At 66.8% G+C, this 56024-nt stretch carries 57 protein-coding genes, 1 tRNA gene and 1 pseudogene (2 of these 59 only partly in view); 25 read left to right on the forward strand and 34 right to left on the reverse strand.

Translation table 11 applies throughout. From position 1 onward, the window contains the following. Window positions 1-18, forward strand: the end of a protein-coding gene (locus tag HBE63_RS14295; protein WP_208301370.1) for a low specificity L-threonine aldolase. 1014 nt of this gene lie to the left of the window's left edge; 18 of the gene's 1032 nt are visible here — the last part of the coding sequence; its start codon lies off the left edge, out of view; the stop codon is at window positions 16-18. A gap of 68 nt (window positions 19-86) precedes the next feature. Here HBE63_RS14295 and HBE63_RS14300 read toward each other — a convergent pair whose 3' ends face one another. From HBE63_RS14300 to HBE63_RS14320, 5 genes are read right to left on the reverse strand one after another with little or no spacing between them, the layout of a single operon-like run. Then, a complete protein-coding gene (locus HBE63_RS14300) occupies window positions 87-926 on the reverse strand; it encodes a carboxymuconolactone decarboxylase family protein (protein ID WP_166905322.1) in 840 nt (279 codons plus the stop codon). Then, window positions 926-1642: a TIGR02206 family membrane protein gene (locus tag HBE63_RS14305; RefSeq protein ID WP_371814995.1), complete on the reverse strand. Its 717-nt coding sequence runs from the start codon at window positions 1640-1642 to the stop codon at window positions 926-928. The genes HBE63_RS14300 and HBE63_RS14305 overlap by 1 nt, the downstream gene beginning before the upstream one ends. Before the next feature lie 16 nt (window positions 1643-1658). After that, on the reverse strand, window positions 1659-3020 hold the full coding sequence (locus HBE63_RS14310; RefSeq protein ID WP_166905323.1) for a metallopeptidase TldD-related protein: 1362 nt from the start codon (window positions 3018-3020) through the stop codon (window positions 1659-1661). Further along, window positions 3017-4534 carry a TldD/PmbA family protein gene (locus tag HBE63_RS14315; protein WP_166905324.1) on the reverse strand — a complete coding sequence of 506 codons (1518 nt, stop codon included), beginning with the start codon at window positions 4532-4534 and terminating at the stop codon, window positions 3017-3019. Before HBE63_RS14315 ends, HBE63_RS14310 begins: the two co-directional genes overlap by 4 nt. Before the next feature lie 35 nt (window positions 4535-4569). After that, on the reverse strand, window positions 4570-5124 hold the full coding sequence (locus HBE63_RS14320) for an AAA family ATPase (protein WP_166905325.1): 555 nt from the start codon (window positions 5122-5124) through the stop codon (window positions 4570-4572). A 33-nt stretch (window positions 5125-5157) separates the two neighbouring features. On the opposite strand from HBE63_RS14320, the gene HBE63_RS14325 reads away from it, so the two are divergent. Continuing rightward, on the forward strand, window positions 5158-6825 hold the full coding sequence (locus HBE63_RS14325) for a sulfatase-like hydrolase/transferase (RefSeq protein ID WP_166905326.1): 1668 nt from the start codon (window positions 5158-5160) through the stop codon (window positions 6823-6825). A gap of 45 nt (window positions 6826-6870) precedes the next feature. Beyond that, window positions 6871-7857 carry an NAD-dependent epimerase/dehydratase family protein gene (locus HBE63_RS14330; RefSeq protein WP_166905327.1) on the forward strand — a complete coding sequence of 329 codons (987 nt, stop codon included), beginning with the start codon at window positions 6871-6873 and terminating at the stop codon, window positions 7855-7857. Between the two features lie 52 nt (window positions 7858-7909). Here HBE63_RS14330 and HBE63_RS14335 read toward each other — a convergent pair whose 3' ends face one another. After that, the gene (locus HBE63_RS14335; RefSeq protein ID WP_166905328.1) at window positions 7910-8692 is read right to left on the reverse strand and encodes a cutinase family protein; all 783 of its coding nucleotides are present in this window, start codon (window positions 8690-8692) and stop codon (window positions 7910-7912) included. 257 nt (window positions 8693-8949) lie between these two features. On the opposite strand from HBE63_RS14335, the gene HBE63_RS14340 reads away from it, so the two are divergent. Then, a complete protein-coding gene (locus tag HBE63_RS14340; protein WP_166909799.1) occupies window positions 8950-11148 on the forward strand; it encodes a DPP IV N-terminal domain-containing protein in 2199 nt (732 codons plus the stop codon). On the opposite strand, the gene HBE63_RS14345 is transcribed toward HBE63_RS14340, so the two are convergent. Continuing rightward, window positions 11103-11867 carry a MerR family transcriptional regulator gene (locus HBE63_RS14345; RefSeq protein ID WP_166905329.1) on the reverse strand — a complete coding sequence of 255 codons (765 nt, stop codon included), beginning with the start codon at window positions 11865-11867 and terminating at the stop codon, window positions 11103-11105. The two genes, HBE63_RS14340 and HBE63_RS14345, sit on opposite strands and share 46 nt — an antisense overlap. A gap of 62 nt (window positions 11868-11929) precedes the next feature. On the opposite strand from HBE63_RS14345, the gene HBE63_RS14350 reads away from it, so the two are divergent. The 5 genes from HBE63_RS14350 (at window position 11930) to HBE63_RS14370 (ending at window position 16801) form a co-directional block, all read left to right on the forward strand. Next, entirely contained in the window at window positions 11930-12607 is a 678-nt protein-coding gene (locus HBE63_RS14350; RefSeq protein ID WP_166905330.1) for a DUF3159 domain-containing protein, read from the forward strand. A gap of 66 nt (window positions 12608-12673) precedes the next feature. Then, window positions 12674-13546: a carbohydrate ABC transporter permease gene (locus HBE63_RS14355; protein WP_166905331.1), complete on the forward strand. Its 873-nt coding sequence runs from the start codon at window positions 12674-12676 to the stop codon at window positions 13544-13546. Further along, window positions 13533-14345, forward strand: coding sequence for a carbohydrate ABC transporter permease (locus tag HBE63_RS14360; RefSeq protein ID WP_166905332.1), 813 nt, complete (start codon window positions 13533-13535; stop codon window positions 14343-14345). Before HBE63_RS14355 ends, HBE63_RS14360 begins: the two co-directional genes overlap by 14 nt. 76 nt (window positions 14346-14421) lie before the next feature. Then, on the forward strand, window positions 14422-15747 hold the full coding sequence (locus tag HBE63_RS14365) for a sugar ABC transporter substrate-binding protein (protein WP_166905333.1): 1326 nt from the start codon (window positions 14422-14424) through the stop codon (window positions 15745-15747). 115 nt (window positions 15748-15862) lie between these two features. Beyond that, window positions 15863-16801, forward strand: a complete 939-nt coding sequence (locus HBE63_RS14370; RefSeq protein WP_166909801.1) for a DUF4349 domain-containing protein — start codon at window positions 15863-15865, stop codon at window positions 16799-16801. Here the strand turns inward: HBE63_RS14370 and HBE63_RS14375 are convergent. Together HBE63_RS14375 and HBE63_RS14380 are read right to left on the reverse strand one after the other, a co-directional pair. Further along, window positions 16691-17533 (reverse strand): energy-coupling factor transporter transmembrane protein EcfT, encoded by an 843-nt coding sequence (locus HBE63_RS14375; protein ID WP_166905334.1) that lies wholly within the window; start codon window positions 17531-17533, stop codon window positions 16691-16693. The two genes, HBE63_RS14370 and HBE63_RS14375, sit on opposite strands and share 111 nt — an antisense overlap. Further along, window positions 17530-19575, reverse strand: coding sequence for a DUF2232 domain-containing protein (locus HBE63_RS14380; protein ID WP_166905335.1), 2046 nt, complete (start codon window positions 19573-19575; stop codon window positions 17530-17532). Before HBE63_RS14380 ends, HBE63_RS14375 begins: the two co-directional genes overlap by 4 nt. A 106-nt stretch (window positions 19576-19681) precedes the next feature. Here HBE63_RS14380 and HBE63_RS14385 point away from each other — a divergent pair, with 106 nt between their 5' ends. From HBE63_RS14385 to HBE63_RS14395, 3 genes are read left to right on the forward strand one after another with little or no spacing between them, the layout of a single operon-like run. After that, window positions 19682-20164, forward strand: coding sequence for a MarR family winged helix-turn-helix transcriptional regulator (locus HBE63_RS14385; protein ID WP_166905336.1), 483 nt, complete (start codon window positions 19682-19684; stop codon window positions 20162-20164). 13 nt (window positions 20165-20177) lie between these two features. Further along, entirely contained in the window at window positions 20178-21398 is a 1221-nt protein-coding gene (locus HBE63_RS14390; RefSeq protein WP_166905337.1) for an MFS transporter, read from the forward strand. Window positions 21399-21452: 54 nt separating this feature from the next. Then, window positions 21453-22145: a YoaK family protein gene (locus HBE63_RS14395; RefSeq protein ID WP_243858656.1), complete on the forward strand. Its 693-nt coding sequence runs from the start codon at window positions 21453-21455 to the stop codon at window positions 22143-22145. Here HBE63_RS14395 and HBE63_RS14400 read toward each other — a convergent pair. Next, a complete protein-coding gene (locus tag HBE63_RS14400; RefSeq protein WP_166905339.1) occupies window positions 22112-23188 on the reverse strand; it encodes an esterase-like activity of phytase family protein in 1077 nt (358 codons plus the stop codon). The genes HBE63_RS14395 and HBE63_RS14400 overlap by 34 nt on opposite strands. Beyond that, on the reverse strand, window positions 23188-23922 hold the full coding sequence (locus HBE63_RS14405; RefSeq protein WP_166905340.1) for a VIT1/CCC1 transporter family protein: 735 nt from the start codon (window positions 23920-23922) through the stop codon (window positions 23188-23190). Before HBE63_RS14405 ends, HBE63_RS14400 begins: the two co-directional genes overlap by 1 nt. Window positions 23923-24018: 96 nt before the next feature. On the opposite strand from HBE63_RS14405, the gene HBE63_RS14410 reads away from it, so the two are divergent. Further along, window positions 24019-25941, forward strand: coding sequence for an acyl-CoA dehydrogenase (locus tag HBE63_RS14410; RefSeq protein ID WP_166905341.1), 1923 nt, complete (start codon window positions 24019-24021; stop codon window positions 25939-25941). A 6-nt stretch (window positions 25942-25947) separates the two neighbouring features. Here HBE63_RS14410 and HBE63_RS14415 read toward each other — a convergent pair whose 3' ends face one another. Further along, window positions 25948-26439 carry an LppP/LprE family lipoprotein gene (locus HBE63_RS14415; RefSeq protein ID WP_166905342.1) on the reverse strand — a complete coding sequence of 164 codons (492 nt, stop codon included), beginning with the start codon at window positions 26437-26439 and terminating at the stop codon, window positions 25948-25950. A 148-nt stretch (window positions 26440-26587) separates the two neighbouring features. Here HBE63_RS14415 and HBE63_RS14420 point away from each other — a divergent pair, with 148 nt between their 5' ends. Further along, window positions 26588-26902 carry a hypothetical protein gene (locus HBE63_RS14420; protein WP_166905343.1) on the forward strand — a complete coding sequence of 105 codons (315 nt, stop codon included), beginning with the start codon at window positions 26588-26590 and terminating at the stop codon, window positions 26900-26902. A 23-nt stretch (window positions 26903-26925) separates the two neighbouring features. Here the strand turns inward: HBE63_RS14420 and HBE63_RS14425 are convergent. Beyond that, window positions 26926-26998: transfer RNA gene (locus HBE63_RS14425), tRNA-Asn, on the reverse strand. A gap of 159 nt (window positions 26999-27157) precedes the next feature. Here HBE63_RS14425 and HBE63_RS14430 point away from each other — a divergent pair. Then, window positions 27158-27436, forward strand: coding sequence for a hypothetical protein (locus HBE63_RS14430; RefSeq protein WP_166905344.1), 279 nt, complete (start codon window positions 27158-27160; stop codon window positions 27434-27436). 3 nt (window positions 27437-27439) lie between these two features. Here the strand turns inward: HBE63_RS14430 and HBE63_RS14435 are convergent, their stop codons facing one another. The 3 genes from HBE63_RS14435 to HBE63_RS14445 form a co-directional block, all read right to left on the reverse strand. Beyond that, window positions 27440-27736 carry a hypothetical protein gene (locus HBE63_RS14435; RefSeq protein ID WP_166905345.1) on the reverse strand — a complete coding sequence of 99 codons (297 nt, stop codon included), beginning with the start codon at window positions 27734-27736 and terminating at the stop codon, window positions 27440-27442. A gap of 61 nt (window positions 27737-27797) precedes the next feature. After that, window positions 27798-29708 carry a DNA primase gene (dnaG, locus tag HBE63_RS14440; RefSeq protein ID WP_166905346.1) on the reverse strand — a complete coding sequence of 637 codons (1911 nt, stop codon included), beginning with the start codon at window positions 29706-29708 and terminating at the stop codon, window positions 27798-27800. 114 nt (window positions 29709-29822) lie between these two features. Further along, window positions 29823-31097, reverse strand: coding sequence for a deoxyguanosinetriphosphate triphosphohydrolase (locus tag HBE63_RS14445; RefSeq protein WP_166905347.1), 1275 nt, complete (start codon window positions 31095-31097; stop codon window positions 29823-29825). A gap of 59 nt (window positions 31098-31156) precedes the next feature. Between HBE63_RS14445 and HBE63_RS14450 the strand changes: the two genes are divergently transcribed. Continuing rightward, on the forward strand, window positions 31157-33193 hold the full coding sequence (locus HBE63_RS14450) for a TPM domain-containing protein (protein ID WP_166905348.1): 2037 nt from the start codon (window positions 31157-31159) through the stop codon (window positions 33191-33193). 7 nt (window positions 33194-33200) lie between these two features. Here the strand turns inward: HBE63_RS14450 and HBE63_RS14455 are convergent, their stop codons facing one another. Continuing rightward, entirely contained in the window at window positions 33201-33653 is a 453-nt protein-coding gene (locus tag HBE63_RS14455) for a helix-turn-helix domain-containing protein (protein WP_166905349.1), read from the reverse strand. A 94-nt stretch (window positions 33654-33747) separates the two neighbouring features. Between HBE63_RS14455 and HBE63_RS14460 the strand changes: the two genes are divergently transcribed. Then, on the forward strand, window positions 33748-34410 hold the full coding sequence (locus HBE63_RS14460; RefSeq protein WP_166905350.1) for an SDR family oxidoreductase: 663 nt from the start codon (window positions 33748-33750) through the stop codon (window positions 34408-34410). A 56-nt stretch (window positions 34411-34466) separates the two neighbouring features. Here HBE63_RS14460 and HBE63_RS14465 read toward each other — a convergent pair whose 3' ends face one another. Then, entirely contained in the window at window positions 34467-35852 is a 1386-nt protein-coding gene (locus HBE63_RS14465; protein WP_166905351.1) for a glycine--tRNA ligase, read from the reverse strand. Window positions 35853-35949: 97 nt separating this feature from the next. Between HBE63_RS14465 and HBE63_RS14470 the strand changes: the two genes are divergently transcribed. Together HBE63_RS14470 and HBE63_RS14475 are read left to right on the forward strand one after the other, a co-directional pair. Then, window positions 35950-36318, forward strand: coding sequence for a metalloregulator ArsR/SmtB family transcription factor (locus tag HBE63_RS14470; protein WP_166905352.1), 369 nt, complete (start codon window positions 35950-35952; stop codon window positions 36316-36318). After that, the gene (locus HBE63_RS14475) at window positions 36315-36713 is read left to right on the forward strand and encodes a Fur family transcriptional regulator (RefSeq protein WP_166905353.1); all 399 of its coding nucleotides are present in this window, start codon (window positions 36315-36317) and stop codon (window positions 36711-36713) included. The genes HBE63_RS14470 and HBE63_RS14475 overlap by 4 nt, the downstream gene beginning before the upstream one ends. Before the next feature lie 74 nt (window positions 36714-36787). Here HBE63_RS14475 and HBE63_RS14480 read toward each other — a convergent pair whose 3' ends face one another. Genes HBE63_RS14480 through recO form a run of 4 tightly spaced genes read right to left on the reverse strand, consistent with a single transcriptional unit; the run spans window position 36788 to window position 39363 of the window. Then, entirely contained in the window at window positions 36788-37186 is a 399-nt protein-coding gene (locus HBE63_RS14480; protein ID WP_166905354.1) for an NUDIX domain-containing protein, read from the reverse strand. Next, window positions 37183-37629, reverse strand: a complete 447-nt coding sequence (locus HBE63_RS14485; RefSeq protein ID WP_166905355.1) for a hypothetical protein — start codon at window positions 37627-37629, stop codon at window positions 37183-37185. The genes HBE63_RS14480 and HBE63_RS14485 overlap by 4 nt, the downstream gene beginning before the upstream one ends. 50 nt (window positions 37630-37679) lie before the next feature. After that, window positions 37680-38573: a decaprenyl diphosphate synthase gene (locus HBE63_RS14490; RefSeq protein ID WP_166905356.1), complete on the reverse strand. Its 894-nt coding sequence runs from the start codon at window positions 38571-38573 to the stop codon at window positions 37680-37682. Then, complete coding sequence (recO, locus tag HBE63_RS14495) at window positions 38512-39363, reverse strand: DNA repair protein RecO (protein WP_166905357.1); 852 nt, start codon at window positions 39361-39363, stop codon at window positions 38512-38514. The genes HBE63_RS14490 and recO overlap by 62 nt, the downstream gene beginning before the upstream one ends. Before the next feature lie 63 nt (window positions 39364-39426). Here recO and HBE63_RS14500 point away from each other — a divergent pair, with 63 nt between their 5' ends. The 5 genes from HBE63_RS14500 to HBE63_RS31155 all read left to right on the forward strand — a co-directional run bounded on the left by HBE63_RS14500 (window position 39427) and on the right by HBE63_RS31155 (window position 43611). Next, window positions 39427-40914, forward strand: coding sequence for an amidase (locus HBE63_RS14500; RefSeq protein ID WP_166905358.1), 1488 nt, complete (start codon window positions 39427-39429; stop codon window positions 40912-40914). A 188-nt stretch (window positions 40915-41102) separates the two neighbouring features. Then, a complete protein-coding gene (locus tag HBE63_RS14505; protein ID WP_166905359.1) occupies window positions 41103-42329 on the forward strand; it encodes an EspA/EspE family type VII secretion system effector in 1227 nt (408 codons plus the stop codon). Between the two features lie 18 nt (window positions 42330-42347). Then, window positions 42348-42662 carry an ESX-1 secretion-associated protein gene (locus tag HBE63_RS14510; RefSeq protein WP_166905360.1) on the forward strand — a complete coding sequence of 105 codons (315 nt, stop codon included), beginning with the start codon at window positions 42348-42350 and terminating at the stop codon, window positions 42660-42662. Window positions 42663-42666: 4 nt separating this feature from the next. Next, complete coding sequence (locus HBE63_RS14515; RefSeq protein WP_166905361.1) at window positions 42667-43206, forward strand: hypothetical protein; 540 nt, start codon at window positions 42667-42669, stop codon at window positions 43204-43206. 66 nt (window positions 43207-43272) lie between these two features. Continuing rightward, window positions 43273-43611 (forward strand): hypothetical protein, encoded by a 339-nt coding sequence (locus HBE63_RS31155; protein WP_208301372.1) that lies wholly within the window; start codon window positions 43273-43275, stop codon window positions 43609-43611. Window positions 43612-43629: 18 nt separating this feature from the next. Here the strand turns inward: HBE63_RS31155 and era are convergent, their stop codons facing one another. The 9 genes from era to hrcA form a co-directional block, all read right to left on the reverse strand. Further along, the gene (gene era, locus HBE63_RS14525; RefSeq protein ID WP_166905362.1) at window positions 43630-44529 is read right to left on the reverse strand and encodes a GTPase Era; all 900 of its coding nucleotides are present in this window, start codon (window positions 44527-44529) and stop codon (window positions 43630-43632) included. Continuing rightward, a complete protein-coding gene (locus HBE63_RS14530; RefSeq protein ID WP_166905363.1) occupies window positions 44526-44843 on the reverse strand; it encodes a cytidine deaminase in 318 nt (105 codons plus the stop codon). The genes era and HBE63_RS14530 overlap by 4 nt, the downstream gene beginning before the upstream one ends. 3 nt (window positions 44844-44846) lie before the next feature. Then, a complete protein-coding gene (locus HBE63_RS14535) occupies window positions 44847-46130 on the reverse strand; it encodes a hemolysin family protein (protein WP_166905364.1) in 1284 nt (427 codons plus the stop codon). After that, the gene (gene ybeY / locus HBE63_RS14540; protein ID WP_166905365.1) at window positions 46127-46663 is read right to left on the reverse strand and encodes an rRNA maturation RNase YbeY; all 537 of its coding nucleotides are present in this window, start codon (window positions 46661-46663) and stop codon (window positions 46127-46129) included. The genes HBE63_RS14535 and ybeY overlap by 4 nt, the downstream gene beginning before the upstream one ends. Next, the gene (locus tag HBE63_RS14545; protein ID WP_166905366.1) at window positions 46660-47706 is read right to left on the reverse strand and encodes a PhoH family protein; all 1047 of its coding nucleotides are present in this window, start codon (window positions 47704-47706) and stop codon (window positions 46660-46662) included. Before HBE63_RS14545 ends, ybeY begins: the two co-directional genes overlap by 4 nt. A 182-nt stretch (window positions 47707-47888) precedes the next feature. Continuing rightward, window positions 47889-48623 (reverse strand): hypothetical protein, encoded by a 735-nt coding sequence (locus HBE63_RS14550; RefSeq protein WP_166902192.1) that lies wholly within the window; start codon window positions 48621-48623, stop codon window positions 47889-47891. 38 nt (window positions 48624-48661) lie between these two features. Continuing rightward, window positions 48662-49411, reverse strand: a complete 750-nt coding sequence (locus tag HBE63_RS14555) for a 16S rRNA (uracil(1498)-N(3))-methyltransferase (protein WP_166905367.1) — start codon at window positions 49409-49411, stop codon at window positions 48662-48664. A 17-nt stretch (window positions 49412-49428) separates the two neighbouring features. Continuing rightward, window positions 49429-50571 (reverse strand): molecular chaperone DnaJ, encoded by a 1143-nt coding sequence (dnaJ, locus tag HBE63_RS14560; RefSeq protein WP_166905368.1) that lies wholly within the window; start codon window positions 50569-50571, stop codon window positions 49429-49431. A 43-nt stretch (window positions 50572-50614) separates the two neighbouring features. Beyond that, window positions 50615-51646 carry a heat-inducible transcriptional repressor HrcA gene (hrcA, locus tag HBE63_RS14565; protein WP_166905369.1) on the reverse strand — a complete coding sequence of 344 codons (1032 nt, stop codon included), beginning with the start codon at window positions 51644-51646 and terminating at the stop codon, window positions 50615-50617. Window positions 51647-51852: 206 nt separating this feature from the next. Here hrcA and HBE63_RS14570 point away from each other — a divergent pair. After that, window positions 51853-52168: pseudogene (locus HBE63_RS14570) on the forward strand (type II toxin-antitoxin system VapB family antitoxin); the annotation flags it as partial. A 21-nt stretch (window positions 52169-52189) separates the two neighbouring features. Here HBE63_RS14570 and HBE63_RS14575 read toward each other — a convergent pair. The 3 genes in view from HBE63_RS14575 to HBE63_RS14585 are tightly spaced (each overlapping or abutting the next) and all read right to left on the reverse strand, a layout consistent with a single transcriptional unit that may run on beyond the window. Further along, complete coding sequence (locus HBE63_RS14575; RefSeq protein ID WP_166905371.1) at window positions 52190-52402, reverse strand: MbtH family protein; 213 nt, start codon at window positions 52400-52402, stop codon at window positions 52190-52192. Further along, the gene (mbtG, locus tag HBE63_RS14580; protein WP_166905372.1) at window positions 52380-53681 is read right to left on the reverse strand and encodes an NADPH-dependent L-lysine N(6)-monooxygenase MbtG; all 1302 of its coding nucleotides are present in this window, start codon (window positions 53679-53681) and stop codon (window positions 52380-52382) included. The genes HBE63_RS14575 and mbtG overlap by 23 nt, the downstream gene beginning before the upstream one ends. Next, a protein-coding gene (locus HBE63_RS14585) for a non-ribosomal peptide synthetase (protein ID WP_166905373.1) crosses the window boundary here: on the reverse strand, window positions 53678-56024 show its 3' portion. Its footprint extends 2078 nt past the window's final position; only the last 2347 of its 4425 coding nucleotides appear in the window; its start codon lies beyond the right edge, outside the window; its stop codon occupies window positions 53678-53680. The genes mbtG and HBE63_RS14585 overlap by 4 nt, the downstream gene beginning before the upstream one ends.

Below are 56024 nucleotides of genomic sequence, written 5' to 3' on the forward strand. Positions count from 1 at the left end.
TCGTCGATTTCCACCTGAGGGCAGTGGTTTCGGCGGCGGGGCAACAACCCGCAGGTAGAAAACGGCGCAAGCCAGGCCCGAAAATCTCAGCTGTAGATCGGCTGCCCGTCGGCGCCCAGCCGGTACTGCTCGGTGCCCTCGTCGATACGTGCCGCGTCGGCACCCAGTGCAACGGCCACCTTGTTGCAGGCGTTACGCATGACATCGAGCGTCAGCTCGACCGCCTCGTCTTGCGAAAAATGTTGGCGCAGCTCCTCACCCGACACCTGGGTCGGTGTCCAGATCAGCGCGTCGACGAACCGCAGCGCAGCCTTGTGCCGATCGGACAGGTCGGAGTTCTCGAAGTCGTCGATGCCGTCATAGTCGGACTCGGTGGCGCCGGCCTCCAACGCCGAGGCCTCCCGCAGCGATTTGCACAGCCGGCAGTTGTGCTGGCGGGCCCCGCGCAGCCGCACGATCTCGGAGGTCACCGGGTCCAGCTCACGCATGCGCCCCACGGCGGGAATGAACGTGTCGAGCACGTAGTCGGCCGGGTTTGTTTCGTGGTCCCACACGACGGGTTCGGCCGGCCAGTCCACACCCAGGGCGGACAACCCGGCACGCATCCGCGGGACGAAGTCTGCCACATAGATCAGCGTCGTCACGGTGAACACGTCGGGCCCGAGCAGATCGGAGAAGGCGGCCCGCTGGGCGGTGGTGATGCCGGTGACGTCGATGCTGAACTGTTCGGCGAACTCGGTGACCATGGGGTCGACCGCACCACCGGCGGATTCGGCGGGCAGTGGGGCCAACCCGACGGTCGACGCGCATGCCTCGCGAATGTCGGCGTTGACAGCGGCCAACTGTGGTGGAGACAGCGCAACCAGGTGCGTCAACTCGCTGAGCAGATCGGCGGACACACCGGCAGTATCCACCACCGTCGGCATCAACGGGGCCGTTTATCCTGCGTCAGTGTCGGGCCTCCAGGCCGTTGTTCCCATGGCCACGTCATGAGCGCCCACACCACCGCCACCAAGGCACTGGCGACGAGGACGTAGACCGGCCACGGTCCCATCAGGTCGAGCAGCGACGCAGTGGCGGGTTTGGCGTTGAGGAAGCCGTAGTTGGTGCCCGCAATGCCGTTGAACGTCATGGTTCCCGCTGCCCACGCCGCGGTCACCACCACCACCCATCGAAAGTCACGCCACCGTGGACGCATCCCGCGACCCCAGGTCAAATAGATCGCGGCCCAGACGACGAGCAGGTGGATCGACCAGAACGCCAGGAACTCGTAGTGCGGGAAATCCGGGCTCTTGAGCACCGGTGAGATGAGCGCCTGCGTGCTCAGCACCAGACCCCAGTAATAGGTGAGCACAAATGCCCAGTGCCGCTGCGACCACAGCGCGTAGGCGCCGACAACAGTTGCCAGGTCGGTCAATCGCAACGGCACGGAGCGTTCGATGGACGGCGGGATGAGGGTGTAGACGAACATGGCGACGTAGATCGCGGCCGTCAGTGCGCCGAGACCGCGGCCCAAGATCCGGGATTGATGTTCGGTCTGGCGGCGCCCCAGCCAGACCAACAGCACCGCGCCGGTGACAAACACGCCGATGACGGTCCAGTGCGACGGACCGTAAACCGTGAATTGCCGCCCCGACAACACGATCGGCCTCCCTAGCTCATTGCGCCTGGCTCACCGAGGACATGTGGAAATCCGGGATCCGTAGCGTCGGCATGGACGCACGGGTGGCCCAGTCGCCCCACTCACGCGGCAGGGTGACCTCGCTGATGCCGGCCTCGGTGGCGCGCCGCAGAAGGTCCAGCGGGCTCTCGTTGAACCGGAAGTTGTTCACCGCGGCAGTCACCTCACCGTCCTCGATCAGGTAGACGCCGTCCCGCGTGAGCCCCGTCAGCAGCAGCACGGTCGGGTCGACTTCGCGGATGTACCACAGCGTGGTCAGCAGGAGTCCGCGTTCGGTGCCGGCGATCATGTCGGCCAATTCGATTGCGCCACCGGTCATCAGCAGGTTGTCAGCAGGCACCGCGACGGGCGTGCCGTATTCGGCGGCCACCGCCCGTGGATACGCCAACGCGTTGACCACACCGTCACGGATCCAATCCACCCTGTCGATGTCCATGCCGTTGTCGAAGATCGACACCCGCTCCGAGGAACTCGGTACCGCCACGAACGGTTGGCAGGCCAGCGTTTCGGCGAGCGGGTCGGAATACAGCGTCAGCCCCAGATCGGTGAGCCTCTCCCCCACCCGGGTCCCGCCGGGTGCCGACAGTGCGGTGCGCCCTTCCTGCGCCCCGCGGCCGTCCATGGTCCAGGTCAGGTAGATCATCATGTCCGCCACCGTCGAGGGCGGCATCAGTGTCTCGTACCGGCCGGCCGGAAGTTCGACGGTCCGCTCCGCCCAGCCCAACTTGAGCGACAACTCGTCGAGCAGCGAATCCACCTGCACATCAACGAAATCCGCGGTGCTCACCCCGGCCCAGGCGCTCGCCCCATCACGCTTGGCGTTGATCTCCACCGATCCGGTCGGCTGGGTGTAACGACGGCGCAGGCCGGTCGAGGTGGCCACGAACGTGGTCTCCATGACGTGGCGGGCATATCCGTAGAGCTGGTCGGAACCGGCGAAACCCTTGGCCAGATCATCGGCGATGCCGGTGAACACCTGCGTACCGGTACCCGCCACCGGTGCATCCCAGTCGGTCGGCGCCCCGGAACCCGGCAACGGCGATGCGGCATCCCGCGCCTCGGGCGAGGCCAGCGCGGCGCGCTGTGCAGCGGCCACCAACTCCGGGATCACTGCGGGGTCGACCTCAGTGGAGCGCACCGACCCGACGTGAGCCTTGTCGCCGCGGCGCACGATCGAGATCACCGTGATGGTGCGGCTGACCGTCTCACCGTTGGTGGTCATCGAGTTGCCGGCCCAGCGCAGTGACGCGTCGGCCCGGTCGGTCACCAACACCGTGGTTTCCGTGCCGGGATCGGCAGCGCGCAAAGCGATGTCGATGACCTGCTGTGCGCCGATCATCGGCCGCCCTCCGTCCGGGTGTTCAGTACGCTGATGCCGCGGAACAGCGCGCTCGGGCAGCCGTGGCTGACCGGCGCCACCTGCCCGGGCTGGGCTTTACCGCAGTTGAATGCCCCGCCGAGGCGCCAGGTGGACGGCCCGCCGACGGCTTCCATCGCACCCCAGAAATCGGTGGTGGTGGCCTGGTACGCCACGTCGCGTAGCTGTCCATCCAGCCGCCCGTCGCGGATCCGGTAGAACCGCTGGCCGGTGAACTGGAAGTTATACCGCTGCATGTCGATTGACCAGGATTTGTCGCCGACGACATAGATGCCGTCGGACACCCGCGAGATCAGGTCCTGCGTGGTCAGATCCTCGCGACCTGGCTGCAGTGACACGTTCGCCATCCGCTGGATCGGCACGTGGTGTGGCGAGTCGGCATAGGAGCAGCCGTTCGAGCGGGCTTGCCCGAGCCGTGGCGCGAACACCCGGTCCAGCTGATAGCCCACGAAGATGCCGTCGCGCACCAGGTCCCAGCTCTGCGAGCGCACCCCTTCGTCGTCGAAACCGACTGTGGCCAAGCCGAATTCCACAGTGCGGTCGGCGGTCACGTTCATCGCCGGTGAGCCATAGCGCATGGTGCCGAGTTTGTCCGGGGTGGCGAACGACGTCCCGGCGTAGGCCGCCTCGTAACCGATGGCCCGGTCGTATTCGGTGGCGTGCCCGATGGATTCGTGGATGGTGAGCCACAGATTGGAGGGGTCGATCACCAGGTCGGTGGGGCCGGCCATGACCGACGGCGCTTTGGTCTTCTCGGCCAGCAGCGTGGGCAGCTCGGCCAGCTCAGAGGTCCAGTCCCACACCTCATCACCGGCGAGCGCCTCCCAGCCCCGCGCGGTCGGCGGTGCCAGCGTACGCATGGTCTCGAACGACCCGGCAGCGGAGTCGACGGCCACCACCTCCATCGTCGGCATCACCCGCACCCGCTGCTGGGTGACAGACGATCCGAAGGTGTCGGCGTAGAACGTCTGTTCCTTGACGGCATTCACCCCGGCCGACACATGGTCGACGCCGTCGGACGCCAGCAGCCGGCCCGAGTACTCGGCGAGCAGCGCGATCTTGTCCGAGGCGGGGACGGCGAACGGGTCGACGCCGTAATCGGAGACCCAGGTCACATCGTTGTAGACCGGTTCGGCAGCCAACTCGATGCGCTCGGCGTTCAGCGGAGCCAGCGTCGTGGCCACCCGCACAGCGCGGCGTGCCGTCTCGACCGCCACCTTCGGTGCCAGTTCGGCGTGGGAGGCAAACCCCCACGCGCCGTCGACAATCACCCGCACCGCCAGCCCGACCTCGCGGTTGACCACCGACATCTCCAGCTCGCCGTCGCGTAGTTGGACGATCTCGGTGGTGATGCGGTGAATCCGCAGATCGGCGTAGCTCGCACCGGCCGCGGCTGCCGCGGCCAGCGCCGCGTCAGCCAACTCGGACCGGGGCAGCTCCAGGAAATCGGCGTCCACACGTCGTTGAGCTGTCACGCCCCCACGGTAGCGGCGCCGCGGGGTGACTTGGTTCAGGTGGGAGCAACGCGGCTCAGCCAGGCCTCGACGTCGCGGTGGCGTGTGAAGCGGACGATGTGCAGGTGGGGCACCTGCGATCCCAGCGCAGGAACGGTGACGCGGAGCTTGTTTCGGGTGCGGAAACCCCAGCGCAAGATGTGGTCACGGTCGGTGAAAATCGTGCGCAGCGGCGGTTCGGCATTGCCGTTCCACAATTCGAGGCGGCCGAGGCGTCGGCGAAGGGTGCGACGCGTCAACTGGCGCAGGGCCAGCGGGGTCGGCAGGTCCAGCCACAGCAGTGTGTCTGCGCGCGTCACGATCTGGCTGCGCACGGCGCGGTACTGCCATTCGATCACCCATGAATCGCCCGCGATGAACTGCTCGACGTCGCTGATGAACGTGGGTCGGGGTTCCCACCCGGGCCCGTGATAGAGACTGTCGATCTCGACGTACGGGAGGTCGAACTCATGCGACAGTCGCGTCGCGAGAGTCGTCTTTCCCGACCCTGCCACCCCGGCGACGGCGATGCGCCGCGGCTCCCAGGTCACTGGATCTTGAGCCGTCAACACCCGACCGATCGTAGCGAGGCCTACCGTGAGGACATGGCGGAGCTCAGCAGGCGGACAGTCCTAGGTGGTGCGGCAGTGGCCGCCGGCGCGGCCGCGGTCGGATTCGGCGGCTACGAACTGCTGGGCAGACGCGGCGCGGGAGTGGCCGGCCAGCCCAACATCCTGGTGGTCATCGTCGACCAGATGCGGGCCCCGCAATGGTTCCCCGATACCCAGCAGCTCGGCGCACTGCTGCCGAACCTCGACCGGTTGCGGACGCGCAGCACGTCGTTCGGCTCGCACTACAGCGCGTCGAACATGTGCACCCCGTCGCGTGGGGTGCTGACCACCGGGCTGTACTCACACCAGACCGGATGCCTGTACACCGGCGAAGGACCCACCGAGTCGACGCTGGCCGCCCGCTTCCCCACCTGGGGGACGATGCTGCGTGATGCCGGTTACCGCACCTGGTGGTGGGGTAAATGGCACCTGGGCAGCGCGGCCGACAACACCCCCGACGGCCTGGATGTCCACGGCTTCTCCGGCGGCACCTACCCCTCCCCCAACGGCGCACCGAATCAGGGCCTGCAGCAGGACCCGTCGATCGTCGACCAGTTCGCCGGGTGGTTCGATGCCCACGCGAACGAGGGTCCGTGGTGCACCACCGTGTCTCTGGTCAACCCGCACGACATCTGCTGGTGGCCGAAAAACCCTCTGCCAGACGATGTTCCGCACGTGTTCAGCGCGAAGCCGGCGAATTTCGAGACCGCTGATGATCTGCGCCGCCGCGGCAAGCCGCAACTGCAGATCGACTACATGAACTTCATGTCGCCCTTGATGACCGGCGCGATGGACTACACCGGGCCCGACGCGGCCGCACAGTGGGCACGCTGCCTGGACATGTACCTGTGGCTGCATCAACAGGTGGACACCCAGATCGGCCGGGTGCTCGACACCCTGGCAGCCCGGCCTGACATCGACGAGAACACCGTCGTCGTCTTCACCTCCGACCACGGCGAGTACGCCGGGTCGCACGGCCTGCGCGGTAAGGGCGCCGCGGTGTACGAGGAGAGCATCCGGGTGCCGCTCTACATCCGTGACCCGTCAGGTCATCTCACGCCGAACGTGGGTGAGACACGCAGGCAGCTCACCTCCAGCGCCGACCTGGCGCCATTGCTGTTGACCATCGCGCACAGCGGGGCCGGTTGGCGCTCCGACTCCCGCTACTCCTACCTGGCGGACCGCGGCGACATCGCCGGTATCGCTGCCGACGGCGCGGCGCCCGGCCGGCCGTGGATCGCGCACGCCACCGACGACATGTCGGTGGAAGAAATGGCCGCCTTGATGAAATCCCCACTGGCAAAGAAGCTTTTCGGCACGGCCGGCCCACCGACCGAGATCCCGACGTCCGCGCCCAGCCACATCGTGGCCGTGCGTACCCCGGAGGCCAAGCTCGGCATGTACACCTACTGGAAGCCCGGCACCATGGATATCGACACCTCGCGGCCCATCCACCACGAGTTGTATGACTACACAACCGATTCAGGCGTTCAGGAGCTCGACAACCAGGCGGGCCACAGCGCCAAGCAGGCCGACCTGCAGGCACTGCTCGATCACGAGGTGCTGCCCGAACTGCGGGCCCCGCTGCCGAGTTTCCTCGATGAGGCGCAGGAGCAGGGGTTGGCGAATATGAAGGAGCTCGCGACTTTGCGCGGAGGCTGAGCCGAAACTGCTTCCCGGCACCGCCTGACGTACTAGCTTGAGCGCATGCGCGTACTGGTCACCGGCGGTACCGGATTTGTGGGCGGGTGGAGCGCGAAAGCGATTGCCGACGCCGGTCATTCCGTTCGCTTTCTGGTGCGCAATCCGGACCGGCTGCAAACGAGTGTCGCCAAACTCGGGGTCGATGTCTCTGACCATGCGGTCGGCGATATCACCGACCGCGACTCGGTCATGCGCGCGCTCGAGGGCTGCGACGCCGTCCTGCACAGTGCGGCGCTGGTCGCCACCGATCCCAGCCAAACCGCGCAGATGATGAGCACCAACATGGACGGTGCGCGGAACGTTCTCGGCGGCGCTGCCGAGCACGGCCTCGATCCGATCATCCACGTATCGAGCATCACCGCGCTGTTCAATCCCGACGTGGACACTCTGGAGGCGGACCTGCCGGTGTTCGGCGGGACGGACGGCTACGGGCGGTCCAAGGCCCAGGTCGAGATCTACGCCCGCGGAATGCAGGACGCCGGCGCGCCGGTGAACATCACCTATCCCGGCATGGTCATGGGTCCGCCGGTGGGCAACCAGTTCGGGGAAGCCGGCGAGGGGGTGGCTGCCGCGCTGCAACTCGGGGCGATCCCTGGTCGTAGCGCGGCCTGGACCATCGTCGACGGTCGCGATCTGGCAGCCCTGCATGTCGCGCTGCTGGAACCTGAACGCGGACCCCGCCGGTACATGGCCGGCGGACATCGCATTCCGGTGGACGAGCTGGCCAAGCTGCTCACCGAGGTCGGCGACAAGACCATGTTCGCCGTGCCGGTTCCCGACACCGTGCTGCGCGTCGCCGGTCAGGTGCTCGACCGGATGGGCCCGTTCCTGCCGTTCCAGACACCGTTCACCGAAGCCGGGATGCAGTACTACACGCAGATGCCGGCGTCCGACGACTCACCGAGCAAACGCGATCTGGGCATCACCTACCGTGATCCGCGAATCACCTTGGCCGACACCGTCGCCGGGTTCCGAGGCCTCGAGCGCTGACGGCCGGAAGCGGAGGACCCGCTTCCGGCCGTCTGAATTGTTCAGTTTGGCGTCAGTTGGCGCCGGCCTCGCCTGCGGTCTGCACCATCGTCGCCGCCGGAGCACCGCCGCCCAACTGTCGGGCCGCGAAATCGGCTGCCTGAATTGCCATTCCGTTGTCCTTGTAGGAGCTGTGGGCCGCACGATTCAGGCCACCGGGAAAGCAGATCGGGTCACCGGGGGCACACAACTGGATGGTCTTGGCCACGTACGGCGCACCGACGGCGATCGGTGGTGCGCTGCGGTCGGCCAGTCCCAGAACCCACTCGTCGGGAGTTCCGAACAGCGCCACGGCTGCGACGTGTGAGGCGACCGATGCCGGCATCGGGCCGCTGATGCTGGCGGGCAGGACATATCCGGCGGGAACGTTACTGGCGGTGGTGTAACCGGCCACCGCAGCGCCCTGCGAGTAACCGCCGAGCACGATCTGCGTCGCCGGGCACGTTGCCGCGATCGACTGGATCCGGTTGCTCGCATCGGCGATCCCGTCGACGGCCTGGCCGAAGTTCAGTGACGCCGGGTAGTTCACCCCGTACACGTCCACGGACTTGCCGGCCAAACCAGCGCTGAGCGCGTCGACGAACGCCTGCCCGGTGGCGCCCACACCGGGTGCCTCGTTGGTTCCGCGGGCGAACACGACCTCGACGTCGGCGCACCCGTCGGCGGCGTTCGCCGAGGCGATGGGGCCGACGAGCGAACCGAAGACGATCGCGGCCAGCGCGAGTGCCGTGAAGATCGCGGACTGTGCCACCGTCGAAATCACGCTGCCCCTTCGGGCTGGCTGCGCTTTGCTCATGAGTTGACCCCCGGTCCATCTGTCGCTGTCACCAGCTACAAGTGCGCACGCGGGACTTCGATTCCGCAGCAGTCAAGTGATGTACGTCATCTGAGCAAAGTGCTGTCATCGGGATTGCCGGGACGGATTCTGGCGTTGGTTAATGCCGCCAGGTCAATTGCGGGCTTGACCATGCCGCTACGTCCGGGTGTTGCACCGTGGTCGTGACCGCTGACGACACGACGCTGACCGATTCCGACTACGCCCGCGCCGAGCAGATGCTGGCCCCGTACCGGGCGCGCAAGGTGCCCGGTGGCGTGCTGCAACCGCAATGGCTGTCCGGCGGCACGCGGTTTTGGTACCTGATCGGAACTCGCTACGTCGTGGTGAATCCCGCCGACGGCAGCCGTCGCGCGGCATTCGACCACGACCGGTTGGCAGCCGCCCTGTCCGAAACGTCCGGCCACGCCGTCACCGGCGGCGACCTGTCGATCACCGGCGTGGAGATCCTCGACGACTACACCACGCGGTTCACCGCGTTCGACAAGCAGTGGGAATGGTCGGACGAGGCAGGCCTGACGGAGCGAGCTGACGCACGGCCGGTGCCCGGTGAGGTGCCGTCACCGGACGGTTCGTGGGTCGCGTTCTGCCGCGACGGCAACATCTGGGTCCGAACCCCCGACGGTGAGCAGGAGTTCGCACTCACCGACGACGCCGAGCCACAGTTCGACTACGGCAGCTTGCCCGAGACCACCGGAGCGCGGGCGCTCATGCGGGTCTTTGGTCTGCCACCTTTGACGATCTTCCACTGGTCGCCTGATTCCACGCGGATCCTGGTGCAGCGCATCGATCAACGCGACCTACCGGAATTGGTTCTGGTCGAGTCCTCACCTGCCGACGGTGGCCGCCCCGTGGAACACCGTACGCGCTACACGATGCCCGGCGAGGAGGCCGTGGCGACGATGACGTGGAACGTCCTCGATGTGAACGAGCGCAAGGTGATTCGGCAGCTGGACGATCCGTTCGTGATCATGCACAACACGGCGTTGGTGTATGCCTGGTGGACTGGAAAGACGGGTGAGGCGGTGCATTTCCTGCGCCACTCCCGCGACGCCCGCACCCTCGAGCTGCGTCGCCTCGACCCGGCGACGGGCGCAACGACGACTTTGATCAGCGAAACGGGCGAGACGCGCATCGACCCCGCCGTGCAACTCGGCGACCCGCAGATGGTGCGCGTCCTGGAGTCCGGCGAGATCGTGTGGTGGTCGCAGCGCGATGGTTGGGGACACCTCTACCTCTACTCGGCCGACAGACAGCAGGTCACCCGTATCACCAAGGGGCAGTGGCTCGTCCGCTCGCTGTTGTGGGTTGACGAGGACTGCAGGCAGGTATACTTTCTGGCCGGCGGTCTCAACGATGACGACCCGTACCTCCGGCAGATCTGTCGGATCGATCTCGATGGTTCCGGATTCACCCGACTCACCGACGACGACCTCGACCACGATGCCCTCAGCCCGTCCGAGGGTGGCTACGTCGTCGACCGCGCGTCCTCATCGAGCCGGCCGGCACGATCGGTGGTGGTCGACGGCAACGGGCAGGAACTGGTCGAACTCGAGTCGCCGGGCACCGAGGAGCTGGAAGCTCTCGGTTGGAGCCCGCCGGAACGATTCTGCGTCACGGCCGCCGACGGGAAGACGCCGATCTACGGTCTGCTCTGGCGCCCACACGGATTCGACCCGCAGAAGCGGTATCCGATCGTCGAGCACATCTACCCGGGTCCGCAGATCTACCGGGCCGGACCGTCGTTCGACCCGCCGCACCAGGGCGAGCCGGAGGCCTTCGCCGCACTGGGATTTGCGGTGGTCGCAGTCGACGGGCGCGGTAGTGCCGGGCGCGGCAAGGCCTTTCACGATCACTCCTATGGCGATCTCGGCAACGCCGGCGCTCTGGACGACCACGTCGCCGCGATCCGCGAATTGGGGCACCGGTATGCGTGGCTGGACACCAGCCGCGTCGGGATCACCGGCCAGTCCGCCGGTGCGTACGCCGCCGCCCGCGCGGTGCTGGTGTATCCCGACTTCTATCACGTAGCGGTCGCGACGTCAGGCAACCACGACAACGCCGTGAACCTGGCGATGTGGGTCGAGCATTACCACGGTGACGTCAGCGCCGAGAGCATGCAGGCGATCTCCAACTCCGCGTTGGCCGCCAACTTGACGGGCAAGCTGCTCCTCATCCACGGGGAGCTCGACGACAATGCGCACCCGTACATGACCTTGCGGTTAGCCGACGCACTCATCAAGGAAGACAAGGACTTCGACCTGATCATGATCCCCGGGGCCGAACATGCCCTGATCGGTCGCCAGCATTACTTTCTCCGACGCACCTGGGATTACTTCGTACGACATTTGCACGGCACCGAGCCACCGAGCTACCGACTCTCACCGCCGCCGCTGCCCGCTGCCTTCTCGGACTGAGAACGCAGGATCTCCCCCGCCCGGCGCAGCACGTCGAGCTGCGCCGGGTTGTACAAGTCGGCCATCGCGCCGCTGATCGTCTTGTCCGCGAAGCGTTTCCCTCGCGGAGCGTCCGATCGGGACTGCGCAATCCCGGGATGAGCCTGGTTCACCGCCCGGATGTAGGGCGCAAGCCGTTGCGCGAGATCTTTCCTCGTTGCCTCATCGGCGTCGGCCGGCAGATTGTCGAACTCAGCCGACGCGGGGTCGTCGGGTGCATCCCTCATCATCTCGGCGTAGACCTGCATCCCGCGAGGCCCCAGAACCCGGCTCAGCACGACGACAAGGGAGCGATCGGCGTCACTCATCTTGGCCACCGCGGCCGGCGGAACGAAGTCGTGCGGCAGGTCCGTCGGCGCCGCGTGCTCCAGCAGCACCGCGAGCTCGTCGCGGGCGCGCTGCAGCCGTTCGATCGTCGTGGCGAGTTCGGCGTCGAGCTCTTGTAAGGCCTGTTCGGGGTGGTCGTCCGAATCACCCATCGTGGCGATCTGCGGGAGCGAAAACCCGAGCTCGGTCAGCCTTTTGATGCGCACCAACTTCACCAGATGTGCCACGCCGTACTGCTTGTAACCGTTGGAGCGACGCTGGGGCTCGGGCAACAGGCCGACGGCGTGATAATGCCGCACGGCGCGCAGGCTGGTGCCCGCAAGTTCGGCGATTTCACGCGTACTCCACGCCATGATCCCCTACTCTGCCACGGCTGGATTGACTATGCCGTTACGTCCGAGTGTGCGATGGAGGCATGGCCAGACTTGAGCAGCGGACCCCGGCGATCCTCGAGCGTATGGGCGGCGTGGCCGGGCTGGTGTATGCCAGCGTGCCCACGTTCACCTACGTGATCGTCAACGCGATCGCGGGATTGAACGCGGCGGTCGTGGTCTCTGTCGGCGCCAGTATCGGCCTGATCGTCCTCAGAATCCTGCGAAACGAGCCCGTTCAACCGGCCGTGTCCGGACTGCTCGGTGTCGTCATCGCCGGGTTGATCGCGTATTACACCGGCTCTGCCGAAAACTATTTCCTGCCGGGAATCTGGATCAGCCTGGCCATGGCCGCGACATTCACCGTCTCCCTCGTCGTGCGGCGTCCCTTGGTCGGCGTGCTGTGGAATCTGATACGCAGCAGCGGGCCAAATCCGAAGTGGCGGGCCGACAAGGTCCTGCTGCGCGCGTTCGACGTGGCGACTCTGGTGTTCGTCGTCGTGTTCGCTGCGAGATTCATTGTCCAGCAGTGGCTTTACGACGGTGGATTCACCGGCTGGTTGGCGGTCGCGCGGATCGCGATGGGCTACCCGTTGCTCGGTGCGGCGGTGCTGGCGACGTACTGGGCGATCCGCCGCGCGAACTGGCGACTCTCACAACCCGGGAACTGCTCCGGTGATGCGCCACCTCCTGATGTCAAATGCCACCGATTTCCGTCGTGATGATCCGGTAGTCCTCGTTACCGACCACCGTGGCGCCGGAAATCCCCGATCCGCTTTAATGACTCGATGGCCACCTCGCGTGTCCGCACGACCGCACTGGGGTACGCGCTTGTCGCCCCCAGCCTGTTCGGCGTCGTCACCTTCCTGTTGCTACCCATGCTGGTGGTGCTGTGGTTGAGCCTGCAGCGGTGGGATCTGCTGGGCCCGATCGAGTATGTAGGGCTGGACAATTGGACGTCGGTGCTCACCGATTCGTCGTTCGCCACCTCACTGGGGGTGACGCTGCTGTTCGTGCTGCTGGTGGTGCCGACGCAGACCGTGCTGGGCCTGATCGCCGCGTCGCTACTGGCCCGGGGATTGCCGGGAACCGGATTCTTCCGCACCGTGTACGTGCTTCCGTGGATCTGTGCGCCGCTGGCCATCGCGGTGTTGTGGAAATGGATCCTGGCCCCCACCGACGGGGCGCTCAGCACCGTGCTGGGCCGGCCGGTGGAGTGGCTCACCGACCCGGGACTGGCGCTGCCGGTGGTGTCTGCAGTGGTGGTGTGGACCAATGTCGGCTACGTGACGCTGTTCTTCCTGGCCGGCATCCTCAATATCCCCGCTGATGTGCACAATGCCGCCCGCACCGACGGCGCGACGGACTGGCAGAGGTTCCGTCACATCACCCTGCCGATGCTGCGCCCGACGATGTTCTTCGTGCTGGTCACCGGAATCGTCAGCGCCGCACAGGTATTCGATACAGTGTATGCGCTGACGGCAGGCGGGCCGCAGGGCCACACCGATCTGGTGGCCCACCGCATCTATGCCGAGGCATTCGGCGCGGCCGCCGTAGGCCGGGCCTCGGTGATGGCCATCGTGCTGTTCGTCATCCTCGTCGGTATCACGCTGCTCCAGCACGTCTACTTCCGCCGCAGGATCAGCTATGACCTCACGTAACGCAGTGATCTACGTGGGCCTTCTGCTCGGCGCGGCGATCACGCTGCTGCCCTTCGGACTCGGATTGCTCACCTCCTTCACCTCCGCCGAGCAGTTCGCCACCGATCCCCCGCTGTCGCTGCCCAAACCTCCGACGCCTGAGAACTACCTCGGGCTGTCCGACGCGGGCTTCGGTCGCGCCATCGTGGTGACCGCACTGATGACGGCGGTCATCCTGCTGGGCCAACTGGTGTTCTCGGTTCTGGCCGCCTATGCCTTTGCCCGGCTGCGGTTTCCCGGCCGCGATGCCCTGTTCTGGGTCTACATCGCGACACTGATGGTGCCAGCGACGGTGACCGTGGTGCCGCTGTATCTGATGATGGCCGAGGCGGGATTGCGGAATACCTTCTGGGCGCTGGTGCTGCCGTTCATGTTCGGCTCGCCGTACGCGATCTTCCTTTTGCGTGAGTACTTTCGGTCCATCCCGGGCGATCTGATCAACGCGGCCCGCCTCGACGGCGCCCACACCCTCGATGTGATCACGCACGTGGTGGTGCCGGCCAGCCGCCCGATCCTGGTGACCCTGGCATTGATCACCGTGGTGAGCCAGTGGAACAACTTCCTGTGGCCGTTGGTGATCACCAGCGGCAGCAAGTGGCAGGTGCTGACGGTCGCAACGGCCGGCCTGCAGACGCAGTACAACGCGCAGTGGACGCTGGTCATGGCCGCCACCACGGTGGCGATCGTCCCGCTGATCGTGCTGTTCGTCGCGTTCTCGCGCAACATCGTCCGCTCGATCGTCGTGACGGGAATCAAATGATCACCGAAATCGACACCAGGGCTGTGAATCCACCGTCGCAACGACCCTCACGTCGATCTCGCGACAGGAAGCGGGCATGAGGCGCTCGACGATGACCGCGATCGGCCTGACACTGACCATGGTCGTCCTGCTGGTCGCCGCCGTGCTGCTGGGCCGCACCACCGAACCCGGGGGCCGCACCGTGGTGACCCTGCGTCTGTGGGACTCGCAGGTGGCGGCCGCCTACCGGGAGTCCTTCGCCGAGTTCACCAGGGAGCACCCCGATATCGAGGTGCGGGTCAACACCGTCGCCTACTCGTCCTACTTCGACAGCCTGCGCACCGATGTGGCAGGCGGCAGCGCCGATGACATCTTCTGGCTGTCCAACGCCTACCTGGCCGGATATGCCGACAACGGCCGGTTGCTGGACATCGGGCGGACCTTGGGCGCCGACGCCGCTCGGGCCTGGGAGCCTTCGGTGGTCAACCAGTTCACCCGCAACGATGCTCTGTGGGCGGTTCCCCAGCTGACCGACGCCGGTATCGCGGTGTACTTCAACGCCGACCTGCTCGACGCCGCCGGCGTGGACCTCGCCGAGCTGACCACGATGCGGTGGTCGAACGGACCCGACGACACACTGCGGTCGCTGGCGGCGAGGCTCACCGTCGACGAGCAGGGCCGCCCGGCCGGCACCGAGGGTTTCGACGCGGGCCGGATCCGGCAGTGGGGCTACAACGCCGCCAATGATCTGCAGGGCATCTACCTCAACTACATCGGCTCGGCGGGTGGCATCTTCAACATCGGAGACCGTTTCGCCTTCGACAACCCTCAGGCCGTCGAGGCCTTCACCTATCTGGTCCGGATGATCAACGACGATCACGTCGCCCCGCCCGCCTCGGCCACCAACGACAACGGGGACTTCTCCCGCAACACCTTCCTGCAAGGCCGGATGGCGCTGTTCCAGTCCGGCACCTACAACTTGGCCGCGGTTGCGAACCAGGCCCGGTTCCGGTGGGGCGTGGCAATGCTTCCCGCCGGCCCCAAGGGCCGAGTCAGCGTGACCAATGGCATTGCTGCAGCGGCCAACTCGGCCACCCACCATCCTGCCGCGGTGCGCCAGGTGCTGAACTGGATGGGCAGCAAGCGCGGCAACGAATACCTGGGCGCAGGCGGTGCCGCCATCCCGGCCGTGCTGGCAGCCCAGCCCGTCTACCACGACTACTGGAAGGAGCGCGGCGTTGATGTCAGCCCGTTCTTCCGGGTGCTGCGGGGGCCGCGGATCCCGGCGCCGGGCGCGGCCGGCTTTCCGGCCGGATATCAGGCCCTCAAGCCATATTTCGACGAGATGTTCCTGGGCCGTCGCGATGTCGAGAAGTCACTGGCCGACGCTCAGTGGGCGGCCAACACCGCCGCAGCGCGCTGACCACCGGCCGCGATCAGCCTCTGGCCTGGAGTACATCGCCTACATTGGGCTGATGCCCAAGCACACCAGTGCATCCCGCCACCGCCGCTTGACGGTGGCATTGTTTGCCGTGGCCATGCTGGCCGCCGCTCCGGCCTGCGCGGCCGGGCACTCCCCCAACTCTTCGGCACCGGCAGCCACTCAGAGTGACGCCGGGTTCGCCCCGGCAGCACCGGTTCCGGCGCCGGAAAGTGGCCCGGGCCTCAAGGAGGCCCCGATACCCGCTGACGTCAAGCGGGACATCGTCAAGACCGCATCGATGTCGATCACCACCGGCAACCCGGCGGCGGTAGCCGACAAGGCCGTATCCCTGGCCGCCGATGCCGGTGGCCGGGTGGACAGCCGCTCCGAGGACGCCGGTTCCAGCTCCGGGCGCGCTCACATCTCACTGGCGCTACGCGTCCCGGCCGCCAAACTCGAGGGCACACTCGACGAGTTCAAGAAACTCGGCACGGTACAGACCGTCGAGGTCCGCTCTGACGATGTGACCTCACAGCGAGTCGATCTCGACGCCCGGATCAAGGCATTGCAGACCTCGGTCGACCGGCTGCTCGGGATCATGCGCGATGCCAAGGACCCCGAGGCGTTGATCAGTGCCGAGAACGCCTTATCGCAGCGCCAGGCCGACCTCGACAGCCTGCGTGCACAGCGCACCCAGCTCGGCGACCAGATCGACTACAGCACCGTCAATCTCGACATCACGGCCGAGCAGGTCGGTGGCCCCGCCCCGCAGTATCAGGGGTTCTGGGGCCAGGTCGAGCGCGGCTGGCACGGCTTGGTGTCAGCGGCGTCCGGGTTCGTGATGTTGTTCGGGCTGCTGCTGCCGTGGCTGGCGGCCTTCGTCGTCGCGGCCGTGATCGTCTACGTGGTCATCCGGCTGACCAGGTCGCGGCCCGGGCAGCTGTCACCGCCGCGGCAGGCTGGTCGGCAGGACGGTGAGCTCCAGAGCAAGGGCAGTGCCGCAGACCAGGACGAGGATGGTGAAGGCGATCCAGTCGCGCGCCCTGGGCCGTGACGGTGCCGCCGAAATCTGGCCCGCACCACCGCGTGCGGTGATGGCGTCGCCCATCTCGTCGCCGCGGCGCAGCGCCACGGTGACGGCTGCGGCGAGCAGATCGACCAGATTGGCCACCCGTTGTCTGCGCCGCGCCCGGAACGTCTCGGCCGGTTCGACCGGGCGCAGCCGGTGTGCCGCGTACAACGTGCGGAACTCGTCGATCAGCATCGGAAAAGCCCTCAGCGCCAACGCAATCGTCACCGCCCAGTCGTGCACGGGGATGCGCAGCAACCGCAGCGGACGGCCCAAGGTGGCCACCGCCGGGGCAATGTCGGCGACGTTCGTCGTCCAGGACACGAGCGCGCCGAGCCCGAGCAACACGATCGCCAGCGCGGTGACCCGCAGGAAGTTGAGCAGCCCGCCCAGACCGACCTGAACCGAGCCGATATCGATCACCGGGGTACCACCGGCCAGCGCGGCGAGCGCCCCGCCGAGCGCCAGCAGGATCCACAAGAAGAACGGGATCGACGGCAGCACGCCACGCGGAATGTGCGCCAGCCTGGCGGTCACCAGAACCAGCAGCGCGACGGCGGCGATCGGCACCCATCCGGGATAGAAGGTCAGCAGCACGCCGATGCCCGCCACGGCGAGCAGCTTCGTGCCGGCCCACAGCCGGTGGATGACGGTGTCGCCGGGGACCGGGCGCAACAGCACGACCGGTTTGCGTTGTCCTCGGGTCGGAGCGGTCATCGAGAACCCCCGGCGGTCGTCGGGGCAAGTGCGAGTTCACCGTGGTGCAGGTGCAGCGTGCGTGGGCAGAGGCCTTCCAGTCCGGTGAAGTCATGCGAGATGACGACGACCGTGAGCCCGTTGTTGTGCCGCAGATCCTCCAGCAACCGCAGCAGTCCCCGTTGGCTGGCGGCATCGAGTCCGGCCAGTGGCTCGTCGAGGATCAGCGCGCGTGGCGACCGGGCCAACAACCCGGCCAGCACGACACGACGCATCTGACCGCCCGAGAGCTGGTCGATGCGGCGCTCGGCCAGTGCCGCATCCAAACCGACCATCTCCAGTGCGCCCGCGATCTTGTCGTCCTCACGCGCCGAGAAACCTGCGGCCGAAGCGATTTCGCGCCCGACGGTGCTGCGCATCAACTGCAGGCGGGCGGCCTGGAACGAGATCGCCACCGAGCCCACCTGCTGCGCCACCGGCACCCCGTCGAGCAGGCATGCGCCGTAGGTGGGGACGGTCAGCCCGGCCATGATCCAGGCCAGGGTTGATTTGCCGGAACCGTTCAGGCCGTGCACCAGCACTCCGTCACCCTCGTTGACGGTGAACGTAATGTCACGCAAAGCCGTTTTCGCCCAAGGGGTTCCGCTGGCGTATTCGTGTCCGACGCCGGTCAGCTCCAGAACCGGTGCACCGCGATGGGCCGCAGGTGCGCCAGCCACGGGAACGGCGGAAGTCTGCACCATGTCGGTGTTGTCGGCGGTGCCGCTGAGCATCACCGTACGGTCGGCGGAATCGGCCTCGTCGTTGTAGTGCGTGATGTGCACCAGCGACATCTGATGATGATCGGTCAGCCCGGACAAAACGTTCATCAAGGTGTCGCGGCCCTGTTGGTCCACCATGCTGGTGACCTCGTCGGCGATCAGCAGCGAGGGTTCGCGGGCCAGCGCCGCGGCGACAGCGAGTCGCTGCAGTTCGCCACCGGACAATCCTCCGGTGTCGCGTTCGGCCAACCCGTCCAGGCCCACTTCGGTCAGGAGCCGCTCAACGTCGGCGGTCGCGCCGGCGGGCAGTCCCCACACCACGTCGTCGGCCACCCGGCTGCCCAACACTTGGCTTTCCGGGTGCTGCATCACCACTGCGGTGCCGCCGATGCGACCCAGCCCCACGGCACCGGCCCGCTCGATGCTGCCCGAGGTGGGTTGGCGTCCGGCCAGCATCAGCATGAGCGTGGTCTTGCCCGAGCCGTTCGGTCCGGTCACCGCGACATGCTCGCCGGGCTGGAATTCCATGGACACCGGGCCCAGTGCGTCGCGCCCGACCCCCGGGTACCGGAACCGCACGTCGGTCAGCCGCGCCGGAACGGGGGCGATGAGTGCTGTGTCGTCCCCGTTGTCGATTTCGGAGGCATCGAGTTTGTGTACATCCGGAACCCCTAGCAGTCGAGCCAGGATCCGCGAGAGCGCCCACCAGCCGATCATGCTGACCGAGGTGATGCTGGTGATGCCAAGGAACAACATCAGCAGCGGCCAGTAGTCCAGCATCGTGGCGAAGATGGTCCGCATCGGTTCGGCGGCCACGTCGAGCACCGGGATGCGGTCCAGCACCTTGGCGATCCCTTCGATGCCCGCGCTCAGCGAGTCGAAGATGAGGCTGCGCAGCCGGGTCAGCACGGTCAGCGCAGCGATGGCCGCCAGTCCGAATATCGCCCCGGCCACGATCGAGGCGCCGAATGCCGTGGCGGTACCGCGGCCACGACGCTTGACCACGCCGGTCAGTCCGCCGATGTAGGCGCAGTCGACGACGGTCATCAGTCCGCCCATGCCGGCGATCAGGAAGGCGATCGTTCCCGCGGCGACGGTGGCCGCGAGCAGCACCCGCAACCGGTAGCGGTACGCGAGCAGGCCCATCGGCACCGTTCCCAGCACCGACAGCCCGCCCGCGAACGGCACCACCACCGCGATGATCGCGGTGGCCGCACACAGCGCAGCCATCACCGCGGCCTGCGCAAGCTCGCCTGGGGTGAGGCCGCGCCGAGGCGTCGTCGCCGGGGGTATCGCGGTCATCGTTCGATTCTGCCAGCCGCGCTCGCCGCCGTCGGCTGCCCGTTGTGTGAGCGAGAGCACGCCTGGCGGGTAGACTACATAGTGAATCTATGTAAACATGGTGGGTATGCCGACCCCGACCGCCGAGGATGTCACGGTAACCGACAAATCCGAGCTTGGCGCCGACCTGCTGTCGGTCGTCGCCCGGTTGAACCGACTGGCCACCCAACGCGCCCGACTACCGCTCCCCTGGGCCCAGGCCCGGTTGCTGTCCACCATCGAGGACCAGGGCGAGGCCCGCATCTCCGACCTCGCCTACCTCGACCACTGCTCGCAGCCGACCATGACCACCCAGGTTCGCCGCCTGGAAGACGCCGGCCTGGTGACCCGCACCACCGATCCCGGTGATGCCCGCGCCGTGCTGATCCGGATCACCGAGCAGGGCCGGGAGACCCTGGAGCAGGCGAGGGCGGACCGCGCCGCGGCGATCAACCCGAGGCTGGAACGGCTCACTGCCGAGGAGCGCCGAACACTGGCAGCCTCTGTCGGCATCATCCGCCGGTTGCTCACCGACGTCGACGAGCGTCCGTCTCACACGAAAACTAGTTAGGAGTTACCGCCCTATGTGGCGCCAACCCAAGGCCGTATGGGCCGTCGCTTTCGCCTCCGTCGTCGCCTTCATGGGTATCGGACTGGTCGATCCCATCCTCAAACCGATCGCCGACAACCTCGACGCCTCGCCGTCGCAGGTGTCCCTGCTGTTCACCAGCTACATGGCGGTGATGGGCGTGGCGATGCTGATCACCGGTGTGGTGTCCAGCCGCATCGGCCCCAAGCGCACGCTGCTGTTGGGCCTGGTGATCATCATCGCCGGCGCCGGTCTGGCCGGGATGAGCGAGAACGTGATGCAGATCGTGGGGTGGCGCGCACTGTGGGGCCTGGGTAACGCCCTGTTCATCGCGACCGCGCTGGCCACCATCGTCAACTCCGCCAAAGGCTCTGTGGCACAAGCCATCATCCTCTATGAGGCGGCACTGGGCCTGGGCATCGCGATCGGCCCACTGGTCGGCGGCGTACTCGGCTCGATCTCCTGGCGCGGCCCGTTCTTCGGCGTCTCGGCGCTGATGGCCTTCGCCCTGGTGATCACCGCATTCCTCCTACCGGCCACCCCACGCGCCGAACGGGCCACCACGCTGGCCGACCCGTTCCGGGCGCTGCGCCACCGGGGGCTGTTGGGCGTCGCGATCACCGCACTGCTCTACAACTTCGGCTTCTTCACCCTGCTGGCGTTCACGCCCTTCCCACTGGACATGACCGCCCATCAGATCGGGCTGATCTTCTTCGGCTGGGGCCTGGCGTTGGCGTTCACCTCAGTCGTGGTCGCACCACGACTGCAACACCGTTTCGGCACCGTGCGCGTGCTGATCCTGAACCTGCTCGCCTTCACCACGGTGCTGGCCGTGATGGGGGTCTGGACGGATTCCAAGACCGTCCTGGCCTCGTGTGTCGTGATCGCCGGCCTGTTCATCGGGATCAACAACACGCTGATCACGGAGACCGTGATGAAGGCCGCCCCCGTCGAACGCGGTGTGGCCTCGGCGGCCTACAGCTTCCTGCGCTTCGGCGGGGCTGCCGTCGCACCGTGGCTGGCCGGGGTGCTCGGCGAGCAGGTCAGCGTGCACCTGCCGTACTGGGTGGGCGCGGGCGCCGTACTGGCCGGTGCCGGCGTGCTGTTCCTGACGCGCTCATACCTAGTTCACATCGACGAGGAAGACACAGCGGAAACCGAAATCGACGAGCTCACCGACGAGGCGACAGCGGTCACCGTGGGTTCCGACACCTGACGCCAAGGGTGATTCCCGCCCGGAGCAGCAGCAAGGCTCCCCACAATGGGTGACATGTCGCAACAGTTCGACGGCGAGGCCCGATTGTCGTGGATTCTGGCCGGCCTCGCCGGTGTACTGGGGGCGGCGGCGTTCACCCATTCCGCGGGGTACTTCGTCACCTTCATGACCGGCAACACCGAGCGGGCTTTCCTCGGGCTGTTTCAGGGCGAGGAGTGGCTGGCGATTGGCGCGGCGCTGCTGATTGCCGCCTTTGTCGGTGGAGTCGTGATCGCATCCCTGTGCCGCCGCCACCTGTGGGTCAATCATCCTCACGGCGCGACCGTGTTGACCACGCTTGCGCTCATCGTGTCCACCGTGGTGGACATGATCGCGCGAGGCTGGACAGCTCGCGATGTCCCTTTCGTTCCAATCCTGTTCGTGGCCTTTGGTATCGGCGCGCTGAATACGTCGTTCGTGAAAGACGGCGAGGTGTCGATCCCCTTGAGTTACGTGACCGGAACGCTGGTGAAGATGGGCCAGGGCATCGAACGCCACCTGAGCGGCGGCCAGCTGAGCGACTGGCTGGGGTATTTCCTGCTGTGGGCCGGATTCGCCGGCGGCGCGGTCATCGGTGGCCTTGTCAGCGTGGTGGTCAGCGGATCGCAGATGCTGCTGGTGGCCACCCTGGTCTGTGCGATCACCGCGAGCTGGCTCTGGCGCATCGGCCGCCCTCAGAAAGCGAACAGCAGGAACTGCGTCACCTGAGTGGGCGAGAAATTATCGTCGCTGACGGCGATCACCGATTGCCGACCGTCGGCCAGCTTGGGCCCCAAGGTGATTCCCTCGATGTTGTCCAGCGGTGCCAGCCCGGGCGTGGAGGTCAGGTCGGCGAGCAGTGTCTTGGTCATCTCGGTGGAACCATCGACCAGACTTGCCCGGTAGATCCGCACCGCCACATGTGTGCCGAAGCCGCGCTCGATCACCAGAAAGTTCTTGTCGTCGAGCGCCACCAGATCAGACAGACCGTTGTCCCCGCCGGGCCCGGCACTGACCGGTTCCAGCGGGTAGGTGTACTGGCCGTCGACCTCCCCGGACTCCACGTCGATGCGGATCACGCGGGTCCGTGCACCGTGCTGCTCGTCAGGTGGTGGGCCGTCGTCGTATCCGGGTCCTTCCATGGCCGCCCACAGATACCGTCCGTCCGGCGTCAACGTGAGCCCCTCCAGCGTGCTGTTACGGCGGGCGCCGTGTTCACCGGCCGACATCCGCATGGCATCCGGTCGCGCGAACTCGCCGAGGAAGCTGCCGTCGAGCCCGGCAGTCCGCACCCACGGGTCCAGCAGGATCGGCGCGCCCGGTCCCTCGACCCGCCGCTCCCCCTCGCTGGTCCAGTACAACCGTTGTCTGCGGGCATCGAAGGCGATGGCCTCGGGATCCGGAGGGACCACCGATGGCGCCGCCGCGCCGTCCGACGTGCCGGAGTCCAACGGGCGGAACGCTTGTGCGTCGCGGTCCAGCCACGGATGGGTGCCGATGAACTCGACATCACCGATGCCGTTGTCCGACATCGTGATCCGTGCGGTGTAGAACCGTGCCGGGCCCTCGGCGGAGCGGTCGTCGCTGACGATGTAATACAAATCGGCGGCCGGGTCGTAACTGATCCCCGACAATCCCCCGATCACGGTGCCGTCCAGGGTCGCGCCCGAAGCTACCTGGCGCTGACCGAGGTAGTCCAAGCCGGGCGTGGCATGCGCCGGCCCACACGCCGACAGTGCCAGGGCACCGGCCAACAGGATCCGGCGCAGCATCAGGTGATGACGGCGCCAACGAGAATGCCGACGGCATAGGTGGCCGCGATCGCGATGACGCCGAACACCAACTGCCGCACTCCAGCGATGGCCACCGGTTTACGGGTGAACCTGGCCGCCACCCCACCGGCGATCAACAGGCCGACTCCACCGCAGGCCAGCCCGGCCCACAACGATTCGAAGCCCAGCAGGTACGGGATCAGCGGGACGATCGCACCGATCGCGAACAGCACAAAGGACGAAGCTCCGGCCACCCACGGTGACGGCTTCTCCCGCGGGTCCACTCCCAGCTCCTGCACGAGATGGAAGTTCACCGCCCGATTCTCGTCCCGGTGGATTTCCCCGCTGGCCTTCGCCGCAGTTTCGGGCGTCATCCCCATTTCCTGGAGCATGGCCACGAGTTCGGCCTGCTCGGCCTCCGGGTTCTTGCGGAACGACCGACGCTCGACATTGACTTCGGAATCGACCTGCTCGTTGGCGGTGGTCACCGAGGTGTATTCGCCCAGCGCCATCGAGAAGGCGCCGGCCAGCAGGCCGGCCACGCCGCTGAGCACAACAGTCTGCGCCGAAGAGCTTGCCCCGACACCCGCGATCAACGCCGTGTTGCTGACGAGACCGTCCATCGCACCGAAGGTCGCCGCGCGCAGCCAGCCTCCGGTCACATCGGCATGCCGGTGATAGCTCACGTGCGGCAAGCCGGTGGGAGACAGCGACTTACCTACCGACTCCGGCATGGCGCCAGTCTTGCGCGGCAGGGTCGAGCTTGTCCAGGAAGGCTTGCCTTCGCTCCAACGCACCCACCCTGACGGCCGAACGCGTTACCGTCGGGTATGACCTCCACTGCCGAGCATCTGCGAAACACGCTGGACGGTCGCTGGCGCGACGTCAAGAACGCCATGCGGACCACGTTGTCGGACGAGATCTTCCGGCCGCATTACACCCCCAACACCGCCATCGCCCGGGCCAAAGTGGCCGAGCAACTCAAGATCATGGCGGCCGCGGGGGCAGCCGAGGACGGCTTCCGGAAGGAGCACGGCGGCAACGGCGACGTCGGCGCGGCCATCACCCAGATCGAGATGCTGGCCATGAGCGACCTGTCGCTGATGGTGAAGGCCGGGGTGCAATGGGGCCTGTTCGGCGGCGCCATCGAGAATCTCGGCACCGAGCGCCACCACAAGGCCTACGTGCAGCGGCTCATCGACCTGGACCTGCTCGGCTGTTTCGCGATGACCGAGACCGGTCACGGCAGCGATGTGCAGTCCCTGGAGACCACCGCGACCTACGACGCGGCGACCCAGGAATTCGTGATTCACTCCCCCACCCCCACCGCGCGCAAGGACTACATCGGCGGGGCCGCCGAGACTGCCAGGGTTGCAGCGGTTTTCGCACAACTCATCACGCCGGACGGCGAAGGGCACGGGGTGCACTGCTTGGTGGTGCCGATCCGTGACGACATGGGCAACGACATGCCCGGCGTGACGACGTCGGACTGCCACTACAAGGGCGGCCTGCCCGGCGTCGACAACGGACGCATCGTGTTCGACCACGTGCGTGTCCCGCGGGAGAACCTGCTCAACCGCTACGCCGACGTCGCTGCCGACGGCACCTACAGCTCACCGATCGAGAACCCGGGCCGGCGGTTCTTCACGATGCTGGGCACGCTGATCCGCGGTCGGGTCACTGTCGCGGGCAGCGCGGCGGCCGCGGCGCGCGTCGCACTCGACATCGCCACTCGATATGCATTGGAACGCAGGCAGTTCGAGGCCCCGAAGAGCACCGAGGAAGTCCTGATCATGGACTACCTGGTGCATCAGCGCCGGCTGCTGCCGCTGATCGCCAAGTCCTACGCGCTGCAGTTCGCCCAGAACGAACTGGTGGCCAAATGCCATGAGCTGCAGATCTCCGACAATCCCGATGCGGAGGAGCAGCGCGAGCTGGAGGCCCGCGCGGCCGGCTTGAAGGCTGCCAACACCTGGCATGCCAGCCGCGCCATCCAGGAATCCCGCGAAGCGTGCGGTGGTGCAGGCTATCTCGCCGAGAACCGGCTGATCGCCCTGCGCGCCGACACCGACGTGTTCACCACGTTCGAGGGCGACAACCACGTGCTGACCCAACTGGTGGCCAAGGAACTGCTCACCGCCTACGCCGACGACATCAAAGGCATGAGCCCGGTCGAATGGGTCCGGTTCGCGGCCAACTATGCCGGCGAGCGGGTCCTGAAACGCACTGCCGCAGAGACCATCATCCAGACCGTCCTGGACACCCGCCAGGACAACGAGGAGGAAGGCAGCCTGTTCAACCGCGGCACCCAGGTCAAGATGTTCGAGGACCGCGAGGAGTACATCCTGGCCTCAGTGGCGCGGCGGCTGCAGGGCAAGGCCAAGGAGATGTCGGCCTTCGACGCGTTCAACTCCGTACAGGACCACGTGCTGCATGCCGCACAGGCACACATCGACCGGGTGATCCTGGAGGCGTTCGTCGCGGGCATCGATGCCTGCGAGGACGACACGGCCCGCGAGCTCCTCGATGACGTCTGCGATCTGTACGCGCTGTCGGTGATCGAGGGCGACAAGGCCTGGTTCATCGAGCACCGCTACCTGTCCACCGAACGTGCCAAGGCCGTGACACGCGGGATCAACGAACGCTGCCGCTTGCTGCGCCCGCACGTCGAGACCCTCGTCGACGGGTTCGGCATCCCCGAGCAGTTGCGCTATGCGGCGATGCTCGACCCCGCCGAGTTGGTCAACGGCTGAGACGTATCAGGGTTTCGGAACCGGGTCGACGGCAACCAGCTTGCCGTCGTCCCCGATCCGGAACCGCACGGTGGCGATACCGGTCGGCGCGGTGGGCGAATCATGGCCCTGCTGCCACTGGTAGTTCACCACCACGGTGTCATCGGCGTTGGTGACCACGTTGATGTAGGGCCGGGGTTCCGGGGTGGCCGGGCCGATCGGGGTCTGCCGGTCGAAGAACAGCAGCTGACCGGCGCTGTTGGGCTCGGGGTTGGACTGGCCCACCTGCACCCAGTACAGCCGGCAGTTGGTGGTGTGCCCGGTGCCGATCTGGGTCCACTCCTTACCCGCTGCGGGTGCCGGGAGTTTCGCGATCTGATCCGCGACGATGTCAGCGCCGGGACCGTCCGACGGTGCGCAGGTGTCGGGTTTCGGAGGCGGCGCGGATGACGGTTTCCAGCCGCAACCAACCGCGAGGAGACCGACGAAGGCGACGATGGCGATCAGCCGTGGGTACACACCCCGAGGGTAGCGAATCAAACCGGCTCAGCGAGTGGGCTGACGACGGCGCGTCGATAGGTGACACTGTTTGCGATCGACTCGCGATCCTTCTGGCGATTCGACGGCGGATCACCGCTCACGACCACTTACCCCAAAGGAGACACCGATGGCTTGGTTCCTCGCCATGGAAGGCCCCGCCAACAAGGCCGTCCTGTACCAACTGCAGGAATCAGTCAACGTCCAACAAATCGCCGAGGAGATGGCCAGCGCGGCCACCCTCGATCGCGCGGTACCCGTCCCGGCCGTGCTGGCGAACAACAGGCAACAGGTGACGGTGTATGTGCGGCCGGCGGCTTGGGGCGTGTGGACGTTCTATCAACTGTCCGATGAGGAGCGGAATGCCCTCGCGTCGGCGTCCAATCCATTGGTGGAGGCGCTTACCCAGGCGGCGCGTCAGGCGCAGGCCCGGCCCCAGTCCTGAGGACTGGGATTGGAGAAAACTTGCTCCCCCGATTGGACTCGAACCAATAACCGCCCGATTAACAGTCGGGAGCTCTGCCAATTGAGCTACAGGGGACTACCTTCCGCGGAAGCTCCGCGGCCGAGCGTTGACTCTAGCGCACGGACCGCCGCTGCCGCCAATGCGCTCCCGGACGGGCGCGTCGGGGCGACGGTGAGGCAGGATGGAGTACACGCATCTGCAGCCTGGGAGGCCCGTCGCTTTGGGAGGAATTCTGTGATCCGCTATGCCGCCGTGATCGCCGTCGGCTACGTGCTGGGCGCCAAGGCCGGGCGACGCCGCTATGAGCAGATCGCCAGCACATACCGCGCGGTGACCGCCAATCCGGCAACCAAGGCGGTGATCGACGCCGGACGGCGCAAGATCGCCAAGCAGGTGTCGCCGGATCCGCAGTTCCTCACGTTGACCCCCATAGATGCAGAAACGTCGGTGCTCGCCACGAAGGAGAGCACCGACGGTTCGGCGAACCATAGCGCCAAAAAGTCCAGCTGGTAGCGGTTAGCCGATCCCCTGGTTGATCGAGGTTCCGGGCAGCAGCGGACCGGTGACGAATCCTCCATTGCCGCCGGTGCCGACCCACGGTGTTCCGATGTTGGCGGGCATGCCATTGGAGTGGGACAGGCACTTGCCGTCCTCTTTGTTGCCGAACCAGGCCAGGCAGGCGGGCTGCGCCGTGACCTCGGACCCCGGGTTGGACGCTGTGACGAACGCCGGGGCGGCCGATGCGGCCCCCGTGGCCAGCGCAAATGCACCCACTGCGACGAACCGCCGCGTCCGCGTGCTGAACAATGTCACCAGGTGTGCCTCTCTCGCCTGAAGGTGCCCGACTGCCGTCACCCTATCGCGATGTGGGTGATCACGCAGTCAGGTCGTCGCCGCTGGCCTGTTCGAGCAGGCTGCGCCGGTAGGACTCCATGGCCACCAGGTCACCGAACAGGGCGTGATATTCGTCTCCCTGCTCCACCGGTGACATGCGTTGCAGCTTGGACTTCACCTCGGCGATCTGGCGGCCCACCCAGACTTCTTGCAGGCGGGCCAGGACGCTGCTGATGTAGCGCGGCAGGTGTTCGTCGTCCTCGACGTTGATGGCCTCGACGCCCAGTTCGTTGACCAGGCTGGCCGCTGCTGGGGATGTGGTCTGCTCGCGGACCGCCTCGATCCACTGGGCTCCGGATTTGCCCGATGCTGTGCCGCCGGCCGCCTCGATCGCCGAACGCACCGCGGCGTAACCGGGGTGCGTGAAGCTCTCGACGGTCAGCGAGTCGAACACCGGCCCGGCGATCACCGGATACTGCAGACCGGCCTTGAGCGCCTCGCGTTGCGGCCACAGCGTCGGATCGGTCGGATTGGGTCGGCCGATGTGTTCCGGGACTGGGGTCTGCCTGGGTCTTGCCTGTTGCCGCGCTGGCTGACGCCGCGAATCCTTGCGGCCGCCACTGGCTTCCTCCCGCACTCGGCCGATCACCTGTGCGACGTTGTCCCAGCCGACCCAGCCGGCCAGTTGCCTGGCGTACTCGTCGCGCAGCGTCTGGTCCTTGATCCGGGCCGCGATCGGCACGCAGCGCCGCAGCGCCGCCACCCGACCCTCCGCGCTGTCCAGGTCGTGCTCGGCCAGTGCGCTGCGAATCACGAACTCGAACAACGGAGTTCGCCGTGCCACCAGGTCGCGCACCGCACCGTCGCCGGAGCGAAGTCGCAGATCGCACGGGTCCATTCCGTCGGGAGCCACCGCCACGAACGACTGACCGGACAGGTTCTGCTCGCCCTCGAAGGCTTTCACCGCGGCAGCCTGGCCGGCGGCATCGCCGTCGAACACGTAGATCAACTCGCCCCGGAAGAAGTTGTCGTCCATCATCAGCCGGCGCAGCATCGACAGGTGCTGCTCGCCGAACGCAGTGCCGCACGATGCCACCGCGGTGGTCACCCCGGCCATGTGCATGGACATCACATCGGTGTAGCCCTCGACGACGACGGCCTGATGCCCCTTGGCGATGTCACGTTTGGCGCGGTCCAGCCCGAACAGCACCTGCGACTTCTTGTACAGCACCGTCTCGGGGGTGTTGACGTACTTGGCCTGGTTCTGGTCGTCGTCGAACAACCGGCGTGCGCCGAAGCCGATGGTCTCGCCCGAGGACACCCGGATCGGCCACAACAGTCTGCGATGGAACCGGTCCATCGGGCCACGTTTGCCCTCGCGGCTCAGCCCGGCGGCCTCCAGCTCTTTGAACTCGAAACCCTTGCGCAGCAAGTGTTTTGTCAGCGTGTCCCACCCCGACGGCGCGAAACCGCACCCGAACTGGGCGGCCGCGGCGGCGTCGAAGTTCCGCTCGGTCAGGTACTTGCGCGCTTCGGCGGCCTCGTCGGACTGCAGTTGCTCGGCGTAGAACTCCTGGGCTGCGGCGTTGGCGGCCAGCAACCGGCTGCGGCTGCCCCGGTCCCGCTGCACATTGGTGGTCGACGAGCCGGTGTAGGTGACGGTGTAGCCGACCCGGTCGGCCAGCAACTCGACCGCTTCGACGAAGCTGACGTGCTCGATCTTCTGGATGAAGGCGTAGACGTCGCCGCCCTCGCCGCAGCCGAAGCAGTGGAAGTGACCGTGATTCGGCCGCACATGGAACGACGGCGACTTCTCGTCGTGGAACGGGCACAAACCCTTCATCGAGTCGGCCCCGGCGCGCCTCAACTGGACGTAGTCACCGACGACATCCTCGATGCGGACCTTTTCACGGATGGCCGCGATATCGCGATCTGAAATCCGGCCGGCCACCGGCATAGTCTATGCGTGCGCGGAGGTCGCGTTGAACGGGTTTGCCTGTGGACAGCCGCACCCACGACGTACTGAAGGCGATCGTCGAGAAGATCGGCTGATCCAGCCGTCCGCTCAGCCCAACGGCCGGGGTGAGCGCGCCTCGTGTACCCGTTCCAGCCGGCTCTCGGTGTAGGACGCGATCTGATCGACCACCACGCGCAATCGGGCGCCGTCGTCGGCGGCCAGGTCGAATTCGGGCGCGAACTGCGGGTCCAGGCTGCCCGGGGCCTGCGCCCACAGCGCCAGTGCCACCTCGTGGACGAGCGTGCGCTGATCGGCCTGGATCTGCAGGTGCCGGTGGTCGGACATGATGAACTGCAACGCCAGCATCTTGAGCAGCACCACCTCGGCGCGCACCAGCGGCGGGACGGTCAGCTCGGCATCAAAACGACGCAGCGGTCCCGCCCCGGCGACGGCCCGGGTCTGCGTGATCGCCGCATTGGCGAACCTCCCGACCAGTTCACTGGTCAACGTCTTCAGTGCGACCGAGGAAGCCAGAGTTCCGTCGTACTTCCCTACCGCGGCCACCACCGGCACGTGCGACAGTCGCTCGGCGGCGGCCAGCAGATCGTCGTGGGTGACGGTGGAAAAGTTCTTGGCGCCCAGGTCCGCCAGCGAGGAAGCGGCATCGGGATCGCCGAGCACCCGCAGGTCGATGCGTCCGGAGATCACCCCGTCCTCGACGTCGTGCACCGAGTAGGCGACGTCGTCGGCCCAGTCCATCACCTGGGCCTCCAGGCAGGGCCGCTCGGCAGGCGCGCCGGCACGCACCCATTCGGCGGCCGCGGCGTCGTCGTCGTAGAAGCCGTATTTCCTACGGGTGCCGAAGCTGGGCCACGGATATTTCGCCACCGCGTCCAGCGCAGCCCGCGTCAGGTTGAGCCCAGCCGAACACCCGTCGGCGTCAAGGACTTTGGGCTCCAACCGGGTGAGGATCCGGAAGTTCTGGGCATTGCCCTCGAACCCGCCGAACGGTTTCGCGATCTCGTCGAGCGCACGCTCGCCGTTGTGCCCGTAGGGCGGGTGCCCGATGTCGTGGGCCAGGCCGGCCAGGTCCACCAGGTCGGGATCGCAGCCCAGCCCGATCGCCATACCGCGGCCGATCTGCGCGACCTCGAGTGAGTGGGTCAGCCGGGTACGCGGGGTGTCGCCATGGCGAGGACCGACCACCTGGGTCTTGTCGGCCAGCCGCCGTAGCGCCGCACTGTGCAGGACGCGGGCCCGATCACGGGCGAAGTCGGTGCGGTGCTCGGTGTCGGTCCCGGGCAGCGCGGCACCCTTGGCCGACTCGACCACCAGACGTTGCCGGTCGAAGTCGTCATAGGCGGCCTGCGTATCCCCGTTCACCGACGCACAGTCTGCCAGGAACCGACGCGTCAACCCCGCAGCGCACTAGATTGACGGTCATGCGTATCGCCCGTCTGCTGTCCATGCTGCTCGCGATCCTGATGACCGGCCTGCTGGTTGCCCCCAGCGCCGCCGCCGAGCCGCCGTTGCGGTTGGCCACCCAACTCACCGACAACGCCGGGGTGTTGTCGGCCGCTCAGCGCGCCAGTGTGGAGCGTGCCCTCGACCAGCTCTACGACACCAAACGTATTCAGCTGTGGGTGGTTTTCGTCGAGGACTTCTCCGGTCAGAACCAGTCGGGCTGGGCGCAAAGCACGATTCAACTCAGCGATCTCGGTGACGACGACGCACTGCTGGCGGTCGCCACCAACGCGCGCGCGTATGCGTTCCAGGTGCCGAACACGGTCCCCGGCGGTAATGCCCGCGCCGACGACATTCGGCGCAACAGTGTTGAACCGGCCCTGCGTCGCGAGGACTGGGCCGGTGCCGCGATCGCCGCCGCGAACGGCCTGAAGGCCAACCCTCCCGCCGCGCCGGCGGGAGCGGGGATCTCGTGGCCGGGCATGCTGATCGCCCTTGGCGTGATCCTGGTGCTGGCCGGGTTGCTGTGGTGGTGGTCGCGCCGGCGCCGGGCCAAGCGCCGCCACGCCGAGTTCGAGGCCGCCAAGCGAGTTGATCCGACCGACGCCAACGCGTTGGCGTCGGTGCCGCTGGAGGCGCTCGATGAGCTGTCCCGCTCGATCGTGGTCGACGTCGACAATGCCGTCCGAACCAGTGACGCTGAGCTGGAACTGGCCATCGAGGAGTTCGGCGCCAAACGCACCGAACCGTTCAGCGCGGCGCTGGAGAATGCGAAAAAGGCTCTGGCCCAAGCATTCAACGTGCGCCAGACGCTCGACGACGATGCACCGGAGACCCCGCTGCAGCAGCGTCAGCTGCTGACTCAGGTGGTGGTGTCGGCGGCCAGAGCCGACCGCGAACTGGACGCCCAGAGCCAGGCCTTCGAGCAGCTGCGCGATCTGGTGATCAACGCCCCGACCCGGCTCGACGCCATGACCCAGCAGATGGTCGACCTGACCGCTCGCCTCGAACCGTCCGGTCAGACACTGGGCAACCTGCACACCCAATTCGACGCCACCGCACTGAGTTCGGTGTCGACCAATGTGGACACCGCCAGGGAACGCCTGGCCTTCGCCGACCGCAACATCACCACGGCCCGCAACCTGGTATCGCGGCCGGCCACCGACCAGACCGCGTTGGTGGACGCGGTGCGCTCGGCCGAGTCCTCCCTCGATCAGACCCGGACCCTGCTCGACGCCGTGGACAGCGCGGCCTCCGACATCAACCGGGCCCTGGCCGGTCTGCCCGCAGCGATCACCGATATTCAGGCCGGTATCGACCAGGCGAATTCGCTTCTGGGGCAATCCGGTACGCCGCAGGCCGACAAGCTGAGTGCGGCCCGTGACGCGGCGAAGAAGGCTGCCGACGACGCTACGGCCAACGGCAAGGCCGACCCGCTGGGCACGTTCACCCGGCTGACCAAGGCCGACGCCGAACTCGATCAGCTACTGGCCGGCGTGCACGAACAACAGGAAGCCGCCGAGCGGCTGGCCCGCGCGCTGGAGCAGGCGCTGTTCACCGCCCAGTCACGGATAAAGGCGGTGTCGGACTTCATCGAGACCCGGCGCGGCAGCATCGGACCGGAGGCCCGCACCCGACTGGCCGAAGCGCAACGGCAACTTCAGGCCGCCGAAGCCAAGCGTGCCGTGAATCCCAATGAGGCGGTGGCGCATGCCAACGGGGCGTCGACGCTGGCCGCACAGGCGCAGGGCCTGGCCAACGATGACGTGCGCGCCGCGCAGCGGTCCTACACCTCGCAGTACGGCGGGGGCGGCGGCTCCGACATGGGTGCCGTGCTCGGCGGCATCCTCATCGGCAACATCCTGCGCGGCGGGGGCGGCGGTTTCGGAGGTGGCTTCGGCGGAGGTTACGGAGGCGGCTTCGGCGGGGGCCGCGGCATGGGCCGCCCGACGTCCTACGGCGGGTCGTCACATTCGTCGGGCCGCAGCTACAGCGGTGGCGGCGGCCGGTTCTGATCGCGCGCTAACTACGTGCCGTGTCGACGAGCGTGACCTCCGACGTCGCAACCGTGGTGCCGTCCTCGCGACGGAATCCGATACCGACGGGATCGCCGGTGTCCGCCTCGATGAAGCGGTAATCGCTGCTGTCCGGGCGGGCCAGGTGGACGTGACCCCACTGCCCGATCGCGGCCAATACCGGGATCAGGTCGTGTCCCGCGTCGGTCAGCACGTACCGACTGCGGGTCCGGTCGCCCGGCTGCTGATAGTCGACGACTTCGAGGACGCCGGCCGCCACCAGTTCGGATAGCCGTGCGCTGAGTACGTCGGAAGCCACCCCCAGTCGTTCGCGGAACTCCGAGAATCGTGACTTGCCCATCAGTGCCTCACGGATGATCAGCATGGCCCACCGCTGACCCAGCACCGACATGGTGCGGGCGATCGGACAGGCATTGTCGGTCCACGGATCGGCGCGCATGCCAAGATTCTAGCTGGGTTGGGAATACCTACTCAGCTGTTGGCCTTGACGAAGATGACGTTCGCACAGTCAACCGAGTTCGAAGGAGAATCCAATGTCCCATCAGATCAAGGGCGCAACCGCGGTGGTAACCGGTGGCCAGAAGGGCCTGGGCAAGGCGATCGTGGACGAACTCCTGGCCCGCGGCGCCGCCAAGGTCTACGCCACCAGCCGAACCCCCGAGCCGAGCAGCGACCCGAGGGTGGTTGTCGTCGAAGCCGAGGTCACCGACGGCGATTCAGTCGCCAGGCTGGCCGCACTGGCCGGCGACGCCACGATCGTCGTCAACAACGCCGGCGTGACGGGCGGCAAGTCACTGCTGAACAGCGACCTCGATGAAATCCGTTCCGTACTCGAAACCAACCTGTTCGGCGCACTGCGCGTGACGAGGGCCTTCGCCCCCCAGCTGGCCGGGGGCACGCTCGTCAACATCGCCTCGGTGCTGTCGTGGCTGCCCGGCTTTGGCGCCTACGGCGTCTCGAAAGCTGCGCTGTGGTCGGCGAACAACTCGCTGCGCCTGGAGCTGGACGGCCAAGCCACCGATGTGGTCGGCGTCTACCTGGGCTACACCGACACATCGATGATCGCCGATCTCGATGTGCCCAAGAACGATCCCGCCGACGTCGCCCGCCAAATCGCCGACGGCATCGAATCCGGTGCCACCGAGGTGCTAGCCGACGAACTCACCCGGCAGACCCGCGTCGGCGCCTTCGCCTGAAACCTGGACAGGACGAGCGAGCCGGCGGCTGCTGATCGCACTGCTCGGTGAAAGGGTCAGGCGCCCTTGAGCCGCACCGCCAGGTAGTCCGAAACCTTGTCCAGCGCGATGCGCTCCTGGGTCATGGCGTCGCGTTCACGGATGGTGACTGCGTTGTCGTCCAGGGTGTCGAAATCGACTGTCACGCAATACGGTGTGCCGATCTCGTCCTGGCGGCGGTAGCGCCGGCCGATCGCACCGGCGTCGTCGAACTCGACGTTCCAGTTCCTGCGCAGTTCGGCGGCCAGGTCGCGGGCCTTGGGTGAGAGGTCGGCATTGCGCGACAACGGCAGGACGGCCGCCTTGACCGGGGCCAGGCGCGGGTCGAGCTTGAGCACAGTGCGCTTGTCCACTCCGCCCTTGGCGTTGGGAGCCTCATCCTCGGTGTAGGAATCAACCAGGAAAGCCATCAGCGAGCGGGTCAGGCCGGCTGCCGGCTCGATCACGTACGGCACGTAGCGGGTGTCGGCGCCCTGGTCGTAGAACGACAGATCGACGCCGGAATGCTTGGCGTGCGTGGACAAGTCGAAGTTGGTGCGGTTGGCGATGCCTTCCAGCTCACCCCACGGGTTGCCGGCGAAACCGAACTTGTACTCGATGTCGACCGTGCCGTCGGAGTAGTGCGACAGCTTCTCCTTGGGATGGTCGTACAGGCGCAGGTTGTCCCGGTTGATGCCGAGGTCGACATACCACTGCAGCCGCGTCTCGATCCAGTACTTGTGCCATTCCGGCGCGGTCTCCGGCTCGACGAAGAACTCCATCTCCATCTGCTCGAACTCGCGAGTGCGGAAGATGAAGTTGCCCGGGGTGATCTCGTTGCGGAAGCTCTTGCCGATCTGGCCGATGCCGAACGGCGGCTTCTTGCGCGCGGTGGTGACCACGTTGGCGAAGTTCACGAAGATGCCCTGAGCGGTCTCCGGGCGCAGGTAGTGCAGACCCTCCTCCGACTCGATCGGTCCGAGGTAGGTCTTGAGCATCATGTTGAAGTCGCGCGGCTCGGTCCACCGGCCCTTGGTGCCGCAGTCCGGGCAGACGATCTCATCCATGGAGACAGAGTCAGGGTCGTCGAGCCCCTTCTTCAGGGCGTAGGCCTCCTGCATGTGGTCCTGCCGATGCCGCTTGTGGCAGTTCAGGCACTCCACCAGCGGATCGTTGAAGACCTCGACGTGACCCGAGGCGACCCACACCTGGCGCGGCAGGATGATCGCGCTGTCCAGGCCGACGACATCGTCGCGGCCGGTGATCATGGACTTCCACCACTGGCGCTTGATGTTCTCCTTGAGTTCGACACCGAGCGGGCCGTAATCCCACGCGGACTTGGTGCCGCCGTAGATCTCTCCGGACTGGAAGACCAGGCCACGGCGTTTCGCCAGGTTCGCAACGGTGTCGATGATGGATGCCACGGTGCATCAGAGTAGCGACCAGCTCGCCGGCAGCGATAATCCGCCGCGGCCGGCGCAGCGGTTGACATGCAATAGCGCGCATGTATTCTGGCCCGTAATGGAAACGATTTCCAATTTCACGACGACTCAACACGACGACGCACGCGAGCACGGGGCCGCCCCGCCGCCGGAGTTGCCATCACGCGAGGTCCTCGACACCGCGGGCGAGCTGCTGCGCGCACTGGCCGCTCCCCTGCGGATTGCGATCGTCCTGCAGCTGCAGCAGTCCCAACGCTGCGTGCACGAGTTGGTCGACGCCCTCGCCGTGCCGCAGCCGCTGGTGAGCCAGCACCTCCGGATTCTCAAGCAGGCCGGAGTCGTGGCCAGCGAGCGGGCCGGCCGCGAGGTGCTCTACCGCCTCGTCGACCACCACCTGGCCCACATCGTCGCCGACGCCGTCGCCCACGCCGGTGAGGAGCACGAGTGACGGGCGCGGTCCGGTCCACCCGGCAGCGCGCGGCGATCGCCGACCTGCTCAACGAGACCGACGGATTCCGCTCAGCGCAGGAACTACACGACGAGCTGCGCCGCCGCGGCCAGGGCATCGGCCTGACCACTGTGTACCGCACCCTGCAGACCATGGCCACCACCGGCAACGTCGACACATTGCGCACCGACACCGGTGAATCGGTCTACCGGCGTTGCTCCGAGGACCATCACCACCATCTGGTGTGCCGGGCCTGTGGCGCGACCGTCGAGATCTCGGGCGGCCACGTCGAGGCCTGGGCCGCCGATGTGGCCCGCGAGCACGGTTTCTCCGACGTCAGCCACACGATCGAGATCTTCGGGACCTGCGGCGAGTGCGGCGGCGCCGCGGGTTGAACGACTTTCCGCGTATGAAGCGTGGTGGCGGTCCCCAGGCCGATTTTTCGCCATAGCGCTTCACACGCGGGGTGCTAGGCCCGATCGCGTACCAGCGTGAGCACGGTGTGCTCGGTGAGCGGCGCGAGCCGAACGTCGCCCGGCTCGTGCAGATCGATCCACGCCATCTCGGCGATCTCGGCCTGCGGCCGCGGCTCACTGTCGAGGCTGATCAGGTAGAGCCACGCATCGACGGTGTGGCCGGGTTCATTGGCGGCGGGCGCGGTGAAGTGGCCGAGTTCTTCGGCCGCCGAAACGTCAAAACCGGCCCCGAGCTCCTCGCGGACCTCCCGCGCCAGTGCCTCGATCGGCTGCTCACCCGGCTCGATCTTGCCGCCCGGCTGCATGAACGCCGTCGTACCGCGCTTGCGGACCACGAGTAACCGGTTGTCCTCACCGACCACCACTGCCGCGACGATGCGAATGACCGTCACGTCATCAGGTCCCGGCGCACGTCGGCGCCGGTGGCCAGCACCATCAGGATCAGCGTGCGCAGCGCGTCGTCGGTGAGCCCTGCCGCCGGGAAGTTGTAGCGCAACATCACGTCGGCGACCTTCTTGGCCGGCCGCTTGCGCGCAGCGCCTTTGGGCGTCGCCCCGTTTGTGGACGTCTCGACCAGCTTCTCCACCAGCACCACCGTGCCTAGCATCGTCTTGCTGGCATGATCGGACACCCGTTGGCGAATCTTGTTGTCCAGCGGCAGATCCCACGCCAACGGTTGGGTCAGCGAAACCATCTCCAGATCCTCGGCGATGGGCACCACCCGCACCGAGGCGACCGAACCGTCGACCGTCACGGTCAGCGCGTCGTCGTCTTCCTCGACGACGGACATCACCTCGCCGAGTACCACGGACAACCGCTGCAAGAGATCTGTCATGTCAGGCCCTTCCGCTCAGGCTTGTCATTCGGCTCTGCCACTCAGGCTTGTCATTCGGCTCTGCCGAAGCGACGGTTGCGGTTCACATACTCCTCGCACGCCGCCCACAGGTCGCGCCGGTCGTAATCGGGCCACAGCTTGTCCTGGAACACGAACTCCGCATAGGCCGACTGCCACAGCAGGAAGTTGCTGGCCCGCTGCTCCCCCGACGTCCGGATGAACAGGTCCACATCGGGGATGTCGGGGCGGTGCAGATGCTTGGCAAAAGATGCCTCACTGATCCGGCTCGGGTTGAGCTTGCCCTCGACGGCCTCGGCGGCCAGTGCCTGCGCAGCCTCGACGAGTTCGGTGCGCCCACCGTAGTTCACGCAGTAGTTGACCGTGATGACGTCGTTGCCGACTGTCATCTGCTCGGCGATGTCGAACTCCTTGATGACACTGCGCCACATCTTGGGCCGCGATCCGACCCAGCGCATGTTCACACCCATGGCGTTCAGGTTCTCTCGGCGGCGACGCACCACCTCCCGGTTGAAGCCCATCAGGAACCGGACCTCCTCGGTGCTGCGCTTCCAGTTCTCGGTGGAGAACGCGTAGACGCTCAAGTGTTTGATACCCAATTCGATGGCACCGCAGGTGATGTCGATCAGCACCGCCTCGCCCATCTTGTGGCCTTCGGTGCGGCCCAGGCCGCGCTGGGTGGCCCACCGACCGTTGCCGTCCATTACCACGGCGACGTGATTGGGCACCTGATCGGCAGGGATCCGGGGCGCGACTGCCTTGGATGTGTGTTGGGGCGGGCGAGCGAAGCGGCCATTGGTGCCGGCCGGGATCTCGGGGAAGACGACGGGCCAGGTCGAAGTATCCGGGAAGACCGGATAGTCCTCAGGCGCCGGGGGCAGCTGTGGGTAGGTTGATTTGCCCCGCTTGTCCCGCTTCAAAGCCATGGGGCATATCCTGCCTGACCAGCGTCGCGCGCTGTTCGGCGACTGTCCGATCGATCCGGTACACCCGCTCGACCAGAGGCAATGTCCGCAGCTGACGCTCCAGGTGCCACTGCAGATGCGCCGCGATCAGCCCGCTGGCCTGGCTGCGATGCCCCGATGAGGATGCCTCGGCGTACTCCCAGTCACCCTCGTGCAGCGCCGACATCAGTTCCAGCACGGGCTGGGGCGGAGTGCTGGATCCGCTGGGCCGACAGTGCACGCACACACTGCCGCCGGCGGCGACGTGAAATGCCCGGTGCGGACCCGGCGCGGCGCAGCGAGCACACTCAGTCAGCGCCGGCGCCCACCCGGCGACCGTCATCGCCCGCAGCAGGTAGGAATCCAGCACCAACTCGCGGGCCCGGCGGCCGTCGGCCACCGCACGCAGGGCGGCCACCGTGAGCCGGTGCAGGTCGGGCATCGGTGCCCGCTCCTCGCCGGCCAGCCGCTCGGCGGTCTCCAACATCGCGCACGCACTCGTGTAGCGGCCGTAGTCACTGACGATGTCGGCGGCGAACGCGTCGATGGCCTGCACCTGGGTGACGATGTCGAGGTTGCGCCCCGGATGCAGCTGCACATCGATATGGGCAAACGGCTCCAGCCGCGCACCGAACTTGCTGCGGGTACGCCGGACTCCCTTGGCCACCGCGCGTACCAAACCATGGTCGCGGGTGAGCAGGGTGACAATCCGGTCGGCTTCGCCGAGCTTGTGCTGGCGCAGCACCACCGCCCGGTCCCGGTACAGCCGCATCGTGACAGTGTCGCACCATGGCCGGACAGGTTCCGTTACGCACCGCCGATATTCTCGAAAGTGATGGCCAAATCTGCGACTTCCGACCCAAGCTCTTTCCGATTTCCGACCCTGACCAATCAGCTCTATCAACTTGCCAGCGGCGCAGACACTTCTGAGGAACTGGTACAGCAGTCGCTGCGCGCCATCACCGCGAGCCAGTCCACCCTCAACGCATTCCGCGTCGTGCTGACCGAGCAGGCGCTGGCCGACGCCGCCAAGGCCGACACGGCTCGCGCAGCCGGCAAACAACTCCCGCTGCTGGGAATTCCCATCGCGGTCAAGGACGACGTCGACGTCGCCGGGGTGCCCACCCGGTTCGGCACCGACGGCTCCACTCGCATCGCCACCGACGACGCCGAGGTGGTGCGCCGCCTCCGGGCCGCGGGCGCGGTGATCGTCGGGAAGACCAATACCTGCGAGCTCGGACAGTGGCCGTTCACCGGCGGGCCGGGGTTCGGCCATACCCGCAACCCGTGGTCACGCAAGCACAGCCCGGGTGGATCCTCGGGCGGCAGCGCCGCGGCCGTCGCCGCCGGCCTGGTGACTGCGGCCATCGGATCCGATGGCGCGGGCAGTGTCCGCATCCCCGCGGCGTGGACGCACCTGGTCGGCATCAAGCCGCAGCGTGGTCGCATCTCCACCTGGCCGCTGCCCGAGGCGTTCAACGGCATCACGGTCAACGGCGTGCTGGCCCGCACTGTCACCGACGCGGCCCTGGTGCTCGACGCCGCATCCGGTAACGCCGACGGCGACCTACACAAGCCCGCGCCGATACAGGCCGCCGAGCACGTCGGCCGCGCCCCCGGGCCGCTACGGGTCGCCATGTCGACGAAGTTCCCGTTCACCGGTTTCCGGGCGACGCTGCACCCGGAGATCCGCGACGCGCTACAGGGCATCGCCGATCAACTCGGGCACCTGGGTCACACCGTGGTGGAGAAAGACCCCAACTACAGCCTGCGGATGTCCTGGGACTTCCTGGCCCGCTCCACCTCCGGCCTGCTCGACTGGACCGACCGCCTCGGCGATGTGCCCTACGACGAGCGCACGGTGGCCAACATGAGGATCGGCCGGTTGTTGTCACAGGACGTGCTCCGCAAAGCCCGGGCACACGAGGCCGCCGCACAGCGCCGCATCTCCTGGATCTTCAATCTCGTCGACGTCATCATCGCGCCGACCACCGCCCAACCACCGCCGCTCACACACGAATTCGACCGCCGCGGGTGGTCCGCCACCGAACGCGCCTCGATCGCCGCCTGCCCGGTGACCTGGCCCTGGAACCTACTGGGCTGGCCGTCGATCAACGTACCCGCCGGCTTTACCTCCGACGGACTGCCGATCGGCATCCAACTGATGGGGCCCGCTGACAGTGAGCCGCTGCTGATCTCGCTGGCCGCCGAGTTGGAGGCGATCACCGGCTGGGCCGCCAAGCAACCCGAGGTCTGGTGGACGGCCCCGTCCCAGACCGACGCGTCACAAGCCGCCGCCGCGATCAACGCGCTTGACGGGTAGGCCGGAGGAGCGGCTTACACCTGACAGATAGCTGTCGAAAAGCTGTGACAATTAGTGAGATTGGCATCTCTTACCCCTTGTTACGCTCGAATCCACGGCGTGGGGCCGCGACGAACTCGTCAAATCAGCCGGGGAGGGCCAAGAGGCGTGCGCACCGATCAATCCATGTGCAATGGGCAGGGACCCGAGTGACCGGTTCAGAAGACGACGGAGGCGCCAAAGGGCCCAAAGGCCCCAGCAAGTTCGGCATAGCGACAACCGCGTTTAGCACCTACAGCGATCTGAAGAAGCTCATGGAGGGCGATCCCATGGGCGCGGTTGGCCTGATCGGCGACGCCGGCAAATGGGCCCAGTTGCTCATTCCCACGGCCACCGCCACACCAGTAATCGCCGCTGGGTTGAAGCTCTTGATGTTGACCAGCGTCACCATGGGCGAGGGAAGCCCCGACGGTGGTGGCGCCTTCAGCGACGGCGCGAAACAGTTCCAAACCAACGGGAAAAGCCTCGAAGGCGCCTACCCCACCGAAACGTGGTCCGGCTCTGCCTCCGACGCCTACACGGCGCAAAACTCGCACCAGATCCAGCGTGCGACAACCATGTTGCAAGCCGACAACGACATCGTTCGAATTCTGTCCACACAGGCGGGACAGGTCAACCATGCCCGGACTGAAGTCGACTGGTCGTCAAAAGGTTTGGCCGCAATGATTCCGGTGGCAATGGCGCTGGAGGCTACGGTACTGGGAGCTCCGGAGTCGATTGCGCTCCAGATGGCTGCGGTGGCTACGGCGCTCGCCGTCGCGGGGGCGGCGGCAGCCAATCTGGTGAACTATTCGCAAGACAATGCCGCGCAGATTCGAGAAGCCACAGAAAAGTACCGTCAAGCGGGCGCGGTGGTCCCGTCAGGCTCAGGTTCGCCTGCCGCACCGTCCGGTTCGGGCGACCAGAGCGGGTCCAACAATCCGGGCAATCCGTCTGGGCAGGACACCCCGGGCACCCAGAGCGGGCCCACGAGCACCCCGAGCTCGCGCAATCAGTCCGGCGGTGGCGGCTCGGGTGCCGGCGGCGGCTCGGGTTCGGGCGCCGGGGGCGGATCTGGCACCGGCACCGGCAGCGGCGGATCGGGCTCCGGTCGCGGGATGGGTGGCATGCCGTCGCTTCCTCAAATGGGCGGCGGTTCGGGTGGCGGCGGCACCGAAGCGCTCGGCAGTCTCACGAGCGCCGCCGGTCAAATCGTCGAGACCGTGACGCAGGCAGTGGAGCAGGTCGATCAGCAAGACCCGAACACGCAGAATGACGGCAGGCCCGGTGCGGCGGGGGGTGGCGAATCGCAGGCCGGTCGCGCGCCGATCAATGCCTCGTCCGGCGCCGGCACCGCGAACCATGCTGCGCCGCAACGCCTCACCACCGACGTGTAACCGCGAAAGGAGCCATTCATGTCTGACGAATTGAACGTTCTCACTTCGGACCTCCGAGATATGTCGACCACGCATGACGCGGCCGCGACCGGATTCTCCGCGGCGGGCGATACCACGTCGTTTGTGGAATGGAAGGTGCTGGCAACGCACGGCCCGATCTGCTGGTCGTCCCAGCAAGCACTGTGCGAAGCGAACGAGGCCCGCAAATCCGCCTCCGAAGCGATGATGAATGCGTCCAACGACCTGTCCCAGAAGCTCACGACGGCGGCCTCGCAGTACGACCAGACCGACGCGCAAGAATCCGGCACCCTCGGCCGGACCATGCAGTGCTAGTCGCATGAGCGATCACACCTGGGACGACGACGATCCCGAAGACGAGCAGTTCGCGAGCGACCTCGACGCGCTGGGTTTCGACGACACGCAACACAGCGATGACGACCACGACGGCTGGTCCGGGCTCGACGCGTTCACGGTCGATGAAACCCACAGCGGGCCAACGCCAGATGCACCTGAACCGACCACGCCCGGTCACGATGACCAGGAGGGGCCGGTCACCTTCGGTGTGACGAACCCGGCCGGAACGATCACCGCGCAAGCCACGATCTCGGGCGCGATCAATCGGATCGAGTTGTCCTCAGTCACAACGTCGATGACCGAATCGGACCTCGCACGCGACATCATGGCCACCGCCAAGCTGGCGAACCTCCAGGCCCGAGCGATCCAGCGCGCGATGGTCCAAAGCCTGCTGATGAATCAGGGAATGGATCAGGATGTCGCCGCGCAGTTCATCGACGACATCGCCGACCTGCCCACACCGGCACAGTCCGAGGCGGCCCAAGCCGAGGCGACGGCGGAATATCTGCGAGGCGAGCGCTGACCGTCAGCAGCTTGTCGGCCAGGTAGGATTTTGCACGCTAATGAATAGGCAAGGGGGAATGCCGCAGTGAGCTATCCGGATCCGTACCAGCCCCAACAGCAACCTCCGCCAGGGCAGTATCCACCGCCGCCACCCGGCCCCTACGGCTATGGTTATCCGCCCAACGGTGGTCATCCGCCCGCCGCACCACACGGCGCCCAACCACAACCCGATGCCAAGGGAAACGACGGCAATTCGTGGGGGTGGCAGCTTATGGAAGGGCTGTTGGATCTCTTCAGCGGCTCCTCCTCGTACGGGCTCGGCAAGAGCTCACGAGACCGCGTCAAGACCACGCTGATCATTCTTGGCGTGGGGATTGCCGCGATCGTGATCCTGATCGCGGTTGCCGTAGCGATGAGCAAATAGCGGCGAGCGCTGGGCCAGTTAGAACCCGAGCCGACCCAGCTGCTTCGGATCACGCTGCCAGTTCTTGGCGATCTTGACCCGCAGGTCGAGATAAACCTTTGTACCGAGCAGCTTTTCGATCTGGGTGCGGGCGGCAGTACCGACCTCACGGAGGCGGGCGCCACCCTTGCCGATCACGATGCCCTTCTGGCTGTCGCGCTCGACGTAGAGGATCGCGTGTACGTCGATCAGATCATCGCGGCCTTCACGCTCTTCAACCTCTTCGATCACCACGGCCAGGGAATGCGGCAATTCGTCACGCACACCTTCCAGCGCTGCCTCACGAATGAGCTCGGCCATCAGTACTTCCTCGGGCTCATCGGTGAGCTCGCCGTCGGGGTAATAGGCAGGCCCCGGCGGCAGTTTCGAGACGAGGACATCGGTGAGCACATCGAGTTGTTCACCCGCGGTGGCCGAGACCGGCACGATGTCGGCATCCGGCCCCAGGAGTTCGCTGACGGCCATCAGTTGTTCGGCGACGCGATCCTTGGGCACCTTGTCGATCTTGGTGACCACGGCAATCAGGGTGGTCTTCGGCGCCACCGCGCGGATCTGTTGAAGGATCCAGCGGTCGCCGGGGCCGATGCGCTCATCGGCGGGGATGCACAGACCGATCACGTCCACCTCGGAGTAGGTGTCCTTGACCAGGTCGTTGAGCCGCTGTCCGAGCAGGGTGCGTGGGCGATGCAGCCCAGGGGTGTCGACCAGGATGATCTGGAAGTCCTCGCGGTGCACGATGCCGCGGATCGTATGCCGGGTGGTCTGCGGGCGGTTCGAGGTGATCGCGACCTTCTGGCCCACCAGGGCGTTGGTGAGCGTCGATTTGCCGGTGTTGGGCCTGCCGACGAAACAGGCGAAGCCGGAACGGAATTCACTCATACCGGGGTTCCCGCTCGGTCGGTGACGATCACCGCGGCCTCGGCGGACAGTTCCTGCACCGCGGCGACGCCTGGGTCGTCGGCCGAACCGCCGAGCAGCACCGCGGCCTCCAGTCCGGTGGCACCACTGGACACCGCAGCGGCCACCGCCGCCTGCAACGCGGTCAACTGGAGCGCCGCCAGGGTCACCGGGGCACCGGCGTAGGTGCGGCCGTCCTGGTCACGCACCGCCGCACCGGTGGAGGCCTCGGCGCGACCCATCGCGCCGCGGGCCAACACCACGAGTTTGGTGTCCTCGGTATCGAGTTCAATCATCGGTTACTTGTCCTCCTCAGGCTCTACCGGGCCGACCAGCACCGTGCCGATCCGCACCCGACCACGGTGGTCCGAACCGCCTTCAGCGCGCAGCCGCAGGCCCTCCCAGATCACTTCGGCGCCGGGAAGCGGTACCCGTCCCAGTTCGAATGCGACCAGGCCACCGACGGTGTCCGGTTCCAGATCCTCGTCGGGCTCCAGTTCGTAAAGTTCGCAGAGATCCTCGATCGGCAGCCGGGTAGAGACCCGAAACTGCCGCTCGCCCAGATCTTCCACCGGAACGACCTCGCCGGCGTCATACTCGTCGACGATCTCGCCCACGATCTCCTCAAGCACGTCCTCGATGGTGACCAGACCGGCGATAGCGCCGTATTCATCGACGAGCAGCGCCATGTGGTTGCGGTCGAGCTGCATCTCTTTGAGAAGCTCGTCGAGTGGCTTGGAGTCCGGGACGAACACCGCTGGACGCATCACCTGCGCCACGTTGGTGTCACGGCCGCCGTTGGTCGAGTAATAGGTCTGCTGGACAAGGTCTTTCAGATAGACCACGCCGACGATGTCGTCGACGTTCTCGCCGATCACCGGGATGCGGGAGTGCCCACTGCGCACCGCCAGCGAGGTGGCCTGACCGGCCGACTTGTCCGATTCGATCCACACCATCTCGGTGCGCGGCACCATGACCTCACGGGCCGGGGTGTCGCCGAGTTCGAACACCGACTGAATCATCCGGCGTTCCTCGTCGGCCACCACGCCGCGCTGCTGGGCCAGGTCGACGACCTCACGCAATTCGATCTCGGATGCGAACGGACCGTTGCGGAAACCGCGGCCAGGAGTCAACGCGTTACCGATCAGCACCAGCAGGCGGCTGATCGGAGTGAGCAGCACCGAGATCGCCTGCAGCGGCAAGGCCGAGACCAGCGCGATGGAGTAGGCGTTCTGCCTACCGACCGTGCGCGGACCGACGCCGATGGCCACGAAGCTCGTCACCACCATGATCGCGGCGGAAGCCACCAGGCCCCACCCGACGCCGAGGTGCCCGTCGAGGAAGGACGCCAGTAGCACGGTGGCGGTGATCTCGCAGGTAATCCGGAGGAGCACAACAAGATTGATATAGCGGGGCCGTTCGGCGACTACCCGGCTGAGCCGGGCGGCACCCGGGCGTTCCTCGCGGACCAGTTCCTCGATCCGCGCGATCGAGACGGTGGACAGGGCGGCGTCAATGGCAGCGAACAGGCCACCGAACCCGACCAGCACCACGGCGCCGAGCAGCGGAAGTAGGCCGGTCACGGTTCGTCGAAATATCGGGACTTGTCCAGCAGCCGCTGGTCTTTCTCACTCTGCCGGTCGGCGTGATACGACTCGACCTGATCAGCCACCCACTCCTCGAGGAGCTGACGCTGCAGCGCGAACATCTCCTTCTCCTCGTCCGGCTCGGCGTGGTCGTAACCGAGCAGATGCAGCACCCCGTGCACGGTCAGCAACGCCAACTCCTGACCGAGCGAGTGCCCGGCCTTGGCGGCCTGCTGCTCGGCGAACTCCGGGCACAACACGATGTCACCGAGCATGGCCGGTCCCGGCTCGGGTGCATCCGGCCGGCCCCCGGGCTCCAGCTCATCCATCGGGAAACTCATCACATCGGTGGGACCGGGCAGGTCCATCCACCGCATGTGCAGATCGGCCATCGCCGCACTGTCCAGGAGCACCATTGACAACTCAGCCGCCGGATTCACGTCCATCTTGGCGATGACGAAGCGCGCGACGCTGATCAGCTCGTCCTCGGAGACATCGATGCCCGACTCGTTGGATACCTCGATGCTCATCGGCGAGGTCGCCCGTTCGGTGAACGGCGATGAGACCGGTTGAGCAATGTTGGCTCCTCGTGTCGGGCGTAGGCGTCGACGATCTCGGACACCAAGCGGTGGCGGACCACGTCGGCGCTGGTGAGCTCGGCGAAGTGGATGTCGTCGATACCGTCGAGGATGTTCATCGCCGCCCGCAGCCCGGAAGTAGCGCCACCATGCAGGTCCACCTGCGTAATATCGCCGGTGACAACGACTTTCGAGCCGAATCCGAGCCGGGTCAGGAACATCTTCATCTGCTCGGCAGTGGTGTTCTGCGCCTCGTCGAGGATGATGAACGCATCATTGAGGGTCCTGCCCCGCATGTATGCCAACGGCGCGACCTCAATTACCCCGGCACTCATCAGCTTTGGAATGAGCTCGGGGTCCATCATGTCGTGCAGCGCGTCATACAGCGGCCGCAGGTACGGGTCGATCTTCTCGCTCAACGTGCCGGGCAGGAAACCAAGGCGCTCACCGGCTTCTACCGCGGGGCGGGTCAGGATGATCCGGTTGACCTGCTTGGTCTGCAGCGCGCTGACTGCCTTGGCCATCGCCAGATAGGTCTTGCCGGTACCGGCCGGGCCGATGCCGAACACGATGGTGTGCGCATCGATGGCGTCGACGTAGCGCTTCTGGTTGAGCGTCTTGGGCCGGATGGTCTTGCCGCGGCGGCTCAGGATGTCGAGCGTGAGTACCTCGGCCGGGGACTCGTCCTCGGTTCCGGTGAGGATGGCGACGCTGTGGCGCACCGCCTCGGGGCTGACCACCTGCCCACTGGAGGCGACGGCGATCAGCTCGGCGACGACACGTTCGGCCAGTGCGACGTCGGCGGGTTCGCCGGTGAAGGTGATCTCGTTGCCGCGGGCGTGGATGTCGGCGGTCAGGAGTCTTTCGAGTGCCCGTAGATTCTCGTCGGCGGAGCCAAGCAGGCCCACGATGATGTCGGGCGGAACAGTGATGCTGCTGCGGACCGGTTCGGATGCGGTGGCCGACGAGTCAGCGGTCGTGTCGCGGGGCGTCACGTGGAGTTTGTGCCTGCTTTCCGTGTTTTCAAGACGGCCGGCTGCCGTCGTACTGTTGTCAGTTTACCGCTGGTCAATGACACGCCCCAATGGTTAAGCAGGCCGGCGGTGATCGGTGCGTCACGGTTGGCGGGCGGGGCTGGTGGGCCGGGTGAACGCACAGGTCAGCGTGATGGGGTGGTCTAACCGGTGAATTCCGCCAACTTGGCCGCCACGGCGTCACCGTCCGGCGCCGCGTACATCGTTTTGGACCGGCGCTCGTAGGACGCGATGAACGGACACGAGTCGGCAGTACCCGACACCGTGCCCAGGTCCTGGATGACCTTGCCGGTCTTGGCTTCGCGGAGCTCGATCGTGTATTCGGCGGAGTAGTAGTCGACGGTTATGCGGTTCCCGTCGTCGTCAAAGACACATGGAATGGATTTCGCCTCGGTGCCCGTCTTTCGGTCCAGGCAGGCAACGACGTTGATCTTGGAGTACTCGTTGGACGTGGCCCATTTGTTGGAAGGGACCGACAACCAGGCTTCACCCATGATCCCGAGACCCTTGTAGAAGGCCGCGATGTTGTAGGGCTTGCCGTATTCCGGGGCGGTACTGATCCAATCCTTGTCGCATACATCGGAGAAACTGGATGCCGAGTAGGCAGTCCGGTCCTGCCCCTCGCCACCCACCTTGATGACCATGTAACTCATAAATCCGACTATCGAAATACCGATAACCACGATGACGGCAACAATCGCGATCCCGAGCCTCGACTTCTTCGGCGGGATCGACGGTCCGGTCTGGGGCCAGTGCGGGGGCTGCCCGAATGGCGCCCCGGCCCACTGCTGCGGTTGCGGCCGGGGCCAGTTCGGGGGCTGCTGCTGCCCATACGAGGGCTGGCCATAGGGCGGCGGGCCTTGCGGCGGCAAACTCACCATTGAAGCGTAATGCGAAGCCGGGTGGCCCGTCGGCGCTAAATCGCCCACCGTCCCGTCAGCGCACCGAGTGCCCCCAGAGCCACGGCCGCAGCCGTCGACGTCCGCAGGACAGTTGGGCCCAGGCGGACGGTCTTCGCGCCGGCCGCGGCGAAAGCGGCGATCTCCTCATCGGCGATGCCGCCTTCGGGTCCGACGATGAGCATCAGTGAGTCCGCCTGGGCCAGAGGCAGTTCGGCCAGTGGAGCGGTGGCCGATTCGTGCAGTGCGAGCACCACTGCCCCGGCGGCCACGGTGTCGGCGACACGCCGGGTCAGTGCCGCCGTGGAGACCACGCCCTCAACGGCCGGGATGTAGGTACGGCGGGACTGCCGGGCCGCCGAGCGGGCCACCGCTTCCCAGCGCCGCAGGCCCTTGTCCACCTTCGGGCCCTCCCAACGGGCCACACACCGAGTCGCCTGCCAGGCGACAAACCCGTCCGCACCGGCCTCGGTCGCCAGCTCGACGGCCAGCTCTGAGCGATCGGACTTGGGCAACGCCTGCACCACGGTGACGGTCGGGCGCGGGGCCGCGATGACGGCCCGCTCGGTCACCCGCGCCGACAACCGGCCCTTCGCGGTGGCCTCGACGACACAGTGCGCCAGCGTCCCGGCGCCGTCGCTCAGATCGATCTGTTCGCCGACCCGGATGCGACGCACATTGGACGCGTGGAAGCCCTCGTCACCGTCGACGACGGCGAGCTCCCCCGCGCCCGGCAGCGCGTCGACATAGAAAAGCGCTGAGCTCACTGTGGCCGCCCGCAGCGTCAGCGGCCGGAGAACGTCTCGCGCAACCGGCTGAACAGACCGCCGGAGCTCGCTGAGGCCTGAGTCGAACGCACCTCCGCCGCGTCGCGGGCCCGATTCTCCTTCAGCTTGCGCAGCAGGTCGATATCGGCGGTGTCCAGCCGCGACGGCACCACCACGTCGATGTGGGCGTGCAGATCACCGCGCACGCCGGAACGCAGGTGCGGCATGCCGTGGCCGCGCAATGTGGTCACCGCACCGGGCTGTGTGCCCGCGGGGATGGTCAGTTCAGTGGGCCCGTCGAGGATCGCGTCGACGCTGACCGTAGTGCCCAGCGCAGCGTCGACCATCGGCACCGAGATCGTGCAGTGCAGGTCGTCACCGTCGCGGACGAAGATCTCGTGTTGCTTCTCGTGGACCTCGACGTACAGATCGCCTGCCGGTCCGCCACCCGGTCCGACCTCGCCCTGCGCGGCCAGCCGCACCCGCATGCCGTCGCCGACACCGGCCGGGATCTTGACGCTGATCTCACGGCGGGCGCGCACCCGACCGTCGCCACCGCAGCGGTTGCACGGATCGGGGATGACCTCACCGATTCCCCCACACACGGGGCACGGACGGGTCGTCATCACCTGGCCCAGCAGCGAGCGCTGGACGGTCTGGATCTCGCCGCGGCCGTCGCAGGTGTCACAGGCGACCGGCGTGGAATTGCCGTTGGTGCCCTTGCCCTGACACAGATCGCACAGCACCGCGGTGTCCACCGCGACCTGCTTGGTCACGCCGGTGGCGCACTCCGCAAGGTCCAACCGCATTCGCAGGAGTGAATCCGCGCCGGGCCGCACCCGGCCGATCGGCCCGCGCGAGGATGTTCCGCCACCAAAGAACGCCTCGAACACGTCCCCGAGACCACCGAACCCGCTGAACCCACCGGGCGCTCCACCGACCGACTCCATCGGGTCGCCGCCCATGTCCACGATGCGACGCTTCTCCGGATCCGACAGCACCTCGTAGGCGACCTGGATCTCGGTGAACCTGCTCTGGGCTTCCTCGTCGGGGTTGACGTCGGGATGCAGCTCACGTGCCAGCCGCCGATAGGCGCGTTTGATCTCTGAATCGCTCGCGCCTTTGCTCACTCCGAGCAAGCCGTAATAATCGCGTGCCACGCTGACCTTGCCTGACCTTTCTATGCCGGATCGACCGGCTGCATTAACGAGTACCTAGGACTTCGCCGATATAAAGAGCAACCGCCGCAACATTGGCGATCGTTCCCGGATAGTCCATTCGGGTGGGACCTACCACACCCATTCCGCCGTACACCTTGCCCGAGCTGCCGTAGGTGGTGCTCACCACCGACGTACCCAGCATCTGCTCGGCCTCGGTCTCGTGACCGATCCGCACGGTCACCTTGCCCGCTTGTTGCTGGGCCGCCAACAGCCGTAGTACCACCACCTGCTCCTCGAGCGCCTCCAGCACCGACCTCAGCGATCCGCCGAAATCGGCGGTGTTCCGGGTCAGGTTGGCGGTGCCGCCCAGCAACAGTCGTTCTTCGGTGTGCTCGACGAGGGTCTCGACCAGGACGGTCGCCGACCGGCCGACGGCATCGGCCAGCGCGCCGTGGCCGTTGAGATGCGTGGCGAGATCGCTCACCGCGATCGACGCCGCCGTCAGCGGCTTGCCTTCCAGCGCCTGCCCCAGCATCTCGCGGAGTTTGGCCAGCTCATGCTCGTCGATCGCATCGCCGAGTTCCACGATGCGCTGATCCACCCGGCCCGAATCGGTGATGACCACCAGCAGCAACCGGGCGGGAGTCAGTGCCACCACCTCAAGGTGGCGGACGGACGAGGTGGAAAGCGTCGGGTACTGCACGATGGCGACCTGCCGGGTCAGCTGCGCGAGCAGCCGCACCGCCCGCCGCAGCACGTCGTCGAGGTCCACCCCGGATTCCAGGAAGGACAGGATCGCGCGGCGCTCCGATGAGGACAGCGGCTTGACGTTGTCGATGCGGTCGACGAACTCGCGGTAACCCTTCTCGGTGGGCACCCGGCCCGAGCTCGTGTGGGGCTGGGTGATGTAGCCCTCCGCCTCCAACACCGCCATGTCATTGCGGACCGTGGCGCTCGACACGCCGAGGTTGTGACGGTCCACCAGAGTCTTGGAGCCGATCGGCTCCTTGGTGGCCACGAAGTCGGCGACGATGGCGCGCAGCACCTCGAAACGACGCTCGTCGGCACTCCCCACCTGTTCACCTACCCTTCGCAGCAGCGATGTGTGCATTCAGCTCGGTTCATTTTACTGACAAGCAGCGGGTTTACCGATTCTGCGGTACAGACGCGAGGCCGTCACGCCGGGTGACACCGGCGCGGACAGTCACCCGCACGGGTATTAACCTAGGCAACTATGCCGATGGCAACACCGCGCACCACTGCGACGGAGGTGGGCCGGCGATGATCTTCAAGGGTGTCCAAGAGGGCAAACCGTACCCGGAGCACGGGCTCTCCCACCGGGACTGGTCCCGCATCCCGCCGCGACAGCTGCGCCTCGACGAGCTGGTCACGACCACCACGGTGCTCGCACTGGACCGGCTGCTGTCCGAGGACTCGACGTTCTACGGCGACCTGTTCCCGCACGCGGTGAAGTGGCGCGGCGACATCTACCTGGAGGACGGGCTGCACCGGGCGGTGCGTTCAGCCCTGCGTAACCGCACCATCCTGCATGCCCGGCTGTTCGACATGGACGTGCTCGCCCCGAATCCGGCGTAGCCGTAGGCGAGTCACTTCCCCGCTAGTGTGCCAACGCCTCACGCAGGCTCCGGGGCCGCACGTCCGACCAGATCTCCTCGACATAGCTCAGGCACTCGGCCCGGCCGGCCGCACCGAAGACCGTCCGCCAACCGGCGGGCACATCGGCGAACGCCGGCCACAGGCTGTGCTGGTCCTCATCGTTGACCAGCACATAGAACGTGCCATTCTCGTCATCGAACGGATTGGAACTCATCGACTCTCCTCATCGAGGGGTGGGCCAGGTTCGCACCCAGCACCCGGTCGGACAACAGGCCGAGACAGCTCAGGTTCGGGAAACCCGGCCCCTGGGTGAGCCCGGCCAGCCCCGGCAGGAACAACTTGGGGAACACGTCGGTCAGGGCCAAGTCGTGGCCGATATGTTCCTGCAGGGAGTCACCGGTCAGCGGACCCCCGAGGCCCAGCTCGAGCAGGTCCAGCGCGTCCTGGCTGAACAACGAAGCGAACCACAGCGCATCGGCGCCGGACCCGTCGATCACCAGGTCGAAGCCGTGCACGGTCTCGACCGCTTCACCGCCGGTGTTGGTCGACAACGTCAACCGGATTCGCTCGTCGCGCGCCACGGCGTGTGCGACCCGGCCACGCAGATGACGGATCCGATCGTCGGCCAACAGCACGTCCTGCACGCGGGCCGAGAACACCCCACGATCGGTGCGGGCCAGGGCATCCCGACGCTCGGCCATGGTCAGCCCGGTCCATCCGGTCGGATCGGAGAACAAAGTGTTCTCGAAGAACCCCTCGCCGCGGGTGAACAGGGTGACCGTCGGTGAGATCACCGTGATCGTCGAAACCCGATGGCGGAACAGCTCGTTGAGCATCGACGCAGCGGTCTCACCGCCCCCGATCACCGCCACCCGTTCGGCGGTGATCATTTCGTGCTTACCGGCTTGGTGCCAGAACTGCGCGATCGACATCACCCGGGGATTGCCTGGCAGCACCGAACGCTCGGCCTGACCGGGTCCGGTGACCATCAGTCCGTCGGCGCACACGGTGTCCTCGGCGGTGTGCAGCGTCCACCGATGGGCATCTCCGTCCACCGAGATACGTTCCACCTCACCGGAAACCACGTTCATCCCGATGTCCGAGGCCACCCAGCCCAAGTACTGGCTCCAGCGTCTGTGGGTCGGTGCGGGCCGGCCCCGGTCCACCCATTCGGCGAATCCGCCGGTGGCGATCAGGTAGGCCTGCCAGCTGTGCCGGGTCATCCGCTCGTCGAGTTCGGCGTTGCGCCGCGACACCAGAGACGACCGGTAGGGGAAGCCGACGTCCTTCTCGGGGCCGGTGCCGAGGCGATGGTTACCGTCGGTCCAACCGCCGACGGCCTGCCAGTTGGCGGCCACCCCGGCGCGCTCGATGGCGACAACTTCAGGGGCGGGCACGCCCATCGCCCGCAGCTCAGCGGCCTTGGCTGCCACCGCAATGGCCTTGGGCCCGGCACCGATGACGGCCAGGGTGGGGGCCGATGGGGCACTCATGTGATCACCTCTCGCAGTGCGTCCAGCCACATCGCCTGCAGGGTGGCGATGTCCTCGGCAGACAGAATGTCGGGCAGGGTCCGCCATTGGGTGCCGAGCACGGCCGACCCGTCGCGGTCGATCACCGCGGCCATGACCGTCAGTTCATGGCGCACAGCAACATTCGGCTCGGGAACCGGGGTCACCCCGGTCTGCAACGAACGGTCCTGCAGCAGAGCATGGTCGGCCGCATCCAGTTCGATACGGCCCAGATAGTTGAGCAGCACCTGCGGATCCTGGTGGACGCCGAGCCGTTCGGCAGTGTCCTCCCGCAGGTACCGAAGCAGCCCGTAGTCGATCGCGTCGCCCGGGATCGCGGCCACCTGCGCGGCGACACCACGGGCGTCGTCGGCGCTCAACCGCAACGGGTAGATCATGCTGAGCAACCCGGCGGTGTCGCCGGTATCGACCTCGTCGTGATCTGACACCACCGCATCCGAGCGGCCGTGGGTTTCCAGCGCCAGCACCGGCGCCGGGGTCGGCTGGCCGCGGTGGCGACGCCAATTGCTCAGGGCACGAGCGGTCGCCGCGGCCAACACCTCGGTCACCGGGACCGGGCCGGTGAGCAATCGGGCCGTCACGTCGGGCTCGGCGAAGGTCATCTTGATCGTCACATCGGCCATCCGGTCGGCGGACGGATCGACTCGGCGCGCACCGATTTCCGGATCGCCGCCCTCGAACTGCCGCTCCCAGAAGTCGCAGGTGTCGAGCGTGGCCGCCCGCTCGGACAGCAGCCGTGACCACTGCCGCAGCGAGGTGTGCTCCCGCACCGGCAGCGGCGTACGCCCGGATGCCAATGCATGCCAAGCATTTTCGAGCTCACCGACCAGGATCCGCCACGACGCCGGGTCCAGCGCCAGCACGTGGGCGGTGAGGATCAGCAGGCCGCCGTCCGTCTGTGGGTGATGCAGCCACACCGCATCGAGCATCGACCCGTTCTGCGGATCCAGGCGTTGCACCGAGAGGTCCGCCTGCTCGGCCACCGCGGCATTGAGATCACCCGACCCGGTCGCCTCCGCGAGCACCTCCCCTGGCGTATGCGGGACCAAGGTCAAAGTCTCGCGGTCCAATCGGGTGCGCAGCACCTCATGCCCGTCGATCACGTTGCGCAGCAGGGCTTCCAGCTGCGCTCGGGTGATCCCGGCGGGCAGGCGGAACACCTCCGTCTGAGCGAGCCGGCGGGGGTCGCCGTACTGGTAGAGCCAGCGCCCGTTGGGCAACAACGGGATCGGGCCGGTGTCGGGTGGGGCATCGTCGGCTGCGCCTTGAGCCTGCGCGACGGCGGCCGCATCGGCGTCGATCGCGGCCGCGAGTTCACGAACGGTCGCGCAGTCCAACATCAGGCGGGCTCGCAGAGCCACGCCACGTCGCCGCACAGCCTGCACCACCGACAGGGCCACGATGCTGTCCAGCCCGAGATCGAGGAAGTCCGCGGTGACGTCCACGCCCGCGCCGTCCGTCGTTCCCAGCACCTCGGCCAGTACCTGGGCCAGCAGCCGCTCGGTCTCCGTGGCAGGGTGCTCAGCCCCCTCGGAGCGTCCGCCGGTACCCAGGGCCGCCAGTGCGGCGTCGTCGACCTTGCCGTTGGTCGTCAGGGGGATCTCGTCGACGGCCACGATGTGATGGGGCACCAGATGCCTTGGCAGGGTGTCGGTCAGCATCCCGCGCAACTCGATGACCGGAGTATCGGTCACCACATACGCAATCAGGCGCGGCCCGCTGCGGTGCTGCCGTACCGCCACATGGGCATGCCGCACCCCGGGATGAGTATGCAGCGTCGCGGCCACCTCTCCGGGCTCCACCCGGAAGCCACGGATCTTGACCTGGTCGTCGCTGCGGCCAAGGAATTCAAGAGCACGAGATTCCACCCGTCGGCGCACCAGGTCACCGGTGCGGTACATACGGGCACCTGGCGTGAACGGATCGGCGACGAACCGTCCGGCCGTCTCTCCCGGCCGGCCGAGATAGCCGCGGGCCAACTGTCCACCGGCCAAATACAATTCGCCGCACACACCGTCAGGAACCGGCCGCAGCCAGCCGTCGAGCACGTAGGCCGCGGTCGACTCCGTGGGACGCCCGATACAGGGCTGTGCGTACTCGGCGATCGTCGCGACGACGGCTTCCACCGTGGTCTCGGTCGGACCGTAGCAGTTGTGCGCGGACATCCCGGTGCGCTCGCATTCGGCCTGGATACCCCGCCAGGTGGCGGTGTCGATGGCCTCACCGCCGAGCGCGAGCACCGCCAGCGGCACCTGGGTGAGCAGGCCCGCGGCCCGCAGGGAAGCGAACATCGACGGGGTGGTG

The organism is Mycobacterium sp. DL440, from assembly GCF_011745145.1.
GTDB lineage: Bacteria > Actinomycetota > Actinomycetes > Mycobacteriales > Mycobacteriaceae > Mycobacterium.

What these genes read in the sequence shown, in the direction of transcription:
- HBE63_RS14300 (WP_166905322.1), bottom strand. Translation starts at nt 926, where the DNA reads ATGCCGACGGTGGTGGATACTGCCGGTGTGTCCGCCGATCTGCTCAGC.
- HBE63_RS14310 (WP_166905323.1), bottom strand. Translation starts at nt 3,020, where the DNA reads ATGATCGGCGCACAGCAGGTCATCGACATCGCTTTGCGCGCTGCCGAT.
- HBE63_RS14325 (WP_166905326.1), top strand. Translation starts at nt 5,158, where the DNA reads ATGGCGGAGCTCAGCAGGCGGACAGTCCTAGGTGGTGCGGCAGTGGCC.
- HBE63_RS14330 (WP_166905327.1), top strand. Translation starts at nt 6,871, where the DNA reads ATGCGCGTACTGGTCACCGGCGGTACCGGATTTGTGGGCGGGTGGAGC.
- HBE63_RS14335 (WP_166905328.1), bottom strand. Translation starts at nt 8,692, where the DNA reads ATGAGCAAAGCGCAGCCAGCCCGAAGGGGCAGCGTGATTTCGACGGTG.
- HBE63_RS14340 (WP_166909799.1), top strand. Translation starts at nt 8,950, where the DNA reads ATGCTGGCCCCGTACCGGGCGCGCAAGGTGCCCGGTGGCGTGCTGCAA.
- HBE63_RS14345 (WP_166905329.1), bottom strand. Translation starts at nt 11,867, where the DNA reads ATGGCGTGGAGTACGCGTGAAATCGCCGAACTTGCGGGCACCAGCCTG.
- HBE63_RS14350 (WP_166905330.1), top strand. Translation starts at nt 11,930, where the DNA reads ATGGCCAGACTTGAGCAGCGGACCCCGGCGATCCTCGAGCGTATGGGC.
- HBE63_RS14355 (WP_166905331.1), top strand. Translation starts at nt 12,674, where the DNA reads ATGGCCACCTCGCGTGTCCGCACGACCGCACTGGGGTACGCGCTTGTC.
- HBE63_RS14360 (WP_166905332.1), top strand. Translation starts at nt 13,533, where the DNA reads ATGACCTCACGTAACGCAGTGATCTACGTGGGCCTTCTGCTCGGCGCG.
- HBE63_RS14365 (WP_166905333.1), top strand. Translation starts at nt 14,422, where the DNA reads ATGAGGCGCTCGACGATGACCGCGATCGGCCTGACACTGACCATGGTC.
- HBE63_RS14370 (WP_166909801.1), top strand. Translation starts at nt 15,863, where the DNA reads ATGCTGGCCGCCGCTCCGGCCTGCGCGGCCGGGCACTCCCCCAACTCT.
- HBE63_RS14375 (WP_166905334.1), bottom strand. Translation starts at nt 17,533, where the DNA reads ATGACCGCTCCGACCCGAGGACAACGCAAACCGGTCGTGCTGTTGCGC.
- HBE63_RS14380 (WP_166905335.1), bottom strand. Translation starts at nt 19,575, where the DNA reads ATGACCGCGATACCCCCGGCGACGACGCCTCGGCGCGGCCTCACCCCA.
- HBE63_RS14385 (WP_166905336.1), top strand. Translation starts at nt 19,682, where the DNA reads ATGCCGACCCCGACCGCCGAGGATGTCACGGTAACCGACAAATCCGAG.
- HBE63_RS14390 (WP_166905337.1), top strand. Translation starts at nt 20,178, where the DNA reads ATGTGGCGCCAACCCAAGGCCGTATGGGCCGTCGCTTTCGCCTCCGTC.
- HBE63_RS14395 (WP_243858656.1), top strand. Translation starts at nt 21,453, where the DNA reads ATGTCGCAACAGTTCGACGGCGAGGCCCGATTGTCGTGGATTCTGGCC.
- HBE63_RS14400 (WP_166905339.1), bottom strand. Translation starts at nt 23,188, where the DNA reads ATGCTGCGCCGGATCCTGTTGGCCGGTGCCCTGGCACTGTCGGCGTGT.
- HBE63_RS14405 (WP_166905340.1), bottom strand. Translation starts at nt 23,922, where the DNA reads ATGCCGGAGTCGGTAGGTAAGTCGCTGTCTCCCACCGGCTTGCCGCAC.
- HBE63_RS14410 (WP_166905341.1), top strand. Translation starts at nt 24,019, where the DNA reads ATGACCTCCACTGCCGAGCATCTGCGAAACACGCTGGACGGTCGCTGG.
- HBE63_RS14420 (WP_166905343.1), top strand. Translation starts at nt 26,588, where the DNA reads ATGGCTTGGTTCCTCGCCATGGAAGGCCCCGCCAACAAGGCCGTCCTG.
- HBE63_RS14450 (WP_166905348.1), top strand. Translation starts at nt 31,157, where the DNA reads ATGCGTATCGCCCGTCTGCTGTCCATGCTGCTCGCGATCCTGATGACC.
- HBE63_RS14455 (WP_166905349.1), bottom strand. Translation starts at nt 33,653, where the DNA reads ATGCGCGCCGATCCGTGGACCGACAATGCCTGTCCGATCGCCCGCACC.
- HBE63_RS14460 (WP_166905350.1), top strand. Translation starts at nt 33,748, where the DNA reads ATGTCCCATCAGATCAAGGGCGCAACCGCGGTGGTAACCGGTGGCCAG.
- HBE63_RS14470 (WP_166905352.1), top strand. Translation starts at nt 35,950, where the DNA reads ATGGAAACGATTTCCAATTTCACGACGACTCAACACGACGACGCACGC.
- HBE63_RS14485 (WP_166905355.1), bottom strand. Translation starts at nt 37,629, where the DNA reads ATGACAGATCTCTTGCAGCGGTTGTCCGTGGTACTCGGCGAGGTGATG.
- HBE63_RS14490 (WP_166905356.1), bottom strand. Translation starts at nt 38,573, where the DNA reads ATGGCTTTGAAGCGGGACAAGCGGGGCAAATCAACCTACCCACAGCTG.
- recO (WP_166905357.1), bottom strand. Translation starts at nt 39,363, where the DNA reads ATGCGGCTGTACCGGGACCGGGCGGTGGTGCTGCGCCAGCACAAGCTC.
- HBE63_RS14500 (WP_166905358.1), top strand. Translation starts at nt 39,427, where the DNA reads ATGGCCAAATCTGCGACTTCCGACCCAAGCTCTTTCCGATTTCCGACC.
- HBE63_RS14510 (WP_166905360.1), top strand. Translation starts at nt 42,348, where the DNA reads ATGTCTGACGAATTGAACGTTCTCACTTCGGACCTCCGAGATATGTCG.
- HBE63_RS14515 (WP_166905361.1), top strand. Translation starts at nt 42,667, where the DNA reads ATGAGCGATCACACCTGGGACGACGACGATCCCGAAGACGAGCAGTTC.
- era (WP_166905362.1), bottom strand. Translation starts at nt 44,529, where the DNA reads ATGAGTGAATTCCGTTCCGGCTTCGCCTGTTTCGTCGGCAGGCCCAAC.
- HBE63_RS14530 (WP_166905363.1), bottom strand. Translation starts at nt 44,843, where the DNA reads ATGATTGAACTCGATACCGAGGACACCAAACTCGTGGTGTTGGCCCGC.
- ybeY (WP_166905365.1), bottom strand. Translation starts at nt 46,663, where the DNA reads ATGAGCATCGAGGTATCCAACGAGTCGGGCATCGATGTCTCCGAGGAC.
- HBE63_RS14575 (WP_166905371.1), bottom strand. Translation starts at nt 52,402, where the DNA reads ATGAGTTCCAATCCGTTCGATGACGAGAATGGCACGTTCTATGTGCTG.
- mbtG (WP_166905372.1), bottom strand. Translation starts at nt 53,681, where the DNA reads ATGAGTGCCCCATCGGCCCCCACCCTGGCCGTCATCGGTGCCGGGCCC.